General features: G+C 41.1%; 52 protein-coding genes and 2 pseudogenes (1 of these 54 running past the window's edge). 36 read left to right on the forward strand and 18 right to left on the reverse strand.

All coding sequences use genetic code 11. From position 1 onward, the window contains the following. Window positions 1–556 (forward strand): hypothetical protein (locus AVJ20_RS08400; protein WP_111884887.1); only part of this gene is annotated, 556 nt, incomplete at its 5' end. 380 nt (window positions 557–936) lie between these two features. On the opposite strand, the gene AVJ20_RS08405 is transcribed toward AVJ20_RS08400, so the two are convergent. The 3 genes from AVJ20_RS08405 to AVJ20_RS08410 all read right to left on the reverse strand — a co-directional run bounded on the left by AVJ20_RS08405 (window position 937) and on the right by AVJ20_RS08410 (window position 5762). After that, window positions 937–2220 carry a ribonucleotide-diphosphate reductase subunit beta gene (locus AVJ20_RS08405; protein ID WP_111884888.1) on the reverse strand — a complete coding sequence of 428 codons (1284 nt, stop codon included), beginning with the start codon at window positions 2218–2220 and terminating at the stop codon, window positions 937–939. Between the two features lie 401 nt (window positions 2221–2621). After that, window positions 2622–2795: a hypothetical protein gene (locus tag AVJ20_RS18340; RefSeq protein WP_162689752.1), complete on the reverse strand. Its 174-nt coding sequence runs from the start codon at window positions 2793–2795 to the stop codon at window positions 2622–2624. Window positions 2796–2930: 135 nt separating this feature from the next. Continuing rightward, window positions 2931–5762, reverse strand: a complete 2832-nt coding sequence (locus AVJ20_RS08410; protein WP_111884889.1) for a ribonucleoside-diphosphate reductase subunit alpha — start codon at window positions 5760–5762, stop codon at window positions 2931–2933. Between the two features lie 588 nt (window positions 5763–6350). Here AVJ20_RS08410 and bfmR point away from each other — a divergent pair. Together bfmR and bfmS are read left to right on the forward strand one after the other, a co-directional pair. Continuing rightward, the gene (gene bfmR / locus AVJ20_RS08415) at window positions 6351–7067 is read left to right on the forward strand and encodes a response regulator transcription factor BfmR (protein WP_067764711.1); all 717 of its coding nucleotides are present in this window, start codon (window positions 6351–6353) and stop codon (window positions 7065–7067) included. 44 nt (window positions 7068–7111) lie between these two features. Next, window positions 7112–8773: a sensor histidine kinase BfmS gene (gene bfmS / locus AVJ20_RS08420; RefSeq protein WP_078192297.1), complete on the forward strand. Its 1662-nt coding sequence runs from the start codon at window positions 7112–7114 to the stop codon at window positions 8771–8773. A 92-nt stretch (window positions 8774–8865) separates the two neighbouring features. On the opposite strand, the gene AVJ20_RS08425 is transcribed toward bfmS, so the two are convergent. Then, window positions 8866–9222, reverse strand: coding sequence for a hypothetical protein (locus AVJ20_RS08425; RefSeq protein WP_078192296.1), 357 nt, complete (start codon window positions 9220–9222; stop codon window positions 8866–8868). 557 nt (window positions 9223–9779) lie between these two features. Here AVJ20_RS08425 and ndhC point away from each other — a divergent pair. The 16 genes and pseudogenes from ndhC to AVJ20_RS08505 all read left to right on the forward strand — a co-directional run bounded on the left by ndhC (window position 9780) and on the right by AVJ20_RS08505 (window position 26890). Next, on the forward strand, window positions 9780–10328 hold the full coding sequence (gene ndhC, locus AVJ20_RS08430; RefSeq protein WP_078192295.1) for an NADH-quinone oxidoreductase subunit A: 549 nt from the start codon (window positions 9780–9782) through the stop codon (window positions 10326–10328). A 6-nt stretch (window positions 10329–10334) separates the two neighbouring features. Further along, window positions 10335–11012 (forward strand): NuoB/complex I 20 kDa subunit family protein, encoded by a 678-nt coding sequence (locus AVJ20_RS08435; protein WP_078191105.1) that lies wholly within the window; start codon window positions 10335–10337, stop codon window positions 11010–11012. 87 nt (window positions 11013–11099) lie between these two features. Beyond that, window positions 11100–12886, forward strand: a pseudogene (gene nuoC / locus AVJ20_RS08440) (NADH-quinone oxidoreductase subunit C/D). Window positions 12887–12900: 14 nt separating this feature from the next. After that, entirely contained in the window at window positions 12901–13410 is a 510-nt protein-coding gene (gene nuoE, locus AVJ20_RS08445) for an NADH-quinone oxidoreductase subunit NuoE (protein ID WP_078191103.1), read from the forward strand. Further along, on the forward strand, window positions 13407–14738 hold the full coding sequence (gene nuoF / locus AVJ20_RS08450) for an NADH-quinone oxidoreductase subunit NuoF (protein WP_111884890.1): 1332 nt from the start codon (window positions 13407–13409) through the stop codon (window positions 14736–14738). The genes nuoE and nuoF overlap by 4 nt, the downstream gene beginning before the upstream one ends. Before the next feature lie 11 nt (window positions 14739–14749). After that, window positions 14750–17428, forward strand: a complete 2679-nt coding sequence (gene nuoG, locus AVJ20_RS08455; RefSeq protein ID WP_111884891.1) for an NADH-quinone oxidoreductase subunit NuoG — start codon at window positions 14750–14752, stop codon at window positions 17426–17428. A 3-nt stretch (window positions 17429–17431) separates the two neighbouring features. Beyond that, window positions 17432–18448 (forward strand): NADH-quinone oxidoreductase subunit NuoH, encoded by a 1017-nt coding sequence (nuoH, locus tag AVJ20_RS08460; protein WP_078191100.1) that lies wholly within the window; start codon window positions 17432–17434, stop codon window positions 18446–18448. A gap of 18 nt (window positions 18449–18466) precedes the next feature. Next, window positions 18467–19009, forward strand: a complete 543-nt coding sequence (nuoI, locus tag AVJ20_RS08465; RefSeq protein ID WP_078191099.1) for an NADH-quinone oxidoreductase subunit NuoI — start codon at window positions 18467–18469, stop codon at window positions 19007–19009. After that, entirely contained in the window at window positions 19009–19527 is a 519-nt protein-coding gene (gene nuoJ / locus AVJ20_RS08470) for an NADH-quinone oxidoreductase subunit J (RefSeq protein WP_171262661.1), read from the forward strand. Before nuoI ends, nuoJ begins: the two co-directional genes overlap by 1 nt. Next, window positions 19527–19835, forward strand: a complete 309-nt coding sequence (gene nuoK / locus AVJ20_RS08475; RefSeq protein ID WP_067665227.1) for an NADH-quinone oxidoreductase subunit NuoK — start codon at window positions 19527–19529, stop codon at window positions 19833–19835. Before nuoJ ends, nuoK begins: the two co-directional genes overlap by 1 nt. Beyond that, window positions 19832–21721, forward strand: coding sequence for an NADH-quinone oxidoreductase subunit L (gene nuoL, locus AVJ20_RS08480; RefSeq protein ID WP_078191097.1), 1890 nt, complete (start codon window positions 19832–19834; stop codon window positions 21719–21721). Before nuoK ends, nuoL begins: the two co-directional genes overlap by 4 nt. Window position 21722: 1 nt before the next feature. Then, window positions 21723–23336: an NADH-quinone oxidoreductase subunit M gene (gene nuoM, locus AVJ20_RS08485; protein ID WP_078192291.1), complete on the forward strand. Its 1614-nt coding sequence runs from the start codon at window positions 21723–21725 to the stop codon at window positions 23334–23336. Between the two features lie 3 nt (window positions 23337–23339). Further along, window positions 23340–24884: an NADH-quinone oxidoreductase subunit NuoN gene (gene nuoN / locus AVJ20_RS08490; protein WP_111884892.1), complete on the forward strand. Its 1545-nt coding sequence runs from the start codon at window positions 23340–23342 to the stop codon at window positions 24882–24884. A gap of 126 nt (window positions 24885–25010) precedes the next feature. Further along, window positions 25011–25646, forward strand: a complete 636-nt coding sequence (upp, locus tag AVJ20_RS08495) for a uracil phosphoribosyltransferase (RefSeq protein ID WP_078192289.1) — start codon at window positions 25011–25013, stop codon at window positions 25644–25646. A gap of 86 nt (window positions 25647–25732) precedes the next feature. Beyond that, window positions 25733–26026, forward strand: a complete 294-nt coding sequence (locus tag AVJ20_RS08500) for a cold shock domain-containing protein (RefSeq protein ID WP_078192288.1) — start codon at window positions 25733–25735, stop codon at window positions 26024–26026. Window positions 26027–26134: 108 nt separating this feature from the next. Beyond that, entirely contained in the window at window positions 26135–26890 is a 756-nt protein-coding gene (locus tag AVJ20_RS08505) for a cold shock domain-containing protein (RefSeq protein ID WP_111884893.1), read from the forward strand. Between the two features lie 23 nt (window positions 26891–26913). Here AVJ20_RS08505 and gigC read toward each other — a convergent pair whose 3' ends face one another. Then, window positions 26914–27792, reverse strand: coding sequence for a LysR family transcriptional regulator GigC (gigC, locus tag AVJ20_RS08510; protein ID WP_111884894.1), 879 nt, complete (start codon window positions 27790–27792; stop codon window positions 26914–26916). 85 nt (window positions 27793–27877) lie between these two features. On the opposite strand from gigC, the gene AVJ20_RS08515 reads away from it, so the two are divergent. Beyond that, on the forward strand, window positions 27878–28639 hold the full coding sequence (locus AVJ20_RS08515) for a ferredoxin--NADP reductase (RefSeq protein WP_111884895.1): 762 nt from the start codon (window positions 27878–27880) through the stop codon (window positions 28637–28639). Between the two features lie 430 nt (window positions 28640–29069). On the opposite strand, the gene AVJ20_RS08520 is transcribed toward AVJ20_RS08515, so the two are convergent. The 5 genes from AVJ20_RS08520 to AVJ20_RS08540 all read right to left on the reverse strand — a co-directional run bounded on the left by AVJ20_RS08520 (window position 29070) and on the right by AVJ20_RS08540 (window position 33011). Further along, window positions 29070–29813, reverse strand: a complete 744-nt coding sequence (locus AVJ20_RS08520; RefSeq protein WP_078191089.1) for an amino acid ABC transporter ATP-binding protein — start codon at window positions 29811–29813, stop codon at window positions 29070–29072. Then, window positions 29810–30493 (reverse strand): ABC transporter permease subunit, encoded by a 684-nt coding sequence (locus AVJ20_RS08525; protein ID WP_111884896.1) that lies wholly within the window; start codon window positions 30491–30493, stop codon window positions 29810–29812. The genes AVJ20_RS08520 and AVJ20_RS08525 overlap by 4 nt, the downstream gene beginning before the upstream one ends. Further along, the gene (locus AVJ20_RS08530) at window positions 30493–31236 is read right to left on the reverse strand and encodes an amino acid ABC transporter permease (protein ID WP_111884897.1); all 744 of its coding nucleotides are present in this window, start codon (window positions 31234–31236) and stop codon (window positions 30493–30495) included. The genes AVJ20_RS08525 and AVJ20_RS08530 overlap by 1 nt, the downstream gene beginning before the upstream one ends. Window positions 31237–31306: 70 nt before the next feature. Then, on the reverse strand, window positions 31307–32254 hold the full coding sequence (locus tag AVJ20_RS08535) for a transporter substrate-binding domain-containing protein (RefSeq protein WP_111884898.1): 948 nt from the start codon (window positions 32252–32254) through the stop codon (window positions 31307–31309). 334 nt (window positions 32255–32588) lie between these two features. Continuing rightward, window positions 32589–33011, reverse strand: a complete 423-nt coding sequence (locus AVJ20_RS08540; RefSeq protein ID WP_078192409.1) for a hypothetical protein — start codon at window positions 33009–33011, stop codon at window positions 32589–32591. A gap of 360 nt (window positions 33012–33371) precedes the next feature. Here AVJ20_RS08540 and AVJ20_RS08545 point away from each other — a divergent pair, with 360 nt between their 5' ends. The 4 genes from AVJ20_RS08545 to AVJ20_RS18345 all read left to right on the forward strand — a co-directional run bounded on the left by AVJ20_RS08545 (window position 33372) and on the right by AVJ20_RS18345 (window position 36248). Continuing rightward, window positions 33372–33650, forward strand: a complete 279-nt coding sequence (locus AVJ20_RS08545) for a hypothetical protein (RefSeq protein WP_111884899.1) — start codon at window positions 33372–33374, stop codon at window positions 33648–33650. 282 nt (window positions 33651–33932) lie between these two features. Further along, complete coding sequence (locus AVJ20_RS08550) at window positions 33933–35711, forward strand: mechanosensitive ion channel (protein ID WP_111884900.1); 1779 nt, start codon at window positions 33933–33935, stop codon at window positions 35709–35711. 68 nt (window positions 35712–35779) lie between these two features. Continuing rightward, a complete protein-coding gene (locus AVJ20_RS08555) occupies window positions 35780–35962 on the forward strand; it encodes a hypothetical protein (protein WP_111884901.1) in 183 nt (60 codons plus the stop codon). 124 nt (window positions 35963–36086) lie between these two features. Continuing rightward, window positions 36087–36248: a hypothetical protein gene (locus tag AVJ20_RS18345; protein ID WP_162689753.1), complete on the forward strand. Its 162-nt coding sequence runs from the start codon at window positions 36087–36089 to the stop codon at window positions 36246–36248. Window positions 36249–36343: 95 nt separating this feature from the next. On the opposite strand, the gene AVJ20_RS08560 is transcribed toward AVJ20_RS18345, so the two are convergent. The 5 genes from AVJ20_RS08560 to AVJ20_RS08580 form a co-directional block, all read right to left on the reverse strand. Beyond that, on the reverse strand, window positions 36344–37543 hold the full coding sequence (locus AVJ20_RS08560) for an NAD(P)/FAD-dependent oxidoreductase (protein WP_111884902.1): 1200 nt from the start codon (window positions 37541–37543) through the stop codon (window positions 36344–36346). Window positions 37544–37576: 33 nt separating this feature from the next. Further along, window positions 37577–38467 (reverse strand): 1-aminocyclopropane-1-carboxylate deaminase/D-cysteine desulfhydrase, encoded by an 891-nt coding sequence (locus AVJ20_RS08565; protein WP_111884903.1) that lies wholly within the window; start codon window positions 38465–38467, stop codon window positions 37577–37579. Between the two features lie 129 nt (window positions 38468–38596). Next, a complete protein-coding gene (locus AVJ20_RS08570) occupies window positions 38597–39715 on the reverse strand; it encodes an HlyD family secretion protein (RefSeq protein WP_111884904.1) in 1119 nt (372 codons plus the stop codon). A 62-nt stretch (window positions 39716–39777) separates the two neighbouring features. After that, window positions 39778–41427: an MFS transporter gene (locus AVJ20_RS08575; RefSeq protein ID WP_111884905.1), complete on the reverse strand. Its 1650-nt coding sequence runs from the start codon at window positions 41425–41427 to the stop codon at window positions 39778–39780. A 6-nt stretch (window positions 41428–41433) separates the two neighbouring features. Continuing rightward, on the reverse strand, window positions 41434–41982 hold the full coding sequence (locus AVJ20_RS08580; RefSeq protein WP_111884906.1) for a TetR/AcrR family transcriptional regulator: 549 nt from the start codon (window positions 41980–41982) through the stop codon (window positions 41434–41436). A 306-nt stretch (window positions 41983–42288) separates the two neighbouring features. Here AVJ20_RS08580 and AVJ20_RS08585 point away from each other — a divergent pair, with 306 nt between their 5' ends. Next, on the forward strand, window positions 42289–42492 hold the full coding sequence (locus AVJ20_RS08585) for an NF038215 family lipoprotein (protein ID WP_078192274.1): 204 nt from the start codon (window positions 42289–42291) through the stop codon (window positions 42490–42492). 238 nt (window positions 42493–42730) lie between these two features. Here the strand turns inward: AVJ20_RS08585 and AVJ20_RS08590 are convergent, their stop codons facing one another. Beyond that, the gene (locus AVJ20_RS08590; RefSeq protein ID WP_111884907.1) at window positions 42731–43189 is read right to left on the reverse strand and encodes a DIP1984 family protein; all 459 of its coding nucleotides are present in this window, start codon (window positions 43187–43189) and stop codon (window positions 42731–42733) included. A 171-nt stretch (window positions 43190–43360) separates the two neighbouring features. Between AVJ20_RS08590 and AVJ20_RS08595 the strand changes: the two genes are divergently transcribed. Together AVJ20_RS08595 and AVJ20_RS08600 are read left to right on the forward strand one after the other, a co-directional pair. Next, window positions 43361–43984, forward strand: a complete 624-nt coding sequence (locus AVJ20_RS08595; protein ID WP_111884908.1) for a LysE family translocator — start codon at window positions 43361–43363, stop codon at window positions 43982–43984. Window positions 43985–44044: 60 nt separating this feature from the next. Next, window positions 44045–45919: a P-loop NTPase fold protein gene (locus AVJ20_RS08600; protein WP_111884909.1), complete on the forward strand. Its 1875-nt coding sequence runs from the start codon at window positions 44045–44047 to the stop codon at window positions 45917–45919. Between the two features lie 46 nt (window positions 45920–45965). Here AVJ20_RS08600 and metG read toward each other — a convergent pair whose 3' ends face one another. After that, window positions 45966–48026: a methionine--tRNA ligase gene (gene metG, locus AVJ20_RS08605; protein WP_111884910.1), complete on the reverse strand. Its 2061-nt coding sequence runs from the start codon at window positions 48024–48026 to the stop codon at window positions 45966–45968. A 171-nt stretch (window positions 48027–48197) separates the two neighbouring features. On the opposite strand from metG, the gene AVJ20_RS08610 reads away from it, so the two are divergent. Together AVJ20_RS08610 and AVJ20_RS08615 are read left to right on the forward strand one after the other, a co-directional pair. Then, entirely contained in the window at window positions 48198–48992 is a 795-nt protein-coding gene (locus AVJ20_RS08610; protein WP_111884911.1) for a hypothetical protein, read from the forward strand. A 278-nt stretch (window positions 48993–49270) separates the two neighbouring features. Next, window positions 49271–49669: a hypothetical protein gene (locus tag AVJ20_RS08615; protein WP_111884912.1), complete on the forward strand. Its 399-nt coding sequence runs from the start codon at window positions 49271–49273 to the stop codon at window positions 49667–49669. Between the two features lie 49 nt (window positions 49670–49718). Here AVJ20_RS08615 and AVJ20_RS08620 read toward each other — a convergent pair whose 3' ends face one another. Continuing rightward, the gene (locus AVJ20_RS08620; RefSeq protein ID WP_111884913.1) at window positions 49719–50057 is read right to left on the reverse strand and encodes a hypothetical protein; all 339 of its coding nucleotides are present in this window, start codon (window positions 50055–50057) and stop codon (window positions 49719–49721) included. A 346-nt stretch (window positions 50058–50403) separates the two neighbouring features. On the opposite strand from AVJ20_RS08620, the pseudogene apbC reads away from it, so the two are divergent. From apbC to AVJ20_RS08655, 7 genes and pseudogenes are all read left to right on the forward strand, one after another. Next, a pseudogene (gene apbC / locus AVJ20_RS08625) lies at window positions 50404–51674 on the forward strand (iron-sulfur cluster carrier protein ApbC). A 198-nt stretch (window positions 51675–51872) separates the two neighbouring features. After that, window positions 51873–52175, forward strand: coding sequence for a hypothetical protein (locus tag AVJ20_RS08630; RefSeq protein WP_111884914.1), 303 nt, complete (start codon window positions 51873–51875; stop codon window positions 52173–52175). Between the two features lie 263 nt (window positions 52176–52438). Next, a complete protein-coding gene (locus AVJ20_RS08635) occupies window positions 52439–53032 on the forward strand; it encodes a LysE family translocator (protein ID WP_078192265.1) in 594 nt (197 codons plus the stop codon). A 112-nt stretch (window positions 53033–53144) separates the two neighbouring features. Continuing rightward, on the forward strand, window positions 53145–53714 hold the full coding sequence (gene dcd, locus AVJ20_RS08640) for a dCTP deaminase (RefSeq protein ID WP_005008040.1): 570 nt from the start codon (window positions 53145–53147) through the stop codon (window positions 53712–53714). Window positions 53715–53958: 244 nt separating this feature from the next. Continuing rightward, a complete protein-coding gene (locus tag AVJ20_RS08645) occupies window positions 53959–56016 on the forward strand; it encodes a hypothetical protein (protein ID WP_111884915.1) in 2058 nt (685 codons plus the stop codon). 10 nt (window positions 56017–56026) lie between these two features. Continuing rightward, entirely contained in the window at window positions 56027–56716 is a 690-nt protein-coding gene (locus AVJ20_RS08650) for a hypothetical protein (protein ID WP_111884916.1), read from the forward strand. A gap of 30 nt (window positions 56717–56746) precedes the next feature. Then, window positions 56747–57671 carry the 5' portion of a DUF6160 family protein gene (locus AVJ20_RS08655; protein WP_111884917.1) on the forward strand. Its footprint extends 1256 nt past the window's final position, so the window shows 925 of its 2181 coding nt (coding positions 1–925); its start codon is at window positions 56747–56749; its stop codon lies off the right edge, out of view.

Here is a 57671-nt window from a genome sequence, read left to right on the forward strand (position 1 = left end):
ATTCGATACTAAAAAAATTGCTAAAATTCAATTATGGGATAAAGGGATTATCACTGGAACGGGCGAAAGCTATGTGATTAGTCGAGCCATTGAGTTATTTAAGAAACTTACTCAATCAGACATGAATAAGCTTCCTCAATGCTTAGAAATATCACGACAAATCAGAGAACTAGAATTAGGTACAGGCTACTTTCAGGTTGAAAACACAAAACTACTTTGTTCAAGTTACAGTGAATATGGTGCACAACTTTATACCATCCAACGTTTTTCTCCATTGGAGCCTTATGAGCTTACAGCAATAAAGCCAATGCATATTACTGTTTGGTTGTTTCAGCCAAATATTGAAAACATTTCTGAAGAATTAAATAATCTTTACAAGGATCTAAAAGATTATGCCTTCTTTTGTAACAAAATAGATTGGATTAATCACTATCTCAAAAGCCTTGCACTTATCTACCAAAAGCAAAGCCAACAAGATCCGTTAATGAGTCAAAGCTTTGATTTCTTTTTTCAGACAAAAGATGAATATGTCTATGGGCATACACCGAATACATAAAATATAACCATAGAATTCAAAGAAATTTCAACAAATAGATATCTTCTGTAAGTTGAAAAGCCTGAAAAATGTCTTAGTTTTAAAGTAAGAAATAATTGGATTAAAGGGTAATCCCCCCTAAAACAACTAGAACATTTCCAATCTCATAATAACAGCCCATTTTCTTTTAGGAGATATGAGATAAGATAACTCCTTTGTTGAAGGTCTTGTGTTACAAGTAGTGGCATGTGTCGCAAAAGAAAAGCAAGATGCAAAATAATATTTTTCACTGACAACTTATGTGTCGCGTGACGATATCATCAGGCATTGTTTTATTCTCCATTTTATTTTAAAAAAAATTAAAAAAAAGGAGGCTGTTAAGCCTCCCTTTTGAATATCAATTACCAGCTTAACGCACCACCAGTTTGGTAATCCGTTACGCGAGTTTCAAAGAAGTTCTTCTCTTTACGTAAGTCCATCATTTCTGACATCCACTGGAATGGGTTATTCACACCAGCAAATTGTTCAGGCAAGCCCAATTGGCTCAAACGACGGTTACAGATGAACTTCAAGTATTCTTCCATCATGCCTGCATTCATACCCAATACACCGCGTGGCATAGTGTCACGAGCATATTCGATTTCAAGCATAGTACCTTCAAGAATCATTTGAATGATTTCTTCTTGGAACTCAGCAGTCCATAGGTGAGGGTTTTCGATCTTGATTTGGTTGATCATGTCGATACCAAAGTTCAAGTGCATAGATTCATCACGTAAGATGTATTGGAATTGCTCAGCAACACCATTCATCTTGTTACGACGACCCATAGACAAGATTTGGCTGAAACCACAGTAGAAGAAGATACCTTCAAGTACGCAGTAGAACGCGATCAAGTTGCGAAGCAAGATTTGGTCGTTTTCAGGTGTACCTGTTTTGAACGTAGGATCACTTAAAGATTGTGTATATTTCAGACCCCAAGCTGCTTTACGAGCCACTGAAGGAATTTCACGGTACATGTTGAAGACTTCGCCTTCGTCCATGCCTAAAGATTCGATACAGTATTGGTAAGCGTGCGTGTGAATCGCTTCTTCAAATGATTGACGTAAGATGTACTGACGGCATTCAGGGTTGGTAATGTGACGGTAGATTGCAAGAACCAAGTTATTTGCAACCAAAGAATCCGCAGTCGAGAAGAAACCTAAAGAACGCATAACAATGGTACGCTCATCTTCGGTTAAGCCATTTTCAGACTTCCAAAGTGCGATGTCATGGTTCATGTTCACTTCTTGCGGCATCCAGTGGTTTGCACAACCGTCTAGATATTTTTGCCAAGCCCATTCGTATTTGAACGGTACAAGTTGGTTTAAGTCAGCGCGGCAGTTGATCATCGCTTTATCGTCAACTTGAACACGCTGAGCACCCATTTCTAGCTCTTCTAAGCCAGGTGCAACGTCTAGATTTTCTAGAGCGTTAGATGCTCTTGCCAACGGATCGGTTGGATCTGTTGGTCGATTTGTACTGGTTCGAGCGGGTTGTGCAGCTGCCAAATTCGGCGATGAGTGCTGTGCATTAGATACCACTTGCGAATTAGTCGTTTTTTGCGGTTCGACGGGCGCAGGCTGGTGAGCTTGTGCAGCTTGTTTCGGTTCATCATCTTCGAAATCGTCCCAACTTAGGATAGACATAACAGTTCTCTCTTCGTTGCTTTATATCTTTTATAGACATCCAGCGTCGCTGAGATGTCCTACTATACGCTCAATTTGTGTAAGCAAAATTAAGTTTTGTCGATCACTGCTCTAAAAGTGTTCGGTAGAGCAAATATCCCCACTACTTATTTTGATTACGCGATTTATATGCCTTAAACCAGAAATAGGCGATCGGGACATAAAAAGTCAAAATAAAGGAAACCACCAAAGCGATAAGCCCTAACTGATAGTTATGTGTCATATGTGGCATGGTGGTGTCCTTGATTGTTAAATATTAAATCCTCCCCAAACCCCTCCTTTAATAAAGGAGGGGATTTCCGTGAATTATTTTGTTTTCACGGAAGTCCCCCTTTGGAAAAGGGGGATTTAGGGGGATTGTATTAAGCAGCTACCTGAGTAGTTGGCTTAAAATTTTCAATATTTTGCTCTTTTGGTTGGTTTGCATAAATGAATACAACCAAGGAACAGGGAAGAAGGCATTGCATACAGAATTTCTGAGTTTGCTTACGCACAATGCGAGCTTTCTTCTTAAATTTTTTCAGCTCTTTCGACATGTTCTTTTCCTCTAAGGGAATCAATCATAACGAATTAGCAATAAAGTGAGTTCTTATGCTAACCACTCATAAGAATCAACCATTGCTAATACCGCAATAATGAGAAAATCTCGGTTGATTCCTAAATGGGTTAACTTACTGACAAGCCTCACAATCAGGATTATCAATTGAACATGCTTGTGGCACTGGCGCTGCATTTGCAAAACCGTCTTCCTCTGCAGGAACTTCTGGTTTTGCTTCAGGTGCTGCGACCGCGGCAACAGGAGCTGCTACAGTTGCAGGCTTAACTGCGTTCAATGCGCCAGTGTTAATGGTTGATTTCTCAGCAGAAGTCGCACCCAATGCACGTAGGTAATAAGTCGTCTTAAGACCACGTAACCATGCCATTTTGTACGTCATATCAAGTTTCTTACCGTTTGCACCAGAGATGTAAAGGTTAAGAGACTGAGCTTGGTCGATCCATTTTTGACGACGTGATGCAGCATCAACAATCCAACGTGGCTCAACTTCGAACGCAGTCGCGAAGATTGCTTTAAGCTCTTCAGGAATACGTGCAATTTTTTGAACCGAACCTTCGAAGTGTTTCAGGTCGTTCACCATTACAGAATCCCAAAGACCGCGATCTTTTAACGCACGTACTAGGTACGGGTTGATCACAGTGAATTCACCAGAAAGGTTAGATTTCACATACAAGTTTTGGAAAGTTGGTTCGATTGATTGAGACACGCCACAAATGTTCGAAATGGTTGCAGTCGGTGCAATCGCCATCACGTTTGAGTTACGCATACCGTCTTTTTGAACTTTAGTACGTAAAGTATCCCAGTCCAAACGTGTTGTACGGTCAACTTCGAACATACGGTCAGGACGAGCTTTTTGTACGATATCTAAAGAGTCAATTGGCAAGATACCTTGATCCCAAAGTGAACCTTTAAATGTCTCGTAAGTACCACGTTCAAGTGCCAAATCGCTAGATGTTTGAATCGCGTAGTAAGAAATCACTTCCATCGATTCGTCAGCGAACTCAACCGCAGCATCAGAACCATAAGCCAATTTCATTTCGTATAAAGCATCTTGGAAGCCCATGATACCCATACCTACTGGACGGTGTTTCAAGTTCGAGTTACGCGCTTGAGGAACAGCGTAGTAGTTGATGTCAATTACGTTATCGAGCATTCGAACAGCAGTTTTAACTGTACGAGCAAGCTTTTCACGATCTAACACACCGCCTTGCACGTGTTGTACAAGGTTAATTGAACCTAAGTTACATACTGCGATTTCATCTTCGTTAGTGTTCAGCGTAATTTCTGTACACAAGTTAGAAGAGTGAACTACACCAACGTGTTGTTGTGGTGAACGTAAGTTACATACGTCTTTGAATGTGATCCAAGGGTGACCAGTTTCAAACAACATAGACAACATTTTGCGCCATAAGTCTTTCGCACGGACTTTCTTATGTAGCATGTTGGTTTCTTTCGCAATGCCTTCATAGTAAGCATAGCGTTCAGCAAATTCTGCACCTGTTAGGTCATGCAAATCAGGTGTTTCAGATGGTGTGAACAGAGTCCATTCAGCATCTTCGAATACACGTTGCATAAACAAGTCAGGAACCCAGTTCGCTGTGTTCATGTCGTGTGTACGACGACGGTCATCACCTGTGTTCTTACGAAGTTCTAGGAATTCTTCGATGTCCAAGTGCCAAGTTTCAAGGTATGCACATACTGCACCTTTACGTTTACCACCTTGGTTGACTGCAACAGCAGTATCGTTGGCAACTTTAAGGAACGGTACAACACCTTGTGACTTACCATTTGTACCTTTGATGTACGAGTTAAGCGCACGAACTGGTGTCCAGTCATTACCTAAACCACCCGCCCATTTAGACAACATTGCGTTATCACGCATTGCGCCATAAATGTTGTAAAGGTCATCTGAAATCGTTGTTAAGTAACAGCTAGATAACTGTGGACGTAAAGTACCAGAGTTAAATAGAGTAGGCGTAGACGCCATGTAATCGAAGCTAGACAATAAGTTATAGAATTCGATTGCACGTTCTTCACGGTTTGCTTCGTTCAATGAAAGACCCATTGAAACACGCATGAAGAATAATTGTGGTAATTCGAAACGTACACCATCTGAGTGGATGAAGTAACGGTCAAATAAGGTTTGTAGACCTAAATAAGTAAATTGGTTTGAGCGTTCTGGTTGAATCGCAGCAGCCAATTTTGCAAGGTCAAAGTTAAGTAGTTCTGGAGAAAGAAGATCAAGCTCGATACCTTTCTTCAAGAAAGTTTCTAAAGCGTCGCCTTCATTCGTGTCAGTATCTAAACCTAAGAACTCTAACCCTGTAGCAACAAGGTCGTTACGCAATAAACGCGCAGTCACATATGTATAGTTTGGTTCTTGTTCGATACGTGTACGAGTAGCCATCATCATGGTCGTTGATATGTCTGACTCTTTTACGCCGTTATAAAGGTTTTTTACAGTCTCATCGATAATCGCTCGAACATCGATGCCTTCTAAACCTTCAGCTGCTTTAACAATATTTGCCTCAAGTGCGCCAAGATCAAGCGGTTTAAGCTGACCGTTTGAACCTGTCACTTGTAAAGTAGGGTGGTGGTGAGCACCAGTTTGTTTACGAGCTTCGGCACGTTGTTCGCGGTAAATCACGTAAGAGCGAGCAACTTTTTGCTCACCTGTACGCATAAGCGCAAGTTCAACCTGATCCTGAATTTCTTCAATATGAATGGTACCGCCAGAAGGTAAACGACGGTTAAAGGTATTCAATACCATCTCAGTTAATTGAGAGATACGGTCATGAATACGGCTGGAGTCAGCGCTTTGCTGGCCTTCAACGGCCAAGAACGCTTTACCAATCGCCACAGAGATTTTTTCTGCATCAAAAGGTGCAACGTCACCGGTGCGTTTAATCACCTGAATTTGACCAGGGGTTGAATTCGTTACGCTCATGCTAGCATAGCTCCATTTGTCATCTATTTTTATGTTAGGACCGTTTGAACTGGGCAATTTTTATGCCACAGTGTTTGAGGTTTAAACACAAGACCTAGTGGTTTAAAAATTTATTGAACACAAGATACGGGAAAATTCAGGGTATATCAATATTGACATTTTACTAAATGCTTTGAACTTTTCTGGCAGAAATCCATCTCAAAAAATCCCTATTTTTTATCTTTGTTATATATGCCTTATCCGACAAGGGCATAGCATAGCAAAGTCGAAAAAGAGTGCTTATAGATAACATTGTGGATAACTTCAGAAAGCCTAAAAAGTTGTGAATTAATCAGTCAGTTTTTATTCGATGAAAATGTATCCAAATTTATAATTGTTGCTATTGTGAGCAATAGGGCATGGAAATGATTGGTAAATACGGCTGCAAAAATGTAGCAGGTTAAATTTTATTACAAAATACGATATTGATGTATCAGTTTGGTGAATGCCATCTTGTTTACAATGTAAACGTGTGTATATTGCAAACTATGTTTAAGCGTATCTATCGGATTTCAAATAGGATACGCCCAATCAAATAAGGGGCAATCAATGAGCCAAGAAGAAAAGTTACCTAAAATTTTAATTGTTGAAGACGATGAGCGTCTTGCTCGTTTAACTCAAGAATACTTAATCCGTAACGGACTTGAAGTTGGGGTAGAACCAGACGGTAATCGTGCGATTCGCCGTATTATCGCTGAACAACCAGATATGGTATTACTCGACGTGATGCTTCCGGGTGCAGATGGTTTAACCATTTGTCGTGAAGTTCGTCCACACTACCATCAACCAATTTTAATGTTGACTGCACGTACCGAAGACATGGACCAAGTGTTGGGTCTAGAAATGGGTGCCGATGACTATGTGGCGAAACCTGTTCAGCCTCGTGTTCTATTGGCACGTATTCGTGCATTATTACGTCGTACAGACAAAGCACCAGAAGATGAAGTTGCACAGCGCATCGAATTTGATGATCTTGTAATTGATAATGGTGGTCGTTCTGTCACACTCAATAATGAGTTGGTTGACTTTACCAGTGCAGAATATGACCTTTTATGGTTGTTGGCATCTAATGCGGGTCGCATTCTTTCTCGTGAAGATATTTTTGAGCGTCTGCGTGGTATTGAATACGATGGTCAAGACCGTTCAATTGACGTGCGTATCTCGCGAATTCGTCCAAAAATTGGTGATGATCCAGAAAACCCGAAACGTATTAAGACCGTACGTAGTAAAGGTTATTTATTCGTAAAAGAAACCAACGGCATTTAATGTAAAATACCGTCCCTTAGTTTGGAAAAGTAGGACACTTTTACGTGTTTAAACACAGTATATTTTTGCGCGTTTATGCGGGGCTACTGATTTTAGTCTTTTTAGTCGCTACATTTGGCTATTTGCTGGTGCAAATCATTAACTACCAGCGCGCGCAAGAATATCGTGAATCGCTTACTGACGGTTTGGCTTTCATTATAAGTGAAGGTATTGCACGTCAGCCAAATGAACAACAAAAGTCAGATTGGGTGTCAGATGCATCCGATCTACTTGAGTTGCCTATTTATTATGTAAAAGCTAATCAGGTTGATTTAACCCGAGCGGAAACAAAACGTATAGAAGAGCGTAAAGCTGTAGTGCGTTGGGACGCACAAACCACAGCAGCTTATATTATTATTGGCTTAAAAGATGACCCTGCACATCTACTGTATATAAAAGCTGATAATATTTCAGAACGCCAAATGAAAGCATTGCCTGTATTTATACTGGATTATTTGGTGTATTACCCAGGTCAAGAAAAACAATATCTTGAAAAAATCCAACATCATTTTTCTTATCCAATTTCAATTCAAAATGTTCAAAGTTTACCTTTAGACTCTGAGCAAATCGGCCGACTACGTTTAGATCACAGCATTATTTTGTATCGTGATAGTGCGACTGAGCGCGGCACAACTATTTCGATCGTATCACCAATTCCAAGCTCAACTTCAGAAGTCTTGGTTATGGGGCCTGTGCCACTGTTTAATTGGATGCCTTTCCAGTTGGCAGCGGGTATTACGCTACTGAGCTTGTTTGTCTTGAGCTTGGGTGTTTATGGTCTATTGGTGCCGATGCAACGTAAACTGCGTGCTGTAAATTATGCGTTAAATAAAATGAAGGGCGGGGACTTATCTGTACGTCTGCCTGTCGAAAGCACGGATGAGTTTGGTACTTTAGCATCGAGCTATAACTCCATGTCAGATCATATTGAGCGTTTAATTGAAGCTCAGCGTGAGTTAATGCGCGCGGTATCGCATGAACTGCGGACACCCGTGGCACGTATTCGCTTTGGTGTAGAAATGATGGCGGATGAAGATGATTATGACTACCGTCAGCAGCAAGTCGAACAGATTGATAAAGATATTGAGGCTCTAAATACTTTAATTGATGAAATCATGACTTATGCCAAACTTGAGCAGGGCATGCCATCTTTAGAATTTGAAGATGTTAGCTTGTTTGAAGTTTTAGATCAGGTCTTGATTGAAACTGAAGCCTTAAAGACTGGGAAAACCTTGGAATTGCAAGCACCACCAATTGGAGTGGTTGTGGAAACCGAGCGTCGCTATTTACACCGTGTTGTACAAAACTTGGTGGGGAATGCAGTGCGATATTGTGATGATAAAGTGCTGATTAGTGGTGGTGTGAATGATGAAGGTATGGCTTATATCTGTGTTGAAGATGATGGCCCCGGCATTCCAGAAGAAGATCGTAAGCGTATTTTTGATGCCTTTGCGCGTTTAGATGATAGTCGTACCCGTGCTTCAGGGGGCTATGGTTTAGGCTTATCGATTGTTAGTCGTATTGCATATTGGTTTGGCGGGACTATTGATATTGATGAAAGTCCAATATTAGGTGGAGCGCGTTTCACCATGACATGGCCTGCAACTCGTTTTAAGAAAAATAAACCGAAGTTAGATATTAAAGAGCCGAGTACCAATGAAAATTAAGTAAGCTTAGATATGTAGCTAAGCTGATTTTAGTGAATGATAAGTATAAAAAGCCATTCAATTTGAATGGCTTTTTGATATCAGTTTTCTACTTATTCCGTAATTGTTGCATCGGGTTCAATAATAGGTTTGCCATTTTTTAATGCGGCAAGAGCATCTGCATTAAAATCGATGAGTAAGGAGTTGTTTTTAGCATCGATAGAATAATTGCTAATAAGTTTTTGATCACCGTTTAAAGTCTCAAGTTTATATTCATCTGCAATATTCATAATCCCGTTAAGGTTGGTTGTTGCAGAAGCTAAATCTTGTCGTAACAACTCATAAATATCACGTAAATCAAAAATGGCATTTTGAGCATCAGGATGCTTATCTAAGTAGCTTTTAATATGGTGAATCACCAATTGTGCAGATAGAAAATAATCGGGTTTATGCGTAAATTCTAAAGTCATTATTGTCTCTCCGTTGTGATTGCTTTTTGTGTTTTAACTACAAATATCACACTCTTTGTGAGTCGTGTCAAAGAATTGCAAAAAAGTCACAAGAAGCTAAAAAAAGCCTTTTTTCTTTGTGCTAATTCAACTTGTTTTTCATTTTAGGGGTAAGATCAAAGCTAATAGATGGAATCAAACAGGCAACCAATTTGAAACAAGATGGAATTTATTTAATAAATGATACGGCCATGAAAATTTAATACATGAGCTAAAAGTTGAAGGATTTGTTCATGAAACTGAACAGTCATAGTTTTCTGTTAAAATCGCATAAATGTAATAATTAATAAAAAAATAAGATCTAATCTAATTAAGCGATTAATCCTAAATTTAAGGGAGTAAACCCAATTTAAATGCTGAAATGATTAAAAAATCATCCTAAAGACGAATATCGATAAGCTAGCAAGAAGCCTCCTCAATCAGGTACAATTGGCGGGATTAATTTTGTGTTTGGTGTATTTGAAGGCCAATACATACATTCTTTGTTAATAAATAGGCCTGCCAGGAGTTATCCCCGCATGAGTGCCATTACTCCATACGATTGGGCAATTATTGCCTTCGTGATCGGCGTTACATTCCTTTGCGTCTTTATGCTGACCGTCCCTTTACTCCTTGGGGGTAAATCATGGGGTCGTGCTAAGCAAGAGCAGTTTGAGTCAGGTGTAGTAGGTGCTGGTGGTGCACGTATTCGCTTGTCTGCGAAATTCTATTTAGTTGCGATCTTCTTCGTGGTGTTCGATATCGAAGCACTTTACCTTTATGCATGGGCATCTTCTGTTCGTGAAACTGGGTGGGTTGGTTTTGCAGCTGCAGCAGTCTTTATTTTAGTTTTACTTGCTGGTTTGGTTTATGAATTGTCTTCTGGTGGTTTGAATTGGTCACCTTCTGACAAGCGTAAAGCGGCGGGAATTAAACCTAAAATTGGTTCGCCAAATATGGATATCGCAGAAATCACACGCTTTAACTCTATTGAAGAGTTGGTTATGGACCCTACAGGTCAAATTCCAGCGCAATCATCTGGTCGTGTGAAATCTAAGTCACCGACTGCATCATCTGACAAGGAGTAAGACGGGATGAAATATACATTAACCCGTGCGAATCCGGATGCTGATCAATATCCACTTCAAGAGCGTCAAATCGTTACCGATCCGCTTGAAGAAGAAGTGAATAAAAATGTGTTCATGACTCGTTTAGAGGATGTTGCACATACAGCAGTAAACTGGGGTCGTAAAAACTCAGTTTGGCCGTTCAACTTTGGTACATCTTGCTGCTACGTAGAGTATGCAACGACTTTAACAGGCGTGCATGACTTGTCACGTTTCGGTGCCGAGGTTATTCGTGCTTCACCACGTCAGGCTGACTTGATGATTGTTGCAGGTACATGCTTCATGAAAATGGCGCCTGTAATTCAACGTTTGTACGAGCAAATGCTTGAGCCTAAATGGGTAATCTCAATGGGCGCATGTGCAAACTCTGGTGGTATGTACGACATTTATTCAGTTGTGCAAGGTGTGGATAAAATCATCCCTGTCGATGTGTATATCCCGGGTTGCCCACCACGTCCTGAAGCTTTAATTCAGGCATTGATGTTATTGCAAGACCAGATTCAACTTGAGCGCCGTCCTTTATCGGCAGTGATTGGTGATGATCTTAAGCCAGTGTATAAGCCAAAGATGATGCCAGAACGTGACCGTAAGAACGCACAGCGTATTGCAGTGAAAAACTTACGCTCAATGGATGAAATTAAATAATCACTACGACGAAATATTGATACACCCGGACTGGGTGTAATTGTCGTTTTGATTGACTGAATTTGTATTAAATAGGAAGCCAAGCCAATGGCTGAAACTGACATTGCTATGCCAGAATCAACTCCAGTTGATTCCCGCCCTGCATTTGCAATTGTAGAAGAGCTCAAAACCAAATTTGGTGAGAACTTCTACGTGCAAACGACTTTTGAAGACTTTCCAACAGTCTGGGTTGAGCGCGCACGTGTACAAGAAGTTTTAATGTTCTTGCGTACGGTGTCACGTCCATACGTGATGCTGTTTGACTTGTCTGCGGTTGATGAGCGTTTACGTACACACCGCGATGGTCTGCCTGCATCTGACTTCACTGTGTTCTATCATCTGTTATCGCTTGAGCGTAACAGTGATATTCGTATTAAAGTTGCATTGAATGAGTCAGATTTGAACATTCCAACGGCAACCAACATTGGCCAAATGCCAACTGGTACGAACGTGAAGCTTACGACATGTTTGGTATCAACTTCGAAGGGCATCCAATGCTCCGTCGTATCTTGTTGCCAACATATTGGGAAGGTCACCCGTTACGTAAAGAATATTCTGCACGTGCGACTGAATACACGCCTTATCGCCAAAACCAAGCGAAACAGGATTACGAACAAGAACATCTTCGTTTCGTACCTGAAGATTGGGGTATGAAGCGTGGGAACGATGATGAAGACTTCATGTTCCTAAACTTGGGTCCTAACCATCCATCTGCGCACGGTGCCTTCCGTGTGATCTTGCAGTTGGACGGTGAAGAAGTGAAAGACTGTGTTCCTGACATCGGCTATCACCACCGTGGTGTGGAAAAAATGGCTGAGCGTCAAACATGGCACTCATTCATTCCGTATACAGACCGTGTTGACTACTTAGGTGGTTGTGCGCAAAACATGCCTTACGTTCTTGGCGTAGAGCAAATGGCAGGGATTACCGTTCCTGATCGTGCACAATGTATCCGTGTCATGATGTCTGAATTGTTCCGTATCAATAACCACTTATTGTTCATTGGTACTGCGATTCAGGATGCCGGCGGTATGACCCCAGTATTCTATATGTTCGCTGACCGTCAAAAAATCTATGACGCGATCGAAGCGATCACGGGTTACCGTATGCACCCAGCATGGTTCCGTATCGGTGGTACAGCGCACGACTTGCCAAACAACTGGCAGCACCTCATTCGCGAAATCCTAGATTGGATGCCGAAGCGTATGAACGAGTATTACACTGCAGCACTTAAAAACTCAGTATTTATCGGTCGTACCCGTAATGTTGCTCAGTATGATGCTAAATCTGCATTGGCTTGGGGTGTAACGGGTACTGGTCTACGTGCTACAGGTATTGATTTCGATGTTCGTAAATACCGTCCTTATAGCGGCTACGAAAACTACGACTTCGATGTGCCTTTAGAGTACGAAGGCGATGCTTATGCACGTGTTCTTGTTCACTTCCGTGAAATTGAAGAATCGCTGAAAATCATCAAGCAATGTTTAGACAACATGCCTTCTGGTGCATACAAAGCAGACCATCCACTGGCTGTTCCACCACCAAAAGATAAAACTTTACAAGACATCGAAACATTGATTACGCACTTCTTGAGCGTGTCATGGGGTCCTGTAATGCCAGCAGGCGAAAGCTCTGTAATGGCGGAAGTGGTAAAAGGTGCGTCGAACTACTACTTGACTTCAGACAAGTCAACGATGAGTTATCGTACACGTATCCGTACACCAACCTTCACGCACTTACAGCAAATGCCTTCTGTGATTAACGGCAGCTTAATGTCTGACTTAATCATTTATTTAGCGACAATTGACGTCGTAATGGCTGACGTGGATCGCTAAGGGGTAATCGCATTATGATGATTTTGACTGACAAAAAACCACGTGTGAACGTTGAAGGGATTTTAACTGCGGAAGAAATCCACGATATCGAACATCACATTGGTCACTATCCGTACCCACGCGCAGCATGTCTTGATGCGTTGAAGTGTGTACAACGCCGTAATGGCTGGGTAGATGATGCACAGATGAATGCTATTGCGCAATTGCTTAGCATGAGCCTTGCAGACCTAGAAGGTGTTGCAACTTTCTATAACCGTATTTACCGTCAACCAGTTGGTCGCCACGTAATTTTATTATGTGACTCAATTGCTTGTTTCTTGATGGGTGCGGAAACACTTGCTGAAGCATTCCAGCGTGAATTAGGCATTTCATTTGGTCAAACGACTGCAGATGGTCGCTTTACTTTATTGCCAATTTGCTGCCTAGGTAACTGTGACAAAGGTCCGACGTTAATGATTGACGAAGACACTCACGGTCTAGTTGAAGTGACTTCAATTAAACAGTTATTGGAGAAGTATGTATGAATACTGAACCAAAACCAATTTATGGCGACGGTAACCCAGAAACTCACCCATTAACTTGGCGTTTGAGCAAACAGGAACACGTTCGCAGTGCAGATGATTACGAAGCACTTGAAGGTTATGCAGGCTTTAAGAAAGCTGTTGGCATGCAACCGAAAGAAGTGCTTGAAGTGATCAAAGCTGCGACTGTAAAAGGTCGTGGTGGTGCGGGCTTCCCTGCAGGGATCAAATGGTCGCTTATGGCGCCAAATGATAACTCAGGCCCTCGTTACCTCATCTGTAATGCCGATGAAATGGAACCAGGTACCTTTAAAGACCGTCTGTTGATGGAAAAACTTCCTCATCAGTTGATCGAAGGTATGTTGATTGCTGCTTATACATTAGAAGCAACACAGGGTTATATCTTCATCCGTGGTGAATACATCGAAGCGGCTCAATACTTAAATGAAGCATTGGACCAAATTCGTGCCAAAGGTTACTTGGGTGAAAACATCTTAGGTACAGGTTGGAACTTCGAGTTACACGTGCATACTGGTGCGGGTCGTTATATCTGTGGTGAAGAAACTGCATTGATTAACTCGCTTGAAGGTCGCCGTGCGAACCCTCGTACTAAACCGCCATTCCCACAAGTTGCAGGTGCTTGGGGTCGTCCTACGATTGTTAACAACGTAGAGACTTACAACAACTTACCCGCAATTATGCTTCGTGGTCCTGAATGGTATATCGGTTTATCTGAAGGTAAGTCGAAAGATCCAGGTACTAAAATTTATGGCGCTTCAGGCAAAGTAAAATTCCCAGGTCTTTGGGAACTTCCATTTGGTACAACTGCGCGTGAAGTGATTGAAGATCATGCGGGTGGTATGCGTGATGGTTTAAAACTCAAAGCATGGTTACCAGGTGGTGCTTCTACAGACTTCCTTGCTGCTGAACATATTGACCTTCCTATGGATGCTGAAAGCATCATGAAAGCAGGTTCACGTTTAGGTACGTGTTTGCTCATGGTAGTCGATGAAACTCAGTGTATGGTTTCTGCGACACGTAACTTAGAAGAATTCTTTGCGCGTGAATCTTGCGGTTGGTGTACACCATGCCGTGATGGCTTACCTTGGGCGGTTAAAGCGCTTAAAGCCTTGGAAGATGGCACAGGTAAGAAAGAAGATATCGATCACTTACAAGAACTGACTCGTAAGCTTTGGATTGGTAAAACTTTCTGTGCGCATGCTCCAGGTGCGATGGAACCGTTAATGGGCGCACTCAAACATTTCCGTGGCGAGTTTGAAGCTAAAGTCGTAAATGCGGCAGCTCAAACTAGCAACGTAGAACAAGCTTAAGGAATTCGACTATGGCTACAATTCATGTCGATGGAAAATCGTATGAAGTCAACGGCTCAGAGAACTTGCTACAAGCATGTCTTAGCCTTGGCATCGACATCCCATACTTTTGTTGGCATCCATCCTTAGGTTCTGTCGGTTCTTGCCGTCAATGTGCTGTGACTCAATACGCGAATCCTGAAGATACTCGCGGTCGTTTAGTTATGTCATGTATGACGCCTGCATCTGACAATACCTACATCTCGATTGAAGATGACGAAGCAAAAAATTTCCGTGCTTCTGTTGTTGAATTCTTGATGACCAACCACCCACACGACTGCCCAGTCTGTGAAGAGGGTGGTCATTGTCATTTACAAGATATGACTGTAATGACTCAGCATGACCGTCGTCGTTACCGCTTCACAAAACGTACGCATTACAACCAAGAGCTAGGCTCTTTCATTTCTCATGAAATGAACCGTTGTATTGCGTGCTACCGTTGTGTGCGTTACTACAAAGATTATGCAGGTGGTACGGACTTTGGTGTGTATGCAAACGCTTCGCGTGTTTACTTTGGTCGTCCAGAATCAGGTACTTTAGAATCTGAATTCTCTGGTAACTTGACTGAAGTGTGCCCAACAGGTGTATTCACAGATAAAACTCACTCTGAACGCTATAACCGTAAATGGGACATGCAGTATGCGCCAAGCGTATGCCAAGGCTGTTCTTCAGGTTGTAACATCTCTCCGGGTGAACGTTATGGCGAACTACGTCGTGTAGAAAACCGCTTTAACGGCGACGTGAACCAATACTTCCTTTGCGATAAAGGTCGTTTCGGTACAGGTTATGTGAACCGTGAAGATCGTCCACGTCAACCACAATTCCGCTCTGGTGCAAATGTGACTACAGTTTCTGTAGACCAAGCATTGGATACCGTAATTGAAAATATCCAAGGCAAAAAAGTATTGGGTATCGGTTCACCACGTGCGTCACTTGAATCAAACTTCGCGCTTCGCGAACTTGTAGGTCAAGACAACTTCTCAACAGGTATGTCTCAAAAAGAGCAAAAACTTGTTGAGCTTGCAGCTTCTATCATGCAAACCGAAGGTGTTTATAACCCAGGTATGCGTGAAATCGAAAGCTACGATGCTGTGTTGATTTTGGGTGAAGACTTAACTCAAACTGCACCACGTATGGCTCTATCCGTTCGCCAAGCTGCGAAAAATAAAGCTAAAGAAATGGCTGCAGAGCGCCGTACGCAAGAGTGGTTGGCTGAGCCTGTACAACGTATTGCTCAAGATGCGAAATCTCCGATTTACATCCTTGCTGCAACTCAAACACGTTTAGCTGATGTTGCAACAGGTGAAGTTGTTGCATCACCTAACGACATTGCACGTTTAGGTTTTGCGGTCGCTGCTGCTGTCAAAGGTGAAGTGATCTTAGGTTTGGATGACGATGCAAAAGCATTTGCACAAACCATTGCTGACACTTTAAAAGCTGCGAAAAAACCATTAATCATCTCTGGTACAAGCTTGCAAGACGCATCAATCATGGAAGCTGCTGCACAAGTTGCACAGAACCTTGGTAATGCGGGCTTAACATTGACTGTTCCTGAAGTGAACTCAATGGGCTTAGCGATCTTTGGTGGTCAAAGTTTAGAACAAGCATTCGCACAAGATTACGATACCGTGATCGTGGTGGAAAATGACCTTTATCGTCGTTTACCAGCCGCGCAGGTGAATGCTGCACTTTCTGGTAAAGAAGTGATCGTACTTGATCATTCTGAAACTGAAACTGTGAAAAAAGCCAACATCGTACTTTCTGCTGCTTCATTTGCTGAAGGTGATGGTACTGTTGTCTCTCAGGAAGGCCGTGCACAACGTTTCTACCAAGTGTATGACCCAAGCTACTACAAACCAGAACTTGCGATCAAAGAATCTTGGCGCTGGTTACATGCCATTGAAACTGGCGTGAAAGGCAAAGCGATTTCTTGGACAGTTCTTGATGACGTGATTGAGTCAGTAGCGAAAAACGTTCCTGCACTTGAAGCAATTCAAGATGTAGCACCAGATGCTGGCTTCCGTGTACATGGTCTGAAAGTGGCACGTGAACCACGTCGTTACTCAGGTCGTACTGCGATGCGCGCACCACTTTCTATTCATGAACCAAAACAACCAGTCGATAAAGACTCTGCGTTGACGTTCTCTATGGAAGGTTATGTAGGTAACCAAACTCCAGCTTCACTTGTACCATTTGCTTGGTCAGCGGGCTGGAACTCACCACAAGCTTGGAACAAATTCCAAGACAACGTGGGTGGTCACTTAAAAGGTGGTGATGCAGGCGTTCGTTTATTCGATCGTTTAGCGAAACGACCAGCACGTACTTTCGTTGCACCTGCACCTGTTGCGGTTAATGGTGAAAGCTTCCGTCTTGTACCGATGCATCACATCTTCGCTTCTGGTGAATTTACAGTGAAAACACCTGCGATGGAATCACGTATTCCTGAAGCAATGTTTGCTGTGGGTGAGCAAGATGCAGCACGCTTAAATGTTCAAGATGGTCAACGTATCGCTGTGAAAGCAGGGGATGCTGAAATCGTCCTTCCAGTTCAAGTGATTGAATACTTACCTACAGGTTATATCGGTTACCCAGTGGGTCTAGCACCTACAGTATCGCTTGCAGAACCTGTTTCAGTCGCGGTAGGAGTGTAATTCATGGAACAAGAATTAATCCGTCAAACGCCGCTGTGGGCTGAAAACTGGCCAATCGCCTATTCAGTTCTTCAAGCAATTGTGATCTTACTGGTTGTGGTATTGATCGCTGCGTTGATGTCTTTTATTGAACGTCGTTTACTCGGCTTGTGGCAAGACCGTTACGGTCCGAACCGTGTAGGTCCGGGCGGTATGTTCCAGATTGTTGCCGACATGCTGAAAATCATGTTCAAAGAAGACTGGACACCAAAATTTGCTGACAAATTGACTTTCCGTATGGCTCCAGCAGTTGCGATGGCAACTGCGGTGCTATCGTTCATGGTTATTCCTGTTTCACCTTATCTAGGTGTTTCAGACATGAGCATCGGTCTATTGTTCTTTATGGCAATGGCTGGTATTGCGGTATACGCAGTATTATTCGGTGGTTGGTCATCAAATAACAAATACGCATTACTTGGTGGTTTACGTTCTGCTGCTCAAACCATTTCTTATGAAGTGTTCTTGGGTATTTCACTGATGGGTGTGGTTGCGATTGCAGGCTCATTCAACATGCGTGAAATTGTTGAAGCTCAACGCGATGTTTGGTTTGTTATTCCTCAGTTCTTAGGTTTCTTGATCTTTGTGGTTGCGGGTGTTGCGGTAACTCACCGTCATCCATTTGACCAACCAGAAGCAGAACAAGAATTGGCGGAAGGTTACCATGTCGAATACGGCGGTATGAAATGGGGTATGTTCTTCGTTGCGGAATACGTCAACGTCGTACTGATCTCTGCATTAATCGTGACTTTATTCTTCGGTGGTTGGTTAGCGCCTTTCAACCTAGATATTCCATTCATTCCAGCTGCATTCTGGTTCATTATTAAAACAGCATTCTTTGTAATGATGTTTGTCTTGGCTCGTGGTTCTTTAATGCGTCCACGTTATGACCAAGTGATGAACTTTGGTTGGAAAATTTGCTTGCCATTGGCGTTGGTTAACCTTCTGGTAACTGGTGCTGTGATTCTGATGAATCAGGCCTAAGACAGCAGGGAGAATAAAATGTTTAAATTTCTAGCTGGATTTGGGTCAATTGTACGTTCGTTGTGGATGGTATTCTCACACGCGACACGTAAACGTGACACCATTTTATATCCAGAGGTTAAAGCGGAAGACATCGTACCACCACGTTTCCGTGGTCGTATCGTGTTAACGCGTGACCCTGATGGTGAAGAGCGCTGCGTTGCATGTAACCTTTGTGCGGTTGCATGTCCAGTCGGCTGTATTTCACTACAAAAAGCTGAAAAAGAAGATGGTCGTTGGTATCCGGAGTTTTTCCGTATCAACTTCTCACGTTGTATTTTCTGCGGTATGTGTGAAGAAGCATGTCCTACGACTGCGATTCAAATGACACCTGACTTTGAGTTAGGTGAGTATGTTCGTCAGGACTTAGTATATGAGAAAGAAAACCTTCTTATCTCAGGTCCTGGTAAATACCCAGACTATAACTTCTACCGCGTAACAGGTATGGCTGTTGCTGGTAAAGATAAAGGTCAGGCTCAACGCGAAAGCACGCCAGTTGATGTACGGAGTCTATTACCATGATGTGGCCATTTTATTTGATGGCGCTTGTGGCCATCGTCTCTACCGTTCGTGTTGTAACTAACACGAACCCAGTACACGCTTTATTAAGCTTGATTATCTCTTTACTTGCAGTTGCAGGTATCTTCATGATCGTGGGTGCGCCGTTTGCCGGTGCCCTCGAAATTATCGTTTACGCTGGCGCAATCATGGTGCTATTCGTATTCGTCGTGATGATGCTGAATCTTGGTCAAAATACTGTTGAACAAGAAAGCAAATGGCTGACTTCTTCAGCGTGGGCATATCCTGCGTTGATGAGCTTCCTGATGGGTCTAATCCTTGTTTGGATGTTGAAGTCAGACTACACAACTGCTGGCACTGTCATGGGTGCTCAAGTTGTCGGTCCGAAAGAAGTGGGTACTTCACTCTTTACTCAGTACTTATTGCTGGTTGAAGTTGCTGCGATGTTATTGCTTGGCGCACTTGTCGCTGCATTCCATCTTGGCAAACGTGAGCCAGGTGCAGAAGAGGACAAAGAATAATGGGCAACATCCCTTTAGAACATGGTTTGATCGTTGCAACCATTCTTTTTGCACTGGGTTTTTACGGTGTGATGGTTCGACGCAACCTACTATTTATTTTAATGAGCCTTGAAATCATGATGAACGCAGCTGCTTTAGCGTTCGTTTTGGCAGGAAGCGCATGGGCACAGCCAGATGGTCAAGTGATGTTTATCTTGATCTTAACGCTTGCTGCAGCAGAGGCTTGTATCGGTCTTGCGATCGTCCTTCAGTTCTATCATCGCTTCCATCATCTGGATGTGGATGCTGCTAGTGAGATGCGCGGATGAGTTATTTATATTTAACAGTACTTTTCCCGCTAATTGGTTTTATCCTGTTGGCGGCAGGTCGTAAAAATCTTCCTGAATCAGTTGCTGCAATTATTGGTGCAGGTTCAGTTGGTCTTTCAGCTTTATTTGCATTAATTGCCGGTATCGACTTTGTTAATAATGGTTCAGTTGCAACAACTCAGCATCTTTGGACTTGGTTCAGTGCAGGTAACTTAGCACCGGGCTTCACGCTTCATTTAGATGGCTTATCATTATTGATGATGGGCATGATCACAGGTGTGGGTTTCTTAATTCACATCTTTGCAACATGGTACATGCGTGGCGAAGAAGACTTTGCACGTTTCTTCTCATACTTCAACCTATTCGTAGCAAGCATGCTGCTTTTAGTGTTGGGTGACAACTTAGCGTTGTTATTCCTCGGTTGGGAAGGTGTAGGTCTATGTTCATACCTATTGATTGGTTACTACTACCAAACACCTGCAAACGGTTTTGCTGCAATTAAAGCATTCACTGTAACACGTGTGGGTGACGTATTCCTACTGATCGCATTGTTCTTGATCTACCAACAATTCGGCACTTTAAACATTGCAGAAGTTGTAGCTGCTGCGCCAACAGTTTTGGCTCAGAGTTCTTCAATTGCGATTTGGACTGCATTGATGTTGTTCTTGGGGGCTGCAGGTAAATCTGCTCAGATCCCATTACAAACATGGTTGGCAGATGCGATGGCTGGTCCTACACCAGTATCTGCATTGATCCACGCAGCAACAATGGTAACAGCGGGTGTTTACCTATGTAGCCGTATGTTCAGCGTGTTTGAACAAGCGCCAGAAGTGATGATGTTCATCTCAATCACGGGTGCAGTGACATTGTTGGTAGCAGGCTTTGCTGCATTGGTACAAACAGACATCAAACGTATTCTTGCTTACTCAACTATGAGTCAGTTGGGTTATATGTTTATGGCTGTAGGTGCTGAAGCTTACCAAGCAGGTCTATTCCACATGCTGACTCACGCATTCTTCAAGGCATTATTATTCTTGTCTTCTGGTGCAGTGATTTTGGCTTACCATCACGAGCAAAACATCTTCAAGATGGGTGGTCTATTCCATAAAAACAAATTCTTGTTTGCTTGTTTCGCGATTGGTGGCGGTGCATTGGCAGCGATTCCATTCATCACGATCGGCTTCTTCTCGAAAGATGCGATTCTTGGTGCGGTATGGGTGAAAGGTCAAGCGATTGCAGTTTATGACTGCTTGTACTGGACTGGTGTAGCAGGTGCGTTCTTAACTTCAATTTATACATTCCGTCTTATTTGGGTTGTATTCTTTGGTAAAGAAAACACGCCTTACCACGAAATCAAAGGTGTTACTTACTGGGGTCCATTGGCGATTCTTGCAGTGCTTTCAACTGGTTTAGCTTATGTATTAAAAGCACCAGTAACGAATATTTTAAATGCTGCACAAATCCCAGCGTTTAATATTCCAGAAGCACTAGAACACGGTATGCATAGCGCTGAATATACAGCAGTTGGTATTGCACTTGCAGGTCTTGCAGTGGGTGTGGTGTTATTTGCCTTTGCTTATGGTGCAGTCAAATCGTTCGCGAAAACTTCATTGGGCGCGGGTCTTGCAAATATCTGTCGTAATGCACTTGGTTTCGATGCTTTGTATAACATTGTTTTCGTTAAGCCTTATTTGCTACTGGCTAAAATCTTTGGTCGTGATCCAATTGACGGCTTATGGCTTGTATTGCCTGCACTTGTTAAAGGCGGTAATAGCTTTACAAGTTCACGTCAAACAGGTTCATTGCGTGAATACGCATCTAGTATGGCATTCGGTACGTTTGCATTACTATTGATCCTGGTCGTGATTCAGGTCGTGGGGAAATAAAATGGAAACTCCAAACAATTTAATTCTACCCGCTCTGATCCTTATTCCGTTCATTGCAGGTTTTGTATGCTGGCTTGTCGATAAACTCGACAAGCACTTACCACGCTATATTGCCTTAATTGGTATGCTATTAACGTTGGTGTTAACCGTCGTTTTATGGCAAAGCGGTACTTATAACTACGAGTTGGGTACACAAGCTCCACAGTGGGCTGCTCAATTTAACCTACCGTGGATTACCACTTTAGGCATTAACATTCACCTTGCGGTCGATGGTCTTTCACTGCTTATGGTAGGTTTAACTGCATTACTGGGTGTACTTGCAGTTGGCTGTTCATGGGGTGAGATTCAAAAGAATGTTGGTTTCTTCCACTTAAACCTACTGTGGTCTTTAGGTGGTGTGATCGGTGTATTCTTAGCGATTGACATGTTCCTATTCTTCTTCTTCTGGGAGATGATGCTGGTACCAATCTACTTCTTGATCGCACTTTGGGGTCATAAAGGGGCAGAAGGTAAGTCACGCGTTTACGCTGCAACTAAATTCTTTATCTATACTCAGGTTGCGGGTCTGATCATGTTGATCGGTATCTTGGGTCTAGTGGTTGTTGGCTTCCAACTTCACGGTCAAATCAGCTTTAACTATGACTTCTTGATGAGTGTTGCACACACTGTTGAGGCGAAAGCTCCAGCACTTGCGTATGCATTCATGATCTGTATGTTCATTGGTTTTGCGGTAAAACTACCAGTTTTCCCATTACACGGCTGGTTACCAGATGCACATGCGCAAGCACCTACAGCGGGTTCTGTCGACCTTGCAGGTATCTTGATTAAAACTGCGGCTTATGGTCTTTTACGTTTCGTTATTCCATTCTTCCCAGTAGCATCTGCTCAGTTTGCTGACATCGCGATCATTCTTGGTCTAATCGGTATTTTCTACGGTGCATGGTGTGCATTCCAACAAACAGACATGAAACGTCTGCTTGCGTACACATCTATTTCGCACATGGGCTTCGTACTTCTTGCTTTGTATGCAGGTAACATCCTGACATTCCAAGGCTTGATGATTATGATGCTGGCTCACGGTCTATCTTCTGCTGCATTGTTCATTATGTGTGGTCAGGTTTACGAACGTCTGCATACACGTGACATGCGTTTGATGGGTGGTATCCGTGGTCAGTTCCAATACCTTTCATTCTTCTTAATGTTCTTTGTTGCGGCACTTGTAGGTATTCCGGGTCTAGGTAACTTCATCGGTGAATTCCTGATCTTGATGGGTTCTTATGACAAGTTCCCTGTGTATACAATCCTTGCTGCAGTAAGCTTAGTATTTGCCGGTCTTTACGGTTTAATCCTGATCCACAAAGCGTTGTTTGGTACACCAAACGAAGAACAAAAACAGCATTACGCAAATCCGTTGAAAGACTTAAATGCGCGTGAAGTTGTGATTCTTTTAATCTGTGCTCTTGGTCTAGTATGGCTTGGTCTATTCCCACAAAGCTTCCTTGATATTTCAAATTCAAGCATGGCGTGGATTGCAAATAGCTATATCCCAGTTCAAGAAGTCGTTGATGTTGTGCAGCAGATTGCTGTACAACCTGAAAATGTGGAGATGCAATAAGCCATGGACTTCACAATGTCATTTTCTGAGCTTATGCCATTAGCTCCTGTGATGATCGTGGCTTTAACTGCGATCGTCGTGATGTTGCTAATTGCAATCAAGCGTAACCACAATTTAGTTGCAACGACTTCCGTTATCGGTCTGAACCTTGCAGCCTTTTATATTATTTTTGTTTTCGTTGCAGGGCAGTATGCACCTGCAAACGTAATGAATTTGTTCATCGTAGATCCATTTACGATGTTGTACCAATTCGTGATTTTGATTGCAGCACTTGCTTGCTGCACATTGTCACATGCGTATATCGAAACCTATAAAGATAACCGTGAAGAACTTTATATCTTGATGCTGTGCTCTGTAATAGGTGCATTGTTAATGGTTGCAAGTTCTCACTATGCGTCATTCTTTATCAGTCTTGAGTTAATGTCGATTCCTGTATACGGCCTATTGGCTTATACACACCAACGGTCACAGTCGCTTGAAGCGGGTGTGAAATATTTGGTGCTTTCAGCAACCGCTTCTGCGATGTTGTTGATGGGTATGGCTTATGTATATGCGTACACAGGTACAATGGCATTCGTTGCTGAACCAGGCAAAATGTTCACAACTTTCAGCCAACCGGGCGTAGTCCTTGGTCTTGCACTGATTGTATTTGCTGTTGCATTTAAATTGTCTCTTGCGCCATTCCACAAATGGACACCAGACGTGTATGCAGGTGCGCCAGCGCCAATTGCGACATTCTTAGCGACTGTGGCTAAAGTGGCAATGATCGGTCTATTCGTTCGTTACTTCTTGGCTTCTGGCTTAATCCTTTCTGACAGCTTCATTACAATCGTGACCATCATTGCAGTATTGTCTATCCTTGCGGGTAACTTACTAGCAGTACGTCAAGTGAACTTGAAACGTATCCTTGCATACTCTTCAATCGCTCACTTTGGTTACTTACTTGTTGCTATTGTCAGTGCACGTAATACTGACTTTGTTCAAGTACAAGGCTTTGCAACATTCAGCAGCGTCAACGTTTATGTGATTACTTATGTATTAACAACGATTGGTGCGTTCGGTGTTGTGACACTGATGTCTAGCCCTTACAACAACAAAGACGAAGCAGGTAGCCTTGCTGAGTACCGTGGTTTGTTCTGGCGTCGTCCAGTGTTGACTGCAACACTGACTGTCATGATGTTATCTCTTGCAGGTATCCCATTAACAGCGGGCTTCATTGGTAAGTTCCTTGTGATCAAAACAGCAGTTGCTGGTGGTTCATGGTTCTTAGCTGCGATGGTGATCCTTGGTTCAGGTATCGGTTTGTACTACTACCTACGTGTGATGGTTGTGATGTACATGACTCCACCAGATAACCCACGTATCGACGCTGTCGATCATTGGGGTCAAAAAGTGGGTGGTATTATGGTGCTTGGCGCAGCTGCACTTGTGTTGTTGATCGGTGTATATCCAGATCCAATCATTGCAGTTTCTCAAGTGGCATACTTTGCGATCTCACCTGAATTACAACAGTTCATTTTTAGCTTAATTCAAAGTGGTTTTAACTAATGAATTAAGCAATTAATTTGCTTATTACAAAAAAGCCTCCTGTAAAGGAGGCTTTTTTATTTTTATCATTTGTTAAATAGCTTTATAATGGTTGAAATTTTATCTTAACCTTTTAGGTGTTCTCCCGTGGCTATCCATGAAATCCGTCATCCTTTAATCCGACATAAACTCGGCTTACTTCGTCGTGCAGATATTAGTACTAAAAACTTCCGTGAGCTTGCTCAAGAAGTGACTATGCTTCTGACTTATGAAGCAACGAAAGATTTACCAATGGTCGATCATGAAATTGATGGTTGGAATGGTAAAGTAACTGTAGATCGTATTGCCGGTAAAAAAATAACAGTTGTACCGATTTTACGTGCAGGTATTGGTATGTTGGATGGTTTCTTAAACCTGATTCCAAGTGCGAAAGTATCTGTATTGGGTTTAGAGCGTGATGAAGAAACTTTAGAAGCGCGTACTTACTACAAAAAATTAGTACCAGACGTACAAAACCGTTTAGCGATGATTATTGACCCAATGCTTGCAACGGGTTCATCGCTCGTTGCTGCTATTGACGTTCTAAAAGCCAGTGGTTGTAAAGATATTCGTGTCATGGTGCTTGTTGCCGCTCCAGAAGGCATTAAACGTGTAAATGAAGCTCACCCAGATGTGATCATTTACACAGCATCTGTAGACCAAGGTTTAAATGAAAACGGTTATATCGTTCCTGGTCTTGGCGATGCAGGCGATAAAATTTTCGGTTCAGTTCAAAAAGACTAATTTTTGCATCATGAACAGAAAAGGGGCTTTTATAGCCTCTTTTTTATATACTAAAGACATTGGCATAAATGGAATAGGGTACTTTTATGAAGTCCGAACAATATAAAGGTAAAGTGAAGCAGTACAATCCTGAAAAGGGCTTTGGCTTTCTTTCATGTGAAGAAGGTGATGTATTTTTCCATATCTCTGACTTTCCCGCAGATGGTGTCGAGCCAAAACGTAATGATCGTGTGAAATTTAATGTGGTGAAAAATGGTGATCGTTATAAAGCCATAAACATTGAGCGTGAAGAAGACAAATCTGCAAAAGCTAAAAAATCTAAAGTAGTGGCAAATAACCAGTCAATTACTTCAGCTTTGCTTTCGAATTTGCGTAAATAATGTGATTGTAAGATTTCATGGAAATCTTTGAAATTGAAAAAGAGGTCTATAGGGCCTCTTTTTTTATTATCATAAGAGTATTAAAAGAAAAGATGAGAGACAATTTTTATGTTTAAAGAGGGGAAAATCAAAAGCTATAACGTTGAGCGCGGCTTTGGATTTATACAACAAGATCAAGCACAGGATTTATTTTTTCATATTCGTGATTTTCCTAGCCGACACATCGAACCACGTGTTGGAGAAAATCTCAAATACAGGATTGAAGCAGATCAAGGTAAATTTAAAGCGGTAAATATCATCCGTTTAGATTTGAAAAAAGAGCAGTCCACTCATGAACAGATAAATCCGTCATTTGAATCAAGGTCGGATCGAGTGAATGACCAAGCTACTCCTCACGATACAGCCAAAGGCACAGTTTGGGGCAGTAAAATCTTCAGCATGATTGGACTCATTGTAATTCTAGTATTAGCTGTGGCTGTTTATGGGAAATATCAGCAGTACCAAGAACAGAAGCAGCTACATTTACAACAGCTCATGCAAGAAAATGAAAACATTGTAAAAGAACAACGTAAAGCTCAGGGGGATTTACCCGATCGGGTGCTGACTGAGCAAGGTGAAAAAAATCTATACGGCACAGCTTCAACGCAAGCTCAGTCTGTTGTTCAAGATACTGCGCAGGCACCTTCTTCAAGTGATACGCCAAGGGCAGTAGAGAAAGCACAGTTTAGTTGTGATGGGCGTACGCATTGTAGTCAGATGCGTTCATACGAAGAAGCAGTGTTCTTTAATAATAATTGTCCAAATACGAAAATGGACGGCAATAATGATGGCGAACCATGTGAACGCCAATTTAAAAATAGATAAAAAAGCGCCTTAAGGCGCTTTTTTTATTTTTCACAAAATTGCATAAAGGCTTTGAGACCCGGTCCTTGGTATTTCTGACGATGTACCAACATGAATAATGGACGGGCTAGTTGCCAGAACGGCGTATCTAAAACCACCAATTGACCTTTTTCACGTAAAGGCTCAATCGCAAGTTTAGAAATACATGACATACCAAGACCACCTGCCACGATTTTTAGAATGGCTTCGTTATGACCCAAGGTTAAACGTATATTGGCATCTGGCAGGTCTTTTAAAATTGCGTTGTCAAATACTTCACGTGTGCCTGAACCTTCTTCACGTAAGATCCATTCCACGTTATCAAAGTCAGCTGCAGTGAGTGCACGATCCAACTTCGCTAAAGGGTGCTCTGGTGAACAGCACACGGCAAGTTCATCGTCACGCCAGTGAATACATTGTAGCTGTGGCAGATGGCATGAACCTTCAATTAAGGCCAAATCCAACTGAAATTGGTTTACCGCTTCAATCATTTGGCGGGTATTGCCGACTTGAAGTTGTAAATGTGCTTGAGGCTGAATTTGTAAGAAATCTGCCATGAGGTCTGGCATCAAGTAGTCACTGATGGTTAGGGTCGCACCTAAACGCAGATCAATACTTTGTAGTTCGCCTTTGGCTGCTTGTTCAAAAGCTTCGCAGCGCCCTAAAATTTCCAAAGCTTGTGGCAATAAAAAACGACCCAAGTCATTCAATTGCAAGCGTTTACCAAGTCGGTCAAACAGTGGAGCACCGAGACCATCTTCGAGGTCTGCCAATGCCATACTTGCTGCACTTTGAGTAAGTTTGACAGCATCACTGGCTTTGGTAACGGTACCTTCTTGAGCGACTGCTACAAAAACAGCCAACTGGCGTAAAGTCATGCGCATGAATCAGGCCTTAACATTTAAAAAATATTAATAAATTATGCTGTCATGCTAACATGAGCACAGTCTGTCACGCCACGTTCAAATCATGTCAATTGAAAAATTTAGCTTAGAAAAGGTTTTATCTGTACACCGTTGGACCAATACTTTGTTCAGTTTTACCATGACACGCCCTGCACATTTTAAATTCACCGCTGGTCAGTTCGCAAGAATTGGTTTGAAAGTGGGCGATGAATTGGTGGTTCGTGCCTATTCTGTGGTGTCGTCACCTTTTGATGAAACTTTAGAATTTTTCTCTATCGTCGTTCCAGATGGTGCGTTTACTTCAAATTTGCAGCATCTACAAGTGGGCGATGAGCTGTATTTAGAAAAAATACCATATGGCTTCCTTACCTTGGCGCGTTATCAGTTGCCATTGCCGAAGGACTTATGGCTGTTGGGAACAGGAACAGGTCTGGCACCATTTTTATCGATGCTACAAGACTTTGAAACGTGGTCTAAATACGAAAAAATTAATCTAGTCTACAGTGTGCGCACCGTATCAGAACTGGCTTATGTCGAGCGTATTCAAGAAATCGCGGAGACCTTTGGTGAAGGGCATACGGGCTTCAAATTTATTCCTATTGTGACACGTGATCCAAATGCACCGCTGCATGACCGTCTACCAGTTTTAATTGAAAATGGCGAGTTAGAACAGGCGGCAGGCTTAGCGTTTAATGTTGATACGACGCATGTCATGCTGTGTGGTAATCCACAAATGGTTGATGACACCAAGGCGGCCTTAAAAGCGCGTGGTTTGACCATGAACCGTCGTGGTGAAGGCAATATTGCTGTAGAAAATTATTGGTAATCTGCCATGAAAAAAAGCTCATCGATGGATGAGCTTTTTTATTTTCGGAAATTAAATAACTGATGTTATGCATGCAAAAGTAATTTTGCATTTTTAAAATGATTTTTAAGCCAATTCGATGGAGTCTTACATCAAGGGAATGAATAAAGTGATTAGCCTTCGGCTGGAGGTACTCTTACGAAGCACGCTTCTCATTAGGCAAAATGAGAAGCATGCTTCGCAAGGAAACCATCTTGCGGTGCAATGCACCTCACCGACAAAACTCGTTCACTAGCATCTAATTATCTAAAGTATCGCAAAAACATTTTTGATTAGAAGAAGTCCTATCTCAAACACTTGCGGATGACGTTACCGCGTATCGTACTTTTATTTGAATCAAATTACGCTTCTGATGTTACTGCGTAAAATTAGTTAAATAAACGTTTTGATATTAATGCAGAATTTTATTTAAGAACTGCTGCGCTCGTTCACCACGAGGGGCATTAAAGAAATCATCTTTACTGCAGTCTTCCACAATTTTTCCTTGATCCATAAAGATCACACGGTCCGCAACCTGACGCGCGAAACCCATCTCATGGGTTACACACATCATGGTCATACCTTCTTTGGCAAGACCCACCATCACATCAAGCACTTCGTTAATCATCTCTGGATCAAGTGCCGAAGTCGGTTCATCAAACAGCATGGCAATCGGGTCCATACTGAGCGCACGTGCAATCGCAACACGTTGTTGTTGTCCACCTGATAACTGTGCAGGGAATTTAGCGGCATGCGCACTTAAACCCACACGGTCTAAATAAGCCAAACCTTTTTTCTTGGCTTCGGCTTCTGATCGACCCAAGACTTTAACTTGCGCAATGGTCAGGTTTTCGGTAATGGATAAATGTGGAAACAATTCAAAGTGCTGGAATACCATGCCGACACGACTACGCAATTTATTTAAATCGGTTTTTGGGTCATTAATGGAAATACCGTCGACTAAAATCGTCCCGGCCTGAAAAGGCTCAAGTCCATTAACGGTTTTAATGAGCGTCGATTTACCTGAACCTGAAGGCCCACACACCACAACCACTTCACCTTGTTTAATTTGAGTCGTGCAATCGGTAAGCACTTGAAAATCTTTATACCATTTACTGACATTTTGGAGGTCAATCATCGTTTTTTGATCGGTCATACACTTAACCTCCGTTGTAATTTTTTAACTGCATAGGTAGCGATCATACTAATAGTGAAATACACCAAACCGGCAAACAGAATGTATTGAGTTAACAATGACATGAGGTCGCCTCGAACATAGTTGGTGCGGAAAAAGTCTAACAGTCCGATGGCATAAACCATGGTTGAATCTTGGAACAGAATGATGGTTTGCTGTAAGAGTAGTGGCGTCATTTTGCGAAAAGATTGCGGTAAAATAATTAAGCGCATCGCTTGGCTATAGCTCATACCGAGAGCATAAGCTGCAAAGGTTTGACCTTTAGGAATTGATTGAATCCCGGCACGGACAATCTCTGAAAAGTAAGCCGCTTCAAATAGCATGAAGGCCACGATACTTGAAACGAGGGCAGTATCAATCGTTAGATAGTTACCCGTGATCCCTGTGTAGATAAAGGGTACGGCAAAGTAGAACCACATCAGCACCAAGAGCAAAGGAATAGAACGAAAGAGGTTCACATAGCCTTTAGCAAAAATATTAAAAGCCTTAATCGAGGACAGGCGCATCAACGCCAACAATGTCCCAATTAAGACACCACCAATGGTTGCCGTGATCACCACTTTGAGTGTGATGCTGAAACCATGCCATAGCGCAGGGCCAGACGCTTGGAGGTCTTGAATAAAAGAACTGAGCCATTCCATTATTTATCTCCTGCAATTAAGCCAGGAACGCGTAGGCGTTTTTCCAGAAAATTCATGAAACCAATTAAACAGATGTTGATCACGATGAAAATAATGGTGACGTAGGTATAAATTTCGATGGTGTTTTGCGTGTATTCACTGATGGTTTTCATCTGTGAAATGATTTCTGCAACACCGACTAAAGAGGCGACTGAGGTGTTTTTGACACAGTTGGTCAACTCAGAGCTGAGAGGTGGCAAAATCGTGCGGAATGACTGCGGTAAGATCACATAGCGGTAAAGTTGAGCCGTGCTAAATCCCATAGCATAACCTGCATTGGTTTGCCCCAAAGGAAGCGCTTCAATACCTGTCCTGACTTGCTCACAGACCCGTGCAGCTGTAAATAAACCCAAACCGACACTTGCAGAAATTAAGGCGGTCGTGTTTGCCCCAAGGTCATTCATCCACCAGCTTTTAATCGCAGCAGGGAGGAAGTTGGGTACAACATAGAACCATATAAACAGTTGAATCAATAAGGGTACATTTCTGAAAATAGTCACGTAGGCAGTACCTATACTACGTGCTACAGGACTCGGTAGGGTACGCATAATACCCAAGATGCTGCCGAGTACCATCGCAATGCTCCATGCCACCAAAGCGATGACAAACAGCCAGCCGATCCCAATTAAGATCCAATTCAGGTAGGTTGAATCACCTACACCTGTAGATTGGAACAGCACACCCCAATTCCAGCTATAATTCATAGGAACTCCCTATAATGAGCTTAAGCCAAAATCCGTTTGGCTTAAGCATCTTTAGAATGTTTAGGGAAAGTTATTCGTCACGATCATGTGGATTGCTAATCAATGCTTTTAATTGATCAGACATCGGGAAATTTAAATTGATATTTTTTGGTGGAATTGGCGTTTGGAACCATTTTTTATACATGTCATTGATTTCACCAGAGCTATAAGTTGCTTTGATTGCATCATCAACCACTTGTTTAAAGCCAGTATCACCTTTACGCATCATACAACCATAGATTTCATGAATCGGTGCTGTACCCACGATTTCCCATTTATTAGGATCTTTGGCTTTCGATTTTTCACCCGCCAGCAAAATATCATCCATCATAAATGCCGCTGCCCGACCATTTTGTAGCATGAGGAAAGACTCAGCATGGTCTTTGGCAGAAATGACTTCACCAATACCTAATTCTTTTTCATGTTGACGAATATAACGCTCAGATGTCGTTCCTGCCGTGGTGACTAACTTTTTGCCTTTTAGGTCAGCAAAATCTTTAATCCCAGAGTCTTTTGCTGTAAGTAAGCGTGAACCCACTTCAAAGAAACCTGTTGAGAAATCAACTTGTTGTTGGCGTTCTTTATTGTTGGTGGTAGAACCACACTCTAAGTCGACGGTGCCATTAGAAACCAATGGAATACGGTTTTGGCTAGTCACTAAGTTATAACGGACTTTTAATTCGGGAAGATTTAATTGCTTTTTAACCGCCTCAACGACTTTTAATTGAAGATCGTGTGCATAACCTACAGGTTGGTTTGGATTATCTGCGATATATGAAAATGGAATCGATGAATCGCGATAGCCTAATACAATTGTGCCGGATTTTTTGATCTTATCTAAAGTCCCTGAGTCAGAAACAGCAGCTTCACTTCCTGCAGCTTTATCCGTTGTAGGTGCTTTATTGTCACTACATGCGCTAAGCCCTAAAGTGAGCGCACTTGCACAGAACAAAGTTGCTAAATGTTTTTTTGACGTCATCGTTAAAACTCCTTTTACCCTGATTTAATATCCACTTTTTATGATCTTGTTTCTCGTTAGATTTTATTGCTTTGTTTTTAAGAATCTTTCAACAATAAAAAAGAGATCATTTTCTACATCTTAGGTGATATATCGAGCAAGGCTCAAGCAAAATTTATTGCCGAATTGTTACTAAGAAATGGGATAAGTTATGAACATTTTTTATAAGAAGGTTTGCTATAAGCCATTAAATATAAAATAATTTAATTTTATTGTGAAATAAATAATTAAAATAAAAGGGCATAAAAAAACTCCAAATGGAGTTTCGGGATTAAACTTTAGTTTAATCTCCGTATTAATGCACAAACATATCCATAAATTCACGAATTTCTTGAATCGCTGTGTCTACGTCAGCAGTCAACCAAGTCGGTTCAAAAAAGCCAGCATAATGCTCCAGTCGATCTTGGGGAACAACTAAGCGAATCGGACATTCTTCTTCGAGCAAGCGCCAAGGAATAATAGGCACTTCATTATCTAAAAAAGCCGCAATATTTCGAATATCAATCACCATCGCATTGATGCATTCAGGGAATGGCATCACTGAAAACTCTTCAGTACGTCGGCGAAAATATTCCAAATCACCCCATTTCAACACATAACTTGGCTTACTAAATTCAATAATGCCAATAAGATGTTGATCGCGAGTGTAATGAAGGGAACATTGATGAGTGACGTCAGTGTCAAGATCAAGCGTTACACCTTGTTGATGGTACGCCATAGATTTGATAACAGGTGAAAAATAAGGTGCATGATTATAGCTCATTTCATTCATCAAAAGCAGATAATTCCACCGGGCTCAAAAAAGCATTTATTTTGTAAGAGGTCATACAATAAAAAATGCTTTAGATTTAAATATTGCACTTAAATCTTTGCCCGATATTTGCGCCCTTATATATTGATTTATATTTGAAAATAACTCATCTAGCTCCAAAGGAAAGTATATTTATTAAACTTATCATTCGAGATTTATCATTCAAGTTACACGTTTTCACTGATTGTAATTGTTCTTCACACAATACAGGATATTGTATTGGTAGTATAAAAATTCAACTATGAACAACAAAATAGCGAGGGGAATATGACACACGATTTTAATAAACCACCCCATACCACCAGTACGGAAGAAACAACACAAAAAAAACGTATCCCTGTGTACATACTGATTTTAGTGGGTATCTTTTTAATCGCATTATTATTTTATATGTTTGCAGATATGAAGCCCTCTGCTTCGGATGCACCGCCTGATCATCCTGCACCCAATGCACAAACTGCAACAGCCAATGATACGACTAGCGGTACAGCGGGGGATGAAGCTGTTGCTAATGACTCAAATACCGCAACTGCGACAGATCGTTGATAATAATTGATGATAAACATGAGTCAGAGTTACATGAGTGCAAGATCTGAACCTTAAGTTTCTCATCAGACTGACATAAATAAAGCCTTGGTTTTCCCAAGGCTTTTTTACATCCAATTGTGAGCTTTTGTTGGAGTTATGCATACTTTGGTTGATTAAAAAATACGCAAAAACTAAGGTGGAAAAGAAAGCTCAAGTTTAAAGCACCAATGCTGTGTGATATCGCGGCATACGTAAAAATGCACATAACAACAGATCATGTATAACAATGAGGGCGAACGTATGAATGATTATCTGGGTGGTCCGCGTGGCCGTTTTGATGCCATGTATTATTGGGAACAGTTTCACCCCATTTTAAGTGCAGTAGCAATTCTCCTGATAGGTTGGGTCATTGCCTTATTGATTGCTGCTGGCGTCAAAAAAGTTTTGCAAAAATTAGGTACAAATCAAAAACTTTCAAATGCAACTGGGCACCGTTCCAATGTTGAAAATATAGTCTCCAGAGTTGTGTTCTGGATTATTTTGATCATTGCTGTCATTGGTGCACTCAATGTACTGAATTTGACTAGTGTCAGTGGCCCATTCAGTAACATGATTCAGCAGTTCTTGTTATTTATTCCACAGCTCTTGGCTGCAGTAGCTGTAGGTTTTATTGGCTGGATCGTGGCGAGTTTGGTCAAAGTCGGTTCAAAGAAACTGCTTGATAAAACCCAACTCGATGAAAAACTCAGTTCTGAGGTTGGCGTCAGTCCAATCAGTCAAAATATCAGTGAAATTGTTTATTGGCTGATATTACTACTCTTCCTACCGATTGTTTTGTCGATCTTGGGTTTAAACGGTCTCTTGTTCCCAATCCAAAATATGGTCACTGAAGTTGTTTCTTATCTTCCCAATATCTTTATTGCCGGTGTCATCGTCTTTGTTGGTTATATCTTGGCGAAGATTGTACGAGGCATCGTGGAAGGCTTGGTAAACAGTTTGAGTTTGCAGCAGCAAGTCGAAAAAGTGGGTATGTTTAAAAACGCAAAACTTGCTCAAGTTTTGGGTAATTTTGTCTTTGCTATAGTTATTATCACTGCATTAATTGTGGCTTTCGAAGCACTTGGTATCGAGGCGATTTCTCAGCCTGCAACAGCCATGTTACATGAGATCATGTATGCGATACCGAACATCATTGCCGCAGGTTTAATCTTAATCTTGGCTTATGTGGTATCACGTTTTGTGGCACGTCTAGTGGTAGATGTGATCTCGGGTACAGGTGTTGATACTGTGCCAGAAAAATTAGACATTCAACGCTTTTTGGGCAAAACCAAAGTGTCGGATGTGGTCGGTTGCCTCATTGTATTTTTCACCATGTTATTTGCGGTATCTGAAGCTGCTAACCGTTTAGGCTTTGAGCAAATCAGTGCCCTTATTGCTATGTTTATCCAGTTTGGTGCAAGTATTTTACTTGGTGCTGTAATCTTGGTGGTGGGTTTCTGGCTTGCCAATATTGTGGCAAATGTGGTGCAACGAGGGGAATATAACAGTTCACGTTGGTTAGGTAATTTGGTCCGTGTGCTGATTATGGGCTTGGTTGTAGCCATGGGCTTGCGTGCCATGGGTATTGCTGACTCGATCGTGAATTTGGCCTTTGGTTTAACCCTCGGTGCGGTTGCAGTTGCTTTCGCTTTGGCCTTTGGTTTAGGTGGTCGCAATCCGGCGGAACGATTGTTATCAGATCTTATCGATAAAGCGAAACGCGAAGCCAATGAACCGAATCCAGTACAGGAGCAGGCAAAGGCGAAAACCACCTTTAATACGCCTACATCGTCTGCAGCGAGTCCAACACCATCAACATCTGTCATGACTTCTGAAGTGAAAACAGATGATGGCTATCCAAACATTCAGCAAGCTGCTCCGGGCGTCAGTGAAAAAGAAACTGCTACACCAGATCAGTTGGATGTAAACCCAAGTGATCAACCACAAAATAATCCATTTGGTTCAACTGGTGAGGCTGAAAAACAGGTCGATGCACCTTCGGCACCTGTAGCTCCGCCAAAACCGAATGACCCTAATTAACCTGTTCTGTCTTTACAAAATCGGCCACGCTTAGGTGGTCGATTTTAATGCTCTATAAGGAATATTGTATGGCAAAAGCACCGAATAAATTTTTAGCCCCAGTGATTATTGCAGGGATCACGGTGGGTTTTTTGGCGAGCGCACGACGCTTTATTTTTGCAAAACCAAAACGCACTGATTTGGAGCAGACAGAACAATCACCGCTAAACAGTGAAAAAAATTATACCAATCAGTCCAAAAATAATGGTTGAAATTTACCCGAAAATTGGTATTTTAAGTAATAGTGATATATGGAATATTACTTAAAATATAAAAACTTAGGATTCATATTGCTGTCATGAATGACACTTATGATCTGTGCAAAGGAATGGCAAAATGGGGGTAATTTCAATGCTCAATACTTTAGTATCGACACTCAAACAAACCGCAAGCGTGCAACCACAACATATTTCAGTTGCCGTTGAAAAAATGGATCTGACAATTCAACGAACTTCGACGTCGTCAGTATCATTATTTAAAACCGACTATCTTGAATAAGTCCGATTGGGCAAGAAAAAGGGGCTGAATGAATCAGCCCCTTTTTTTATGCAGAGATCTTCTGCAGGTTATATTTAATTAATTCTATGTCGAGATCAGACGTATTCAGAAGCTGCATGCGCAGAAGCCCATGCCCATTGGAAGTTGTATCCACCTAAATGACCCGTTACATCGAGTACTTCACCAATAAAGTACAAGCCTTTCTGTTTTTTACTTTCCATGGTTTTTGATGAGACTTCAGTGGTATCCACACCACCGAGTGTAACCTCAGCAGTACGGTAACCTTCAGTGCCTGATGGCTTCACTTCAAAGCTTTCTAAACGGCTTGCAATGAGTTCTAGTTTTTCATCGCTGATATTGCCAATGGCTAATTCAGCTTGTTCAGGCCAAATCAGATTTTGTAATTCCACAACCACGCTTTTCGGTAAGTGTTCATTGAACAATGTGCGCAGTAACACTTTTGGTTGACTGGATTTTTTAGATTTGAGGAAATCTAAAACATCTAAAGCTGGAAGGAAATTGATATTAAAACGTTGACCGACATCCCAGTAGTTTGAAAGTTGTAAAGAGCTTGGACCACTTAAACCACGGTGAGTAAAGAGTAAAGCCTCAGTAAAACTATTTAACTCATTCGATAACGTGGCTTCAACAGCATTGCCGCTCAAGCGTGTGGTGACTTCTTTAAAACTATCGGAGAAAGTGAAGGGTACTAAGCCTGCACGAGTGGGGTAGACAGAATGTCCAAATTGTTTAGCAATCTCATAGCCAATTCCTGAACCACCTAACGTTGGAATGGACAGACCACCACTGGCAATAACCACCGATTCTGCTTCAAAAAAGCCTAGATTGGTTGCCACTTGAAAGCCTTGTTCAGGTAAGGCATTGACTGCTTTTACTTCACAGTTGGTTTTAATATCCACCAAACCAGTTTTGTCACATTCTGCCAATAGCATGGCGAGAATTTCTTTTGCACCATTTTGGGTAAATAATTGCCCATGTTTGCGCTCTTCGTACTCAATGCCATATTCGCAGACCATACCAATGAAGTCCCAGTTGGTATAGCGAGTTAATGCCGAAATAACAAAGTGTGGATTATGTGAAATATAATTTTCTGGTTCGACATACAAATTGGTGAAATTACATTTACCGCCGCCAGACATTAGGATCTTTTTGCCAACTTTATTGGCTTTTTCAACCACCAAAACTTTGCGTCCACGCTGCGCCGCTTTATATGCCGTCATTAAGCCTGATGCACCAGCACCTAAAACAAGGACATCATATTGATTTTGCGACATGGTAAGTTTCCGCGTGGAAGAAAGGACGCAGGATTATACGCTTTTTAGCGCTTCGGTTGAACCTTTCAGGCGACCTTGTAGGCCACCAGTATGAATTACTAAAACACGTTGATGGCTTGTAATTTGACCCCGCTCAATCATGCAGAAAATACCTCGCAGCATTTTAGCCGTATAAACCTGTTCTAATGGAATCGCAAAGCGTTGTTCAAAGTCATGCATAAACTGTAAAAGTTCCGGCGTTGTTTTGGCATAGCCACCACAGCAAAATTCATCACTGATGCTCCAATTGGTTTTCTGTGTCAACTGAGCAACATCGTCGCAAAGAAAATTGCCTTTGAGCGCTGAAAAACCAAGAACAAGTTGATGTTCCGCACTGGCTTCGATCAAGCCCGTTATGGTTCCACCTGTACCGACTGCACAGCAGATGAGATCAAAATTTTGTTGATTTTCATGGCTTAAGATTTCCGTACAGCCACGGATAGCCAATGCATTGGTTCCACCTTCAGGAATGACATAGTATTCGGGATATTGCTGTCGTAATTGCGCTAAAGCGTCTGCTTGTTTCTGTTCTCGATACTGTTGGCGTGTGACAAAACTGAACTGCATACCAAACTGTTCGGCGGTGGCTAAAGTAGGATTTCGGGCTTGATGTTGTAATTCCTCCCCACGGATGATGCCTAAACTGCCGAACCCAAATAAATGTGCAGCATATGCAGTGGCTGCAATGTGATTTGAATAAGCACCACCAAAGCTAAGCACCTGTTTAAACCCTAATTTCTGCGCCTCAATAAAATTATATTTAAGTTTATAAAATTTATTGCCTGATATTTGAGGGTGCACCAAGTCCAAACGCTTAATACACAAATCAACCCCTTGATATTGAATAGTCTGCTCAGGAATGGCGTGGGCGATAGATTCAAACATGTTGGTAATCGTTATCTTGGTGGTTAGAGTTCAAATAGGTAGGCATTGTAAAACGGGAGGTGTAGAAGATGAAATCCTTTGCATCTTGGTCAGTTCAACTCTGCTTATAGCACTTCACTGCCGATATCGCTAACTAGCAACATCAACGGAGGTGACGACAGACATACCGGGTCTTAAGTTTTCCAAACCTTGTTGATTGGGATCAATTGCAATTTTCACGGCAATGCGTTGCACGACTTTAGTGAAATTTCCTGTGGCATTGTCAGGTTTCAATACACTAAATTCAGAACCAGCCGCAGGGGAGATTTGCTCAACTTTGCCGTAAAATTTTTGATGTTTCATACCATCGACGCTGAACCAAGCTTTTTGACCAATATGCATATCTGCAATTTGCGTTTCTTTAAAGTTAGCAGTCACCCAGCGCTGCTGTGGAATTAAATACATCAGTTGAGAGCCTGCCGCAACATATTGACCAATACGCGGGCTGACTTCGCCAAGTTGACCATCCATAGGTGCCACAATCGTGCTGTAGTCTTTAGTGGTCACTGCCTGATCAAATTGTGCTTTGGCACTATTTACTTGTGCTTTAAGCCCCGTCGCTGCAACTTGTGCAGTTTTGAATGATTCTTTGGCAACCAGTAAATTGGCTTCTGCTTGATGAAGTTGGGCCAAACTATTTTTAGCGTCTGCAGTGGCTTTATCTTGTTCTGATTTCGATGCAGCGCCAGTATTGCCGAGTTGTTGGTAGCGCGTCATTTGTGCAAGAGCTAATTCATAAGCCGCACGTGATTGGTCCACTTTCGCTTCGGCTGCCGTAATATCTGCTCTGCGTTGTTCAATGGCCTGGCTTTGATTGGCAAGTGAGTTCTGTGCTTGTTCCACCCCAGATTCAGCCTGTGTGACTTTTTGATCATAGGTCGTTGCATCGATATGCATAAGCACTTGACCTTTTTTTACATGATCAAAATCCGTCACCAAAACATCTTTCACATAACCATTAATTTGTGATGAAAGCACCGTGGTTTTGCCTTTGACATAGCTATTTTCAGTCGACTCGATACTGTTATGAAATGGACCAATCCGCCACGCCCATAAGATCAGCGCAATTCCCAACAAGAGGATGATCAACATAAAAATCAAGGTTCGCTGCGGCGTAGAAATAAGCTTGCTCGATGGCGCAGGCATAGCGGTTGCTGTTTGTGGTTGCTGCGGTGCTGCTTGCTCAGTGGGTTTATGGTCTTCGGTCATGTTGTTCTCAATATCGATTAGGTCATTTGGCGGTTGCTTATGTTGTTTAAGTCGGGAAAATTTTAACTACTATCCGTGCGTTGCTGTTGGCGTAATTGATATTTATTTTTGCCCATCAGCAATAAACTCCAAAGCAACAATAAAACGGCGAATATGCCATTTAAAAAAATCACATCGTTATAGGCTCGAACTTGGGCTTCTCGAGTGATGGTTTGATTAAGGCTACGTATGGCTTGTTGTTGATCTAAATTAGGGTCTAAAGAATATTGATGCGCACTTTGCGCCAATTGTTGTAGGCGCTGTTCGACTATAGGAGAGATTTGCGATAAATCATTATAAATCTGTGCCTGATAGGTTTGGGTACGCATTTGCTGATAGGTCGAAAAGAACGATGAACCGACCAGTCCCCCAAAGGTTTGCGTTGCAGAAAACAGCACGATAAACGTCACCATGTGCGATGGGCCTTTTTGTAAAGCACTGACAATGCCTGTAAGCAAAAGTGGGCCAATAAACATGCCACTGGCAAAGCCCACCAAAAACTGACTCCAATAAAAATCATGCGGTCGAACATCACTGGTCAGGTGATAATCCAGTGCACAGGCAAAGAGCACGAGACCTGCTGCACCGAGTAGATGAAGCACGATTTTTTCTTTGGAAAAGGTCAGGGCACTAAACACTGTTCCTAAGACAATCCCGATCAGCACGACAGTATAAAAGGAAACAAATTGGTCGGGTCCCATGCCCATGGTTTTCAAAAAATTCACGGCTGCATAGCTTTGTTCTGACATGAGAAAGCGAATGGCAAAGGCACCGATAATAAAACTTACGGTCGACGATGTTCCGAGCCAGCGTGTGACAATCAGGGGATTGACCCGACAATGTTCATAGGTCAGACCGACAACTAAAAGAATCAAAGCGGCGATGAGTAAATAGGCCAACCATTCAGCCTCAAACCACCAAAGAATCGGGCCTTGAGTTAGCACGATACATAGCAAAGCAAAGCCGGGTGCTAATAATGCAAAGGTGAATAAATCTTGCTTTTCAAACACTTCGATACGTAGGCTTCGTGGCAGTTTTAGAGAGACCACCATCGCCAAACAACATAAGGCAAGTCCTAATTCAAAGGTGTAAAAAATAGACCAATCGTTGACATCGACCAGATAGGGAGACATGATCCATGCCAGCGGAATCCCCAACTGCTGAAAGCCCAAAGCTAGATAAAGCCCACGACCAAAATGAGCACGTTTAAACGCTTGCATGATGTAATACATCCCAAGCGAACTGAGTGGAGCTGCAAGTAAGCCGCTAATCACCCGTGCAAAAATTGCCATTTCATAGGTATGGACGAATAAATGCAGCACCATCACCGCGATAAATAAAACCAAACCAATTTCTGAAAATAGCCTAAGTCCATATTGTTGACGGGCTTTAAATAAGATCAGGTTAGAGCTGACATTGGCCATAACAAATGCCGCAGGGATCCATGCCGCTTCTGAAGGCGTTAAGCCATATTCACCTTGTAGAAGGGGAAGATTTGCCGTGATAAATCCATTACTTAAGCTCCCCGAGATCGCAACAAATAAACCAATAAAGAAGTATAAAAAACGCTTATAGGTCGGATGTGCAATGGCAGCGGGAGAGCCGGGCAAAGTCGGTTTTTCTTCGGGTGTCCAATCCGGAGCAGGTTCCAATAAACGTGGAGGTTTGGACATGACGTATTACCCGCAAATACCATGTAGTAAAAACTCAACGGCACGTTTGGCGAGTTTTTCCTGATCTGCTTCGGTATGGCCTTGCAAAGCTGCACGCAAAATGGAGGTGACCATGGCATAGTCCGCCGGTTTAAAGTCTGCTCGGCAGCGACCATTTTGAATGGCCTGATTAATCATTGGTTGCAAAATTGCATCACGTCGTTGGTATATTTCAACCATGGCAGGATCATCCCGATCAATCACACGCCAATATTCCATAAGGGCTGTGAGATAGGGAATATTATAAATATGGTCTTGAATGAGGCGAATAAATCCATCATCGAACTGTGCATAATTAAGCGCACGCTGTTCAAGTCGGTTCAAGGCAGCTTGCATTAAGGCGAGTACTAACTCACGACGGTCATTAAAATTACGATAAAACGTCGCACGTCCAACTTGAGCTTGATCCATGATGAGTTGTAGAGGCGCATTGATTCCGTGAATACGGAATACCTCAATCGCAGCTTCTAAAAGGATTTCACGATTTTGTGCAGCGAGTTGTTGACGTGTGGACATTATTCTTTGACAGCATCATTTTAAATTTATCTAGATATTAAACGGACAAAAGTGTCCGAAGTAAAATCGTATTCGATAGCAGTTTTGTAACTTGTCTTCTATGTAGTTAAATAAAATGAATCAATTATTTATTTTTAAAAGGAAATATTTTTCTATCGGCATCAATCTGCATCCGCATTGGAAAGACCGCCGAGACATAATTACTGACAATTGACCCTAAATCGGCAGATAAATAAGGTGAATATCTGCACAAAAATGCTATGCTGAATTTATAAACAAGATAATTATAAAAATGGAGGGCGTCCAATGCGCAAATTAAGTCGGGCTGTGCTGCCTATGCTGTGCCTGTGCAGTTTTTGGATGGTTGGCTGTGATACGACAGACGAATTGCATCGTCCTCAAAATGAACATCGCACCATGATCATTGGCGGTGTCCCTGTAAATGACCATGACTATAAATTACCGCGTGACGATGTTGCGCTCAATGAAGCCGCTGCAGATGACGATTAGCAGATAGATCCGTAAAAAAATTAGGGTGGACATACTGTCAGTACACGGTAGTGAGACGTGACATGTAAAGAGTCACAGATGCAGTGTGCTACGTCAGATGTGTGAACATTTTGAAGTAGACGTCTTACTTCTGCAGTTTAGTTTGTTGGATTAAAGCCTTACAAACATTTAAAAAGGCTCTGTACTCGCCCAGTATGCCCGAACTGGAATGAACCGTGGTTCAAATGCTTAAATCAGGTCAATCTATCAGGTCTATTTGCCAATTGGATGCCTGAATTTCTAAGTTATTTTGTCTAAGTTGCTGACTAATGCTATCGGCCTGTTTCTGTAAATCTGCCACGGCAATGGTTTTAATCCAACGGATTTCACTTGAGCTATAACGACCATTTTCACGGCGTGAGCTGTCAATCGCTTGTTGCAAGATACGATGCTGCTGGGTCAATAAATCACGTTCATTGAGCACTGAAAGCATGCAGCGTCCAGAACCGGTTTTAGCCTGTGCATTGGTGGCGTGAATCTTTTCAATTAAACCATAAAGTTCTGTATTTACAGCAAATGCTTCTTGAATTAAAGCATTCGGTTCTTCGCTAGGTGCATCACCTTCTTGAATGAGCACGTTGTTATTGATTCGTTGTTGCAGCGAGGCCAATTTAGTTTGTAAGTCACTGCGTAAAAGTAGGGCTTCGGCTAATTTCATTGTCTTGATATTAATTTGTACTTTTAGCGATCATGCGATGGATTAATGCAGTATTCAAGTTATTTATAGTGAAAAATTTGGTCAATTAAAATAAACACTGCAAATTATAGGGAGAAATTCAGAGATTCTGTCTGTAAAATTGCCACGAATTTAAGTGAAAACGGTGTGATAGTGGAATCATTTTGGATATTAGGCTCGATTGCGGCAGCACTATTACTTGGTGCAATGAGCCCAGGGCCAACGTCAATTTATGTGGCGAAGAATTCCATTGCAATTTCACGTAAACACGGTTTATTTACCGCACTTGGTACAGGTTTGGGCGCTGCAATATTTGGGCTATTAGCGGTATTGGGTTTGCAGGCATTTTTATTGGCTGTACCTTCTGCATATTTGGCTTTAAAAATTTGTGGTGGTTTATATCTGCTTTGGATGGCATTTAAAATTATAAAACATGCCAAAGAACCGATTGAAGCTGGTGATGCCAGCAGCTCGCAAATGTCACTCCGTCGTGCATTTACTACTGGTTTAATTACCCAATTGTCGAATCCGAAAATTGCAATTGTGTTAGCCAGTATTTTTACGGCACTTTTACCGAAAGAGATTCCAACGTATTTTTACTTTGTACTGCCAGTTTTGTGTTTCTTTATCGATGCAGGGTGGTGCTCATTGGTCGCTGTGGTTTTGTCAGCAGAAAAACCACGTAAAGTCTATTTGAAGTTTAAAGCGGGTTTTGATCGGGCAGCTGGGGCAGTGATGACAGTGCTTGGGTTAAAGCTGATTTTTGGGATGAAGTGATTTACAGTTAAGGTGTAAAGAAATATATTAAAATACAATAATTTATTTTTGAATTTTAATATGTCTAATTACATTTCAGAACCTAATAAGCACATTGAAGACTACTTAGACTATTATTTCAATGGAAATAAAAATTTTGAATATGCTGTGTTATTGAATGGAGCATGGGGTAGTGGCAAGACATGGTTTGTAAAACAATACATAGAAAAGCTTAAAAATAATGATAAAAAAGTTGCTTATATTAGCTTGAATGGACTGTCCAAAACATCCGATATTGATGATGAAATCTTTAGAAGTATTCATCCTAAATTAGCAAGTAACGGTGCAAAAATTCTCGGGAAAGTTGCTAAAGGTGCATTAAAGGCTGCTTTTCGTTTTGATTGGGATGGCGATTCAAAACCTAATGGTCAAATGAATGTTTCTATACCAAATATTGAATTACCAGATTATTTGAAAATTACGAGTAAATTTGTACTTGTCTTTGATGACCTTGAGCGTTGTGAGTTAAAAAAAGAAGTAGTACTTGGCTATATTAATTACTTTGTAGAGCAGGAAGGAATTAAAACCCTTATTGTGTCGAATGAGGAAGAAATTGAAGATAATAAAGAATATGCTAGAAAAAAAGAAAAACTTATCGGAGCGTCCTTTAGCTATATCGAAGATCAAAATTTGGCTATCCAAAGTATTTTAAATGAAATTTCCAAATCAGATGATTTAAAAATTCTTCTTAATTCAAAAATTGAACTGATTAAGCAAACTTTCAACCAAGTCAGCTATAAAAATTTACGATCTTTTAAGCAAGTAATTTTTGAATTTGAAAGGTTTTATAAAAAAGAATATTTTGTCTACAAGTCTAATTTCGATTCTGAAATTTTTGAGAAAGTTTTAAAGGCTTTTTTGATTCTTTCATTGGAAAATAAAAAGGGAAGATTTGATAAGGAAATTTTAACTTTCAAACTTGATCAACCTAGTGATAGCTCTTCGAAAATGGAAGATAGAATTGCTGAAATAATATCTGGCTTTAAAGGTAATGATGCACAGAATTTTAAAGAAAAATATCAAATGAACCTGAGTGATTATATTTTTACTCAAAAGCTTTGGGAACAAATTCTGAATAAAAATATTATTATAGATGAGATGATTAGCAATGAATTATATGAAGAATATTTTAGATTGCAAGAGGATAAGCCAACTTGGCTAACGTTGATGGATTTTTGGGACTTAGAGGCAGTTACATTTGATAGCCTTGTTAACAAAGTAAAGAATGAAATAGAAATGAGCTCTTATACTCATATTACAGATGTATTGCATACAATAAGTTTATTGATTTATTTTAAAGAGCACGAGCTTATCGACTTTAATATAGATAGTCTTCTGCCCCATGCTATTAGTAAATTTAAAGAACTTGTTAGTGTGAATGATAAAATAAGAAAAATTGAGAATTTTAGTTTTTTAGAAGCTTCTGGAAACTATAGTTTTTATGCCAAGGATATTCCTGTTTTTCAAAATTTTATGGCAGAAATTTTAAAATCTTATGAGAAAAAATATATAGAAAGAAACTCTGATCGAGTGAAAGAATTATTGAGTTTAATGGAGGAAGATTCATGGCTTTTCTCACAGCGTATTATTCATAATAATAGTGAGGATAATCTCTATTATGATTTTCCTATTTTGAAAGAAATAGAACCAAATATTTTTTCATCAAAGTTATGTAATATAAGCCGGCATGATTCTAATTATATTCTTAGTGGACTTGAGAAACGTTATTCAATACATTCATTCAATATGTATGATGAGGAAAAGGATTGGTTTGATAGAGTCGAAAGTGATATTAAATCTAGTATTTTACCTTTAGCAGATAAAATTCTTCGAGCTAAGATAAATTTATATATTTTGCCAAAAATTGTACAAATAAAAGGAAATGCTATTTATTAAAAAATCCGCCAAGTTATGGCGGATTTTTTTATCTCAGATCTAAATTTTAAGACACTTTATCACCCGGTTTAGCACCAGTTTCAGGTGAAATCACCCAAACACCTTCGCCATTACCCGCAGCTAAAACCATACCGTTAGAAATACCAAAACGCATCTTACGTGGTGCAAGGTTTGCCACCATTACCACCAATTTGCCTTTTAAGTCTTCAGGTTGATAAAACTCACGAATACCGCTAAACACGTTACGTGGCTCAGCCTCACCGACATTTAAAGTGAGTTGTAAAAGCTTGTCAGAACCTTCAACGTGAGCAGCTTCTAAAACTTCAGCCACACGTAGGTCAACTTTCATAAAGTCTTCAATGCCAATAATTTCAGCTTCACCCACTTTAGGCTCAGGTTTCTTTTCAGCAGCTTTCTTCTCTTTTTTCTTTTCCGCTTTTGGTGCTTCCGCAGGTGCAGCTAAAGAGTCTTTAGACGCATCGACCATAGCAGCAACTGCTTTCGGGTCTACACGTTGCATCAATGGTTGGAATTGAGCAATTTGATGATCTACTAAAATCGTTTTGCCTGAAGCAAAGTCGAAAGCTTCTAATTTTAAGAAGCTTTGAACTTCTGCTGCCAATGTAGGAAGTACTGGTGCAAGATACACAGCCAATTGACGGAACAAGTTGATGCCGACAGAACATACGTCATGAACTTGCTGTTCTTCGCCTTCAATTTTCGCTAAAGCCCAAGGCTTTTTCTCATCGATGTATTGGTTAGCTTTGTCAGCAAGCGCCATGATTTCACGGATTGCCGCAGAGAATTCACGCGCTTCGTATTGAGCAGCGATTGATGCACCTGCATCAATAAAGCTTTGCACCAACTCAGGCTCTGCACAAGTCGCAGAAAGTTTGTTATCAAACTTAGTATTGATGAACTTGGCACAACGGCTTGCGATGTTCACCACTTTACCCACTAAGTCAGAGTTTACTTTCTGAACGAAATCATCAAGATTTAAGTCAGAATCTTCAACTTTGTCAGAAAGCTTAGATGCAAAGTAGTAACGTAAGTATTCAGGGTTTAAATGCTCAAGATACGTTTCTGCTTTAATGAAGGTACCGCGAGATTTAGACATCTTCTGACCATTTACAGTCAAGAAACCGTTGACGAATAAGCTTGTTGGGGTGCGGTAGTTTGCCCCTTCAAGCATTGCAGGCCAGAACAACGCGTGGAAGTAAACGATGTCTTTACCAATGAAGTGATACACCTCATTTTTAGAATCTTTTTTCCAGTAGTCGTCAAAGCTTAGGTCAGGACGTTTGGTCTTGATGTAGTTTTCAAAGCTCGACATATAACCGATTGGTGCATCGACCCAAACGTAGAAATATTTGTTTGGCGCATCTGGAATTTCAAAACCGAAGTAAGGCGCATCACGTGAGATGTCCCAATCAGACAGACCTGCTTCAAACCATTCATCCAACTTGTTGGCAATTGACACAGGTAAACGACCTTCGTCACGTGTCCATTTTTGCAGGTATTCACCAAAGTTCGGCAGTTTAAAGAAGTAGTGATCTGAAGATTTCTCTACAGGTGTCGCACCGCTTAACGTCGATTTTGGATTTAACAACTCAGTTGCGTTATAAGTTGTACCACAGACTTCACATGAGTCGCCGTATTGGTCTTCCGCTTTACATTTCGGGCATGTGCCTTTAATGAAACGATCCGACAAGAACATTGCTTTTTCAGGGTCAAACAATTGAGTCACAGGACGAACTGCAATGTTGCCTGCTTCACGGTTCTTGATATAAATCTCAGAAGCACGAGCTTGGTTTTCAGGGCTATTAGTTGAGTCGTAATGGTCAAAGTCAACTCTAAAGCCAGCAAAGTCACGTTCATGTTCTTTTTGCACATTGGCAATTTGCTGTTCAGGCGAAATACCATTGGCTTCCGCACGTAGCATAATCGCTGTGCCGTGAGCATCATCCGCACATACATAAGTCACGTTATGACCCATTGCACGCATGGCACGAACCCAAATATCAGCTTGGATATAACCGAGTAAATGACCCATATGAATTGGGCCATTCGCGTATGGAAGGGCGTTAGTAACTAAAATATTACGCACGGATATGACTCTCTCATTCGTATTTATGCAATGGGCTGTAATTTTACATGAGATAGCCAGTACTTGCACAAGGGAATAGGTGAAATCTTTGCAAAAGTAAAAAAATCTATATTGCTGACACAATTACAGTGATAATAGGGCATAACTGTGATGCTTAAGAGTAAGAAGCCCATGTATGAAGATGACTATGAAGACGATCAGCCAATCACTCGTATTCCTCAAAATGAACAGCGTCATAAATTGGGGCATCACATTATTAAAGATGCGCAGCAATATTTAGAACAGATTTCTGCAGATGAGCATGCCTTACTGATTCAAACCCTGCGTCATTTGGCACAAGATGAGCCTTATTTCGATATTTTGGCCGATGAACTAGATCAGCCTATAGAAATGAAAGTAGCGAATGATGCTTTAAATTTATTGTATTTTTGGCAACTGCTTCATCAACATGAAGATCAAAAACAGTTTCATTTACTCGATGCGATTAACACCGAGTTTTTTCAGACAGAAATGTTGAAAGCCTTTGATGCCTTAGAGATTGGTGAAAATAAAGCGCAACGTCGTTTGGTTCTACTTGAAGCTTTTAAACTGTATAAGCTGAATTTCCATGCCGGTTGTATCCCTGTCTTGTATGCACAGTTAGAAGGCATTTTAACGGATGTACTGATTCAAACGGGCTTTTTAAAGCAGAGCGGTACCAAGTTTGTCGATGTATATAAAATTGTACCCGGTCTAAAAGGCAGTGAAATTAAGAGTCTTTGGCATAAAGCAAAAATTGCCAATGAACTGAATCATTATTTTGCTGAATTAGCTGCTTATCAAATGGATAGCAGTTCAACAGTTGCGATGACGCGCCATAATATTTTACATGGAACAGAGCTTACCCATTTCAATCAAGGTCGTAGCTTTGTACTCTTTATTTGGTTATTTGCAGCAGTTAGTTTTATGAGCACAGTCAGCAAATAATCTTTTTATGTAGCGGTAAAGTGCGTGATTAGGGGCTTTACCGTTATTCCTTTTGCTTAATTTAGATTGATGAATATCAATACAATAAAAATAGCCTTTATATTTTTCAATGATTTAATACATTTAAACTCGGATCAATTTTAAATCCTAAACTTATGCCAAAAAGCATAAATGCAACGTCATGTAGCTCAATTGTTTCTAAATGCATATTTTTAAGGTCATCCCGTCAAAGCACGTTATAACTATTGTTAGACAATAACAGAGAAGAGGCGAGAACGATGACAACTGAAAATAAAATTGATCAATTGAAAGATAAAGCGTCAGAATTGGGTGATGATCTAAAGCTCAAAGCCAAAGAAGCTCAGCTTGAAGGTGAAAAAGCCCTCGATGGTGCAAAGCATAAAGCTGAAGAGTTAAAACTCGAAGGCGAAAAAGCCTTAAATGATGCCAAGCATGAACATACCGAGCAGAGTAATGAAGCCAAAGATAAATTTGAGCATCTCAAGGCTGAAGCCAGTCACAAATTAGATGAAGCCAAAGTCAAAGCCGCCGAACTTAAACATGAGGCTGTCGAAAAATTTGATGAACTCAAAGTGCAGGCGACAGAGAAATTTGACGAGTTAAAAAAGAAAGCCACTGACACACTGAATAAGTTTAAAAAAGATGATCAAGCTTAATTGGGGCTGATCAAAAAAGCCGTTCTATCAAGAGCGGCTTTTTTAGGATTCATTGTTTTAATCCATCTAAATTTTCAGTCTTAATATTTTTGACTTGATCATCGACTACGGTAATCACATAGCGCATATTGGCAATTTCATAGGTGTAATCTACCGCTAGTTTCGCAGGCAGATTTTTCTCTTGCAGCGGATAAGACACCATTTTCATCGGAGATGCTTGCATACGCGAGCGCATGAGATCGATGCTATCACCAATCGCTACAGTTTGTCGGTCAGGTGTTTGAATGGCTTCAGTTGCAATTTCTGCATAGGCTGCTGAAGTCAGGAGCATCAAGGCACATAAAGTCGTTTTATAAATATTCTTCTTATAGATAGTCTGCTGATACATAGTTTTCCCCATTTTTAAAATTAAAAGCACAAAATGTGCCTTTAGATTGCACATCCATCGCTATGATTATTCTGTTGAAACGATTGAAATATAAACTGAAATTACGCTGTAAAAGTATGGTTGATATGTAATCAATTTAAAATTTTATGGCTTTGGTTTAGCCGCATAGATCAACTACACGGGCATTTTAAGTGGCGCACGCTTGAAAACTTGTTTGAAAGCTGACTAAATTACTCAACTTTATAAGCTTATAGGGATAAGTCATTCATCTCCCTCTTACTCTGGGGCAGATGAACAGGTAAACTATCGCTATTATCTTTTGATGTTCCTGTTTGGAGACAACATAATGTCGTGGCTTTCTTCTCTAAAATCTGTGTTTTCACCCTCCCAAGAGGTGAAAGAAGAGGAAATCCAACAGGTTTTACAAAACTATGTACTTCCCAATTCAAATAATGCCTTAAAAGACCGTATTACTCAGGTGAATGTGCAAGGTCAGATCTTACAGATCACGATTAATACCTTTCCTTCAGAAGCCGATGACTTGCAAAAAATCCATGATGATTTGGCTGATGCGTTGGAAAAATGCGGCATTAACGAACTGAATATGCATGTGATTCAACAAAAAACAGGGCATAAATCTGAAGGTGGTTGTGGTCATCATCATGCAGAAGGCGAAAGCTGTTCTAGCCAAGAAAAAGCTGAGAGTTCAGCAGCAAAAAGTCAGTTACCTCCAGTTGTGGATGCGTCTGCGAAAACGCCTGAAGCACCTGCCGAAGTTGATCCGAATAACCCACCGATTCAAAAAGCTGCTCCACAACAGCGTGATGTACCGAAACATCCACGCATTAAAAATGTCATTTTGGTGTCATCTGGTAAAGGTGGTGTGGGTAAATCGACCACCACAGTGAATTTGGCGCTTGCATTACAACAACTGGGTTTAAAAGTTGGGGTATTAGATGCAGACATCTATGGTCCAAGTATTCCAACGATGCTCGGCAATGCAGGCCGCACGCCGATGATTGAAGCTGAGCAATTTGTTCCTATCGAAGCATATGGTATGGCTGTACTTTCAATTGGTCACTTAACTGGGGATAACAATACACCAGTGGCTTGGCGTGGGCCGAAAGCGACAGGGGCGTTAATGCAGCTCTTTAACCAAACTTTATGGCCTGATCTGGATGTATTGGTCATTGATATGCCGCCAGGCACAGGTGATATTCAGTTGACGCTTGCACAGCGTATACCAGTGACAGGTGCTGTGATTGTGACGACACCACAAAACGTGCATTAATGGATGCAACCAAAGGCATTGAACTATTTAATCGTGTACACATACCCGTCATGGGTGTAGTGGAAAATATGTCGACGCATATTTGTTCAAACTGTGGTCATGAAGAGCAAATCTTTGGCACAGGTGGTGGCGACCAACTTTCAGCCCAATACGACATTCCACTCTTAGGCCGTTTACCGCTGAACGTACAAATTCGTGAAAATGCCGATGCAGGGAAACCGTCTGTGATTGCTGGTGATGATGCTGCTGAAAGCTATATGGAGATTGCGCAAAAAATTGCAGATACATTGCCTCAAGTTGAAAAAGATAAAAACCGTATTTTCTAAGGGTTTACTGAAATTTAAGTTGCTCGCATTAAATCTGGCCTCGTGCCAGATTTTTTTCTTAAAAAGACCCATTTTGATTTTTTTATAGTCAGTTGGTTGTTGTGTTTACACAATGTTGCATTGTATACATATGTAACCCTATATTTTAGCGCTTAATCACACTCATTAAATTATCTTGATAAATAATGAGTTAACCAAATGAAAACTTTAGTTGAAGATATCGTTCTTGCTGTGAGTACAACTGTGTTCGCTGCTTCTGCAATGGCAAATACAACGGCTCCTACGGCGAAACAGGTTGCGGGTCAAATTGCGAAACAAAAAATCGCAGCAAATTCAGATGTACAAAAAGCGGTAAAAGCAAAGTCTGAAGCAAAAGCGAAAGCGGCAAAAAAAGTCAGTGATCAAAAATCAAAATTGACTGCAAAAGAACTCAAAGCGAAAAAAGCAGCTGAAGCTAAAGCACAAACTGCAAAAGACATTAAAAAAGCGATTGTGGGTTAATCACTGACCATTGATTTTTCAGTGCGCCTGACCTTGGTCAGGCTTTTTTTGTCCTTATGAAAAACAGTAGCGTTAAACATAAGATTTTTAGAGGATTTTGACTGCGTAGTTTTTTAAATTATACGCTGAAATATTTGCTTAATATTTTGATATTTAAACATAAAAAATAGTCATCACTAAAATTCATTAATCATCGTAAAATAAGTTTTTGCTAAGTCCAGCAAACTGAATTAATCTTCGCGGATTAAGTTTGAGGTCAAAGTATGATTTCATGGTTTTTTATTGGTCTAGTTATCAGTATTTTGTTAACGCCGGGACCAACCAATACGTTACTCGCATCTTCGGGTATTCAAGTTGGGCTACGTAAATCATTCCGACTCATTCCAGCGGAAGCCTTTGGTTATCTTATTTCGATTAGCCTATGGGGTTTTCTCATTGGTAAAATTTCCGTACATCTCCCTTTACTGCCGACCATTTTGAAATTGTTTAGTGCCGGCTATATTCTATTTTTAGCTATGCGATTATGGCGTACAGCAACTGTCGCTGAAAATTTTAATCAAAAGGGCATTCGTGCACGCGAACTCTTTGTTGCGACTTTATTAAACCCCAAAGCACTATTATTTGCATCTGCGATTTTTCCTGCATTGGCTTGGCAAAATGCGCAGTATTATGTAGCTCACATGCTGATTTTTTTGTTGTTGATCGTGCCAATAGCATTCTTTTGGACCTTCCTTGGTTCAGTTTTGGCCTCGAATAAAATTAGTTGGCTCAATCAAGCCAATTTACAACGAACAGCGTCATTGGTCTTGGTTAGTTTTTCGATTCCACTGAGTTATTCTGCGATTTTAAAACTCTAAATTGATTTGAAAATGACTAAATCCGCTTAGTTCGGCAAAGCTTATTTTCATTAAGTCGGATTTCAGTTAAAGTACCACGCAATAATTGATTTAAGTTTTTGGATAGAGATAAATGGCTATTAAGTCTGATCGTTGGATTCGCGAAATGAGCGAAAAACACGGCATGATTGAACCGTATGCAGAAAACCAAGTCCGTTATGATGAAAATGGCGAAAAGCTTATTTCGTATGGCGTGTCGAGCTATGGTTATGACGTGCGTTGTGCTCGTGAATTTAAAGTCTTTACCAATGTTCATTCAGCAATTGTTGACCCTAAAAACTTTGACGATAAAAGCTTTATTGATATCGAATCAGACGTTTGCATCATTCCGCCGAACTCGTTTGCACTAGCACGTACAGTCGAATATTTCCGTATTCCCCGTAATGTGTTAACCGTTTGTTTGGGTAAATCAACCTATGCTCGCTGCGGTATTATTGTCAATGTGACGCCTCTTGAACCAGAGTGGGAAGGTCACGTGACTTTAGAATTTTCGAATACAACCAACTTACCTGCACGTATATACGCGGGTGAGGGTGTCGCACAAATGTTGTTCTTCGAATCAGATGAAGTGTGTGAAACCTCTTATAAAGACCGTGGTGGTAAATACCAAGGTCAAACCGGTGTGACATTACCTAAAGCTTAATCCTTCGGATTGAGTTTAAAAAAGCGGGCGAATTAGCCCGCTTTTTTGTTGGGTCATTCATCGGAAAATAGACCATTCGGTGGGGAAGTTTTTGCAATTGAGTAATTATTCAGCATAATAAAAAGTTAAGTGACTGGTCTATCACAAGTCTCCATTTAAGGAATAAATGGACAATAACATCAAAGCCAGTTCTCAGGAATAAATATAAGAGAGATGCAGAGCATCTGATAAAAGGAAGGTCGAGATGACTCAATTCAACCAGGCTAAGTTATTCCGCCAGAGTTGCTTAGCAGCCGCAGTCAGCATGTTTGCTGCACCATCTGTTTATGCGCTTCAAGATTTATCAGATGAAGCACTTTCAGCCACAACGGGTGAAGGTGTTGCACTCACTTTAGAAAATTTCAAAATGGTCTTTCAAGGCCCAAATGACCGTTCTGCGGCTTCTAGTTATGCGTCAGGTATGGTTGATCCTGGGAAAAGCGATACAGGTTTTATTCGGATTATTCCTACTGGTGAAAACTATGAACAATTAGGCCAGCGTGCTTACGATAAAATCTACAAAGCAGCTTATGTTGATGCTTATCAGCAAGGGCGAGTTACGGGCTATAACGGTGTTTATGACTCCACTTTCTTAAGTTCTAAAAGCACCTATGAGACCAATAATGCTACACGTATAACCAATGAAACCATCGCAACATATTCAACAGAATATCGTGGCCGATTAGTACAGTCTTATCTTGAATCGCCAACGATGCAGGCATATTACAATCAGCGTTATGCAGATTATAAAGATGGTACTATTATTTCGGGCTTAGAAACTGATGGAACAACAAAGAATACGTTGACAGCAGGTCAGGATAATAAATCTAAAGAATATGCACTGCAAAATACGTATGAGATGATTGAGTTACTATACGGTAACAATAGTACGGGTAATTTACCGACCACTTCGACTTTTTATAAAAATTATGTCTCAGGAAAAATTACCCGTTCAAATATTATTGATACAACAAAAGATGCTCAGTTAAATGCCAAAGCTGCAGAAACCCTCAATCAGTTGGCAACGGACTATGCCAAGCTTGAAGCTCAAAAGGCAAGCGATGCGGCATTAGCAACCGTGAAGAAAAATGCTGAAATTACAGCAAAACAAATTGCTTCGACTGCGACCGTATCGAGTCTCAGATCGAAAGCAGATGTATTTATATATGGCTTAGCCCTGTCCAATAGCAAAGATAAAAATGGAAAAAGTTCATTAGCAACGCGCTATACAGACCAAGGATTTAATTGGGGTACAGCAGAAAACCCATGGCTTTTCCATGCGGGTAATCAAGATGTTGAACAATTTGCGAAAGATAATAAGGGGAATGTTGGTTACTTAGCGATTGAGGCACCATTAAAGAAAATTGCGGCAGATGATGCATCTAACAACATCAAGCTTGGTTTGTGGATGGATGTATTTTCACGGTCTTTAAATTCAAGTAATGTCGTCGATCCGATTACAGGGGCGCCCACCAGTGGCTTAGATAAAGATTATCGGTTACGGACTCAAGTTGTTGCGAATGGTTTGAGTTTTAATGGTTCACAAGTTCGAATTTTTCAAACCCTAAAATCAACCAATACCAACTATAACCAAACCTTAGGTTTAGCCAGCCTAATTCGTATTAATACCAACGATCGTGCTGAATCACTCAGTATTAATGATGGTGATTTAGATGCTCGTGGTATACGTATTAGTACAGCTGCACGTTCTGAACTGGATGATGGTACTGCAGCGACACCCGCTATGGATCGTTCTGTCGCTCCGATTTTCCATGAAACGGAAGGTCTATATTTATATAGCCCAAACATCAATTTAGTTTTAGGCAATATGTATCAACCCTTTATTGTGGGATCGGAAGGTCGAAATATTATTTTGGAAGTAACACGTATTCCTAACGTGCCTTCTATATACAGTAAAATTTATACTTACTATACAGATATCGCTGGAAATACCACAGGTACATCAGGCTTAACTGCTGCTGACTTTAAAGGTTCAACCTGTAACGTCTATAGTTGTGGTACGGAGTTAAAAGCAAACTCTTCAGATGCGACAGCACTATATCAAGGGCGTAATGCAACACATAGTAGTATTGCAATCGGTACAGTAGAGCGCTTGCCTGGTAATCTGCTGAATGCAAAAAGTACGGATACGGCAACAGGTGTGGTCTTTAAAGGTATCAATGGACAAAGCACGAATTTAGGATCTGTTGCCATAGATGGCGTCTTGATTCAGCACTTAAAAATAAGAACAACAGGGCTGTAGGAGAAATTATATGTATAAAATTTTATGCGCTGTTGTTTGTGCTGCACTGACACAAACTCATGCAGGTTTAGTGTCTATGGATAATAGTGAACTCACCGCTGCAACAGGTCAAGGCGGTGCAGATCTCAGTTGGACACTTTCCTTAAACCATCAATATGCCAATGATATGTCAAAAAACAACATATCAATCATGGATGCGAATGGAAAAACGACTCAAGCTTTTTATGGATATCAATGTTCATCCAATGAGTTTTGTCGCTTAGCACTTGCGCCCAATAATCATGTGGATGCAAATGGTAATAAGAAATGGTTGGTGTTTAAACAGTTTCAAGGAACGTTACAGATCGATCAATTTTCACTAGATGGTGTGACGATTATCAATCGTGAAGGCAATCCACAAACGGCTATGCAGTTGACATTTTATGATGATAAGCCATTAAAAATTAGAAATTTAGGTTTTGCTACGTTGGCGGTGGAAACAGGGACGACAGGTAAGGAAGGTTATGAAAATACCAGTACTTATACGACCTATACCGAAAAGAAAGCTGATGGAACAACTTCAACTTTAGCTGTGCCTGATTTTGATCGTGGTTCAGAACAAGGATTTATGGGTGTTAATGTGCATGGCAACATGCACATGAGTGGAAAGTTAAACATCTTCAGTTTTAACTGCACTGGAAATGGTGCAGGTCGCTGTTAATCAGCTTTGACTGAATATAAGGATATTGTGATGAAAAAAATAACAACTTTAACGGCACTCGCAACCAGTATTTTACTTGCTCAACACGCCTATGCTTTTGAAGCGATGACCGATGAAAGCTTGGGTGCAGTTACTGGCCAAGATGGTATTTCGATTACCCATGAAGTTTCTAGAGTCAAAGTTGATCAGTTAAATTGGGTTGACCCAACCGACCAAAATAAGATGAAAATGGGTTTGCACAATGTGCAAATAGATGGCGTTGGGCAAAGCACCATTACATCAAAATTAGATTTTGATGTCGGGACTACGGATGCTGGTGTAGGCATGCGTATAGCTGCGAGTGTCAGCCCATTTACGGCTGTTGCACAAAATATTATGTTGCTTTGTCAAGGTGCAACGTGCCAAACGCCTACACAAAATTTAGGTTTACTTACGATTGCAACATCTTCACCTTTAAAAGTATTACTTGAAACCAGCAATGGTCTATTTAACCGTAATGATACGGCATATATGGAATTTCAATTGCAAAATGCCAGTATTAGTCATGGTATGAATGGACATAGCGTAACCTTAAAGGACTTTAACTTTAACTTTGCGGGTTCAGGTTATATGTATGTCGCAGCTGATGAAGGCATTGTTCTCACCACAAAATCCACAGGGAGCAAAGACCATGCAGTCAATTTGGGGCGGGTAAAGGATACTTCAGATGTACATAGCTCACGTAGCGATGCCACAAACCCCGGCGTTAATATCGATTTACGATACGGTACCGATGGTGGTGCACAGCGCAATTTAATTCGTATGGGAGCATCGGGTGCTGTCACTAATGCACGAGTTGCCTTAAATGCCAATCAAGAAGGAATTAAAGATTTTGGTCTAGCAACGAAAGCTTCAGGATATGAGTCCGTTGGTTCAGGTGGTTTACATTTAGGTGTGCGCGCGGATTTCACTTCAA

The sequence above is a fragment of the Acinetobacter sp. CFCC 11171 genome (genome assembly GCF_003268405.1).
In the GTDB taxonomy this organism is placed as follows: domain Bacteria; phylum Pseudomonadota; class Gammaproteobacteria; order Pseudomonadales; family Moraxellaceae; genus Acinetobacter; species Acinetobacter amyesii.

Excerpts from the sequence above, each read along its gene's own strand:
- AVJ20_RS08405 (WP_111884888.1), bottom strand. The coding sequence starts at position 2,220 with ATGTCTATCCTAAGTTGGGACGATTTCGAAGATGATGAACCGAAACAA.
- AVJ20_RS18340 (WP_162689752.1), bottom strand. The coding sequence starts at position 2,795 with ATGTCGAAAGAGCTGAAAAAATTTAAGAAGAAAGCTCGCATTGTGCGT.
- AVJ20_RS08410 (WP_111884889.1), bottom strand. The coding sequence starts at position 5,762 with ATGAGCGTAACGAATTCAACCCCTGGTCAAATTCAGGTGATTAAACGC.
- bfmR (WP_067764711.1), top strand. The coding sequence starts at position 6,351 with ATGAGCCAAGAAGAAAAGTTACCTAAAATTTTAATTGTTGAAGACGAT.
- AVJ20_RS08425 (WP_078192296.1), bottom strand. The coding sequence starts at position 9,222 with ATGACTTTAGAATTTACGCATAAACCCGATTATTTTCTATCTGCACAA.
- ndhC (WP_078192295.1), top strand. The coding sequence starts at position 9,780 with ATGAGTGCCATTACTCCATACGATTGGGCAATTATTGCCTTCGTGATC.
- AVJ20_RS08435 (WP_078191105.1), top strand. The coding sequence starts at position 10,335 with ATGAAATATACATTAACCCGTGCGAATCCGGATGCTGATCAATATCCA.
- nuoE (WP_078191103.1), top strand. The coding sequence starts at position 12,901 with ATGATGATTTTGACTGACAAAAAACCACGTGTGAACGTTGAAGGGATT.
- nuoF (WP_111884890.1), top strand. The coding sequence starts at position 13,407 with ATGAATACTGAACCAAAACCAATTTATGGCGACGGTAACCCAGAAACT.
- nuoG (WP_111884891.1), top strand. The coding sequence starts at position 14,750 with ATGGCTACAATTCATGTCGATGGAAAATCGTATGAAGTCAACGGCTCA.
- nuoH (WP_078191100.1), top strand. The coding sequence starts at position 17,432 with ATGGAACAAGAATTAATCCGTCAAACGCCGCTGTGGGCTGAAAACTGG.
- nuoI (WP_078191099.1), top strand. The coding sequence starts at position 18,467 with ATGTTTAAATTTCTAGCTGGATTTGGGTCAATTGTACGTTCGTTGTGG.
- nuoJ (WP_171262661.1), top strand. The coding sequence starts at position 19,009 with ATGTGGCCATTTTATTTGATGGCGCTTGTGGCCATCGTCTCTACCGTT.
- nuoK (WP_067665227.1), top strand. The coding sequence starts at position 19,527 with ATGGGCAACATCCCTTTAGAACATGGTTTGATCGTTGCAACCATTCTT.
- nuoL (WP_078191097.1), top strand. The coding sequence starts at position 19,832 with ATGAGTTATTTATATTTAACAGTACTTTTCCCGCTAATTGGTTTTATC.
- nuoM (WP_078192291.1), top strand. The coding sequence starts at position 21,723 with ATGGAAACTCCAAACAATTTAATTCTACCCGCTCTGATCCTTATTCCG.
- nuoN (WP_111884892.1), top strand. The coding sequence starts at position 23,340 with ATGGACTTCACAATGTCATTTTCTGAGCTTATGCCATTAGCTCCTGTG.
- AVJ20_RS08500 (WP_078192288.1), top strand. The coding sequence starts at position 25,733 with ATGAAGTCCGAACAATATAAAGGTAAAGTGAAGCAGTACAATCCTGAA.
- AVJ20_RS08505 (WP_111884893.1), top strand. The coding sequence starts at position 26,135 with ATGTTTAAAGAGGGGAAAATCAAAAGCTATAACGTTGAGCGCGGCTTT.
- gigC (WP_111884894.1), bottom strand. The coding sequence starts at position 27,792 with ATGCGCATGACTTTACGCCAGTTGGCTGTTTTTGTAGCAGTCGCTCAA.
- AVJ20_RS08515 (WP_111884895.1), top strand. The coding sequence starts at position 27,878 with ATGTCAATTGAAAAATTTAGCTTAGAAAAGGTTTTATCTGTACACCGT.
- AVJ20_RS08520 (WP_078191089.1), bottom strand. The coding sequence starts at position 29,813 with ATGACCGATCAAAAAACGATGATTGACCTCCAAAATGTCAGTAAATGG.
- AVJ20_RS08525 (WP_111884896.1), bottom strand. The coding sequence starts at position 30,493 with ATGGAATGGCTCAGTTCTTTTATTCAAGACCTCCAAGCGTCTGGCCCT.
- AVJ20_RS08530 (WP_111884897.1), bottom strand. The coding sequence starts at position 31,236 with ATGAATTATAGCTGGAATTGGGGTGTGCTGTTCCAATCTACAGGTGTA.
- AVJ20_RS08535 (WP_111884898.1), bottom strand. The coding sequence starts at position 32,254 with ATGACGTCAAAAAAACATTTAGCAACTTTGTTCTGTGCAAGTGCGCTC.
- AVJ20_RS08540 (WP_078192409.1), bottom strand. The coding sequence starts at position 33,011 with ATGGCGTACCATCAACAAGGTGTAACGCTTGATCTTGACACTGACGTC.
- AVJ20_RS08545 (WP_111884899.1), top strand. The coding sequence starts at position 33,372 with ATGACACACGATTTTAATAAACCACCCCATACCACCAGTACGGAAGAA.
- AVJ20_RS08550 (WP_111884900.1), top strand. The coding sequence starts at position 33,933 with ATGAATGATTATCTGGGTGGTCCGCGTGGCCGTTTTGATGCCATGTAT.
- AVJ20_RS08555 (WP_111884901.1), top strand. The coding sequence starts at position 35,780 with ATGGCAAAAGCACCGAATAAATTTTTAGCCCCAGTGATTATTGCAGGG.
- AVJ20_RS18345 (WP_162689753.1), top strand. The coding sequence starts at position 36,087 with ATGGGGGTAATTTCAATGCTCAATACTTTAGTATCGACACTCAAACAA.
- AVJ20_RS08560 (WP_111884902.1), bottom strand. The coding sequence starts at position 37,543 with ATGTCGCAAAATCAATATGATGTCCTTGTTTTAGGTGCTGGTGCATCA.
- AVJ20_RS08565 (WP_111884903.1), bottom strand. The coding sequence starts at position 38,467 with ATGTTTGAATCTATCGCCCACGCCATTCCTGAGCAGACTATTCAATAT.
- AVJ20_RS08570 (WP_111884904.1), bottom strand. The coding sequence starts at position 39,715 with ATGACCGAAGACCATAAACCCACTGAGCAAGCAGCACCGCAGCAACCA.
- AVJ20_RS08575 (WP_111884905.1), bottom strand. The coding sequence starts at position 41,427 with ATGTCCAAACCTCCACGTTTATTGGAACCTGCTCCGGATTGGACACCC.
- AVJ20_RS08580 (WP_111884906.1), bottom strand. The coding sequence starts at position 41,982 with ATGTCCACACGTCAACAACTCGCTGCACAAAATCGTGAAATCCTTTTA.
- AVJ20_RS08585 (WP_078192274.1), top strand. The coding sequence starts at position 42,289 with ATGCGCAAATTAAGTCGGGCTGTGCTGCCTATGCTGTGCCTGTGCAGT.
- AVJ20_RS08590 (WP_111884907.1), bottom strand. The coding sequence starts at position 43,189 with ATGAAATTAGCCGAAGCCCTACTTTTACGCAGTGACTTACAAACTAAA.
- AVJ20_RS08600 (WP_111884909.1), top strand. The coding sequence starts at position 44,045 with ATGTCTAATTACATTTCAGAACCTAATAAGCACATTGAAGACTACTTA.
- AVJ20_RS08610 (WP_111884911.1), top strand. The coding sequence starts at position 48,198 with ATGTATGAAGATGACTATGAAGACGATCAGCCAATCACTCGTATTCCT.
- AVJ20_RS08615 (WP_111884912.1), top strand. The coding sequence starts at position 49,271 with ATGACAACTGAAAATAAAATTGATCAATTGAAAGATAAAGCGTCAGAA.
- AVJ20_RS08620 (WP_111884913.1), bottom strand. The coding sequence starts at position 50,057 with ATGTATCAGCAGACTATCTATAAGAAGAATATTTATAAAACGACTTTA.
- AVJ20_RS08630 (WP_111884914.1), top strand. The coding sequence starts at position 51,873 with ATGAAAACTTTAGTTGAAGATATCGTTCTTGCTGTGAGTACAACTGTG.
- AVJ20_RS08635 (WP_078192265.1), top strand. The coding sequence starts at position 52,439 with ATGATTTCATGGTTTTTTATTGGTCTAGTTATCAGTATTTTGTTAACG.
- dcd (WP_005008040.1), top strand. The coding sequence starts at position 53,145 with ATGGCTATTAAGTCTGATCGTTGGATTCGCGAAATGAGCGAAAAACAC.
- AVJ20_RS08645 (WP_111884915.1), top strand. The coding sequence starts at position 53,959 with ATGACTCAATTCAACCAGGCTAAGTTATTCCGCCAGAGTTGCTTAGCA.
- AVJ20_RS08650 (WP_111884916.1), top strand. The coding sequence starts at position 56,027 with ATGTATAAAATTTTATGCGCTGTTGTTTGTGCTGCACTGACACAAACT.